We start from the raw sequence: 57671 nt of genomic DNA on the forward strand, positions 1-57671 counted from the left end.
AGTCGGCGGGGCGGGTCACCCCGTCGGCGAGCGTGGTGATGGGCAGGGTCGAGGTGTTGGAGCAGAGCAGCGCGTCCGGCTCGACGATCCCCTGGATCTCCTGGAACACCTTGTGCTTGAGCGACACGTCCTCGAAGACCGCCTCGATCACCGCTTCGCAGCCCGCGAGATCGGCGGGTTCGGCGGTGGGGGTGATCCGGGCGAGTACCTTGTCGCGCTGCGCCTCGGTCGTACGGCCCCGGCCGACCGCCTTGGCGAGGACCTTCGCCGCGTACGCCTTGCCCTGGTCGGCCGCTTCCCGCGAGACGTCCTTCAGGACGACGTCGAGACCTGCCTTGGCGCAGGAGTACGCGATGCCCGCGCCCATCATCCCGGCGCCGAGGACGGCGACCTTGCGGATCTCGCGCCTGGCGACGCCCTGCGGCCTGCTCGCCCCCGAGTTGACGGCCTGGAGGTCGAAGAAGAACGCCTGGATCATGTTCTTGGCGGTCTGTCCCGTGACCAGCTCCGTGAAGTACCGGGACTCGATCGTCTGCGCCGTCTCGAAGTCGACCTGCGAGCCCTCGACCGCAGCGGCGAGGATGTTGCGCGGCGCCGGGTAGGGCGCCCCGCCCGTCTGCTTCTTCAGGTTGGCGGGGAAGGCGGGCAGATTGGCGGCGAAGCGCGGGCTGGCCGGGGTGCCGCCGGGGATCCGGTAGCCCTTCGTGTCCCAGGGCTGGGACGACTCGGGGTGCGCGTCGATGAAGGCGCGGGCCTTGGCGAGCATCTCGTCGGGGGTGGCCGCGACCTCATGGATCAGTCCGTGTTCCAGGGCGCGCGCCGGGGAGTACTGGGTGCCTTGCAGCAGCACCTTGAGCAGGGCGTCCGCGATGCCCATCAGCCGTACCGTACGGGTGACTCCGCCGCCGGCGGGCAGCAGCCCGAGCGTGACCTCGGGCAGCCCGATCTTCGAGCCGGGGGCGTCCAGGGCGACGCGGTGGTGGCAGGCGAGGGCGATCTCGTAACCGCCGCCGAGCGCCGCGCCGTTGATGGCGGCGACCACGGGCTTGCCCAGGGTCTCGATGCGCCGCAGGGCGTGCTTGATCGCCATGCTGCTGTCGAAGACCCGCTGGGCGTCGCCGGGCCCGACCTTGATCATGTCCTTGAGGTCGCCGCCCGCGAAGAACGTCTTCTTGGCCGAGGTGACGATGATGCCGCGGATGGAGTCCCGCTCGGCCTCGGCGCGGTCGGCGACGGCGGTGACGGACCTGCGGAACGCCTCGTTCATGGTGTTGGCCGACTGCCGCGGGTCGTCGATGACGAGCGTGACGACGCCGGTACCGTCCTGCTCCCAGCGGATGGTGGTGGACTCGCTCATGCTGCTGCTCCGTATCGGGGTGGGAGGGGACAGGATCAGACGCGTTCGACGACGGTGGCGACGCCCATGCCGCCGCCGATGCAGAGCGTGGCGAGTCCGTACCGCTTGTCCTGCCGCTCCAGTTCGTCGACGAGGGTGCCGAGGATCATCGCGCCGGTGGCGCCGAGGGGGTGGCCGAGCGCGATGGCGCCGCCGTTGACGTTGATCTTGTCGACGGAAACGCCCATGTCGGCGGCGAACCGCAGCACGACGGCGGCGAACGCCTCGTTCATCTCGATCAGGTCGATGTCCCCGATGGTCAGCCCGGCCTTGGCGAGCGCCTTGCGGGTGGCGGGGGCAGGCCCGGTCAGCATGATGGTCGGCTCGGACCCGGAGACGGCGGCCGAGACGATCCGGGCGCGCGGCGTCATGCCGTACCGCTCGCCGATCTCCTTGGAGCCGACGGCGACGAGCGCGGCGCCGTCCACGATGCCGGAGGAGTTGCCCGCGTGGTGGACGTGGTCGATCTTCTCGACCCAGTGGTACTTCTGCAGCGCGACCGCGTCGAACCCGCCCACGTCACCGATGGTGGCGAAGGACGGCTTGAGAGCGGCCAGCGAGTCGGCGGTGGTGCCGGGCCGCATGTGCTCGTCGTGGTCGAGGACGGTCAGCCCGTTGCGGTCGGTGACCGGTACGACGGACCGCGCGAAGCGGCCGTCCTTCCAGGCGGTGGCCGCCCGCTCCTGGGACAGCGCGGCGAACTCGTCCACGTCGCGCCGGGTGAAGCCGCCGATGGTGGCGATCAGGTCGGCGCCGATGCCCTGCGGGGCGAAGCCGGTGTCGAAGCTGGTCATCGGGTCCATCGCCCAGGCGCCGCCGTCGGAGCCCATCGGCACCCGGGACATCGACTCGACCCCGCCGGCCAGGATGAGGTCCTCCCAGCCGGAACGGACCTTGGCAGCGGCCAGGTTGACGGCTTCGAGGCCGGACGCGCAGAAGCGGTTCTCCTGTACGCCGGCGACGCTGTCCGGCAGTCCGGCGGCGATGGCGGCGATCCGGGCGATGTCGGAGCCCTGGTCGCCGAGCGGGCTCACCACGCCGAGCACGATGTCGTCGACGGCCGCCGGGTCGAGTCCGGGGAACCGGGCGCGCATCTCGTGGATGAGCCCCACGACCAGATCGATCGGCTTGGTGCCGTGCAGGGCGCCGTTGGCCTTGCCCCGGCCGCGGGGGGTGCGGATCGCGTCGTAGACGAACGCTTCGGTACTCACGAGAGTTGCCTTTCGAAGATGCGCTGCGGTCGGAGGTGCGGTGCGGTGCGGTCACGGATGCGGTGCGGACACGGATGCGGTGCGGTCGCAGGTGCGGTGCGCGGCTGACGGCGTGCGGCTGCTCAGAGCCAGCTCTTGACGGTCTCGACCAGCTTGACCGGGTCGGACCCGGTGGGTACGACGTTGAGCATCGTGACGCCCGCCTCGCGGAACGCCTCGATCCGGTCTCGTACGTACCCCTCGGGCCCGCACAGCGTCATCAGCTCGCAGAACTCGGCGGGGACGGCGGCCTCCGCGTCGCGCTTGTTGCCGCCGAGGTAGAGCCGCTGGATTTTCGCCGCCTCCTTCTCGTAGCCGTAGGCGACGGCGAGGTCGTTGTAGAAGTTCTTGCCGGGGGCGCCCATCCCGCCGACGTACAGCGCGATCAGCGGGCGGGCGAGGTCCCGGTGGCGCGCGGCGTCGTCGCCGATGGCGAGCAGCCCGCCTGCGACGGTCCGCAGCGGGCCGCGCGCCGGGTCCCGCTTGGCGGCGCCCCTGGCGAGCGGCCCGCCCCACACCTGCTGGGCCTTCTCCGGTACGAACAGGTGCGGCAGCCAGCCGTCGGCGATCTCCGCGGTCAGCTCCACGTTGGCGGGGCCGAGCGCCGCGACGTACAGCGGGATCTCCCGGCGCACCGGCTTGCCGAGGAACTTGAGCGGCTTGCCCAGCTTGCCGCCCTTCTCCGGGGGCAGCGGCATGTCCGTGATGCCGTGGTGGTCGATCGTCTCGCGGCGCCAGATGCGCCGGCACAGCTCGACGGTCTCGCGGGTGCGGCCGAGCGGCTTGTCGTACGGTTTGCCGTGCCAGCCCTCGACGACCTGCGGGCCCGATGCGCCGAGGCCGATCATCGCCCGGCCGCCGGAGACCGCGTCGAGCCCCGCACCGGTCTGCGCGATCAGCGCGGGGGTGCGTGAGTAGACGTTGAGGATCGCGGCGCCGATCTTCATGCGCTCGGTGCGGGCGGCGAGGTAGCCCATGAGCGTCGGTGAGTCGAAGCCGTACGCCTCGGCGACCCAGACGGCGTCGAGTCCCGCCGACTCCAGGGCCGCGGCCTGGTCGCAGGCGGTGCGGGGGTCGCCCGCGTACTCCAGCGGAAGGGAGATCTCCATCAGTGGACGTCCTTGTCCTGGTCGGCGGCCTTGTCCTCGCTGATGCCCGGCACGTCCCAGTCGCGCGCCACCTCGGCGGTGTCGGCGCCGGGCAGCGCGGGCCCGCCGCGCACGGATCCGGGGGTGGCGGAGAAGCGGGGCGCGGGTGCGGGCTGGGTGATACCGCCGTGGCGGGTGAAGGTGGAGCGGGCGGCGAGATGCGGGTGTGCGGGCGCTTCGCGCAGGGTCAGTACGGGGGCGACGCAGGCGTCGGACCCGTCGAACACTTCGGTCCACTCCTGCCGGGTCCTGGCCTTGAACCGGGCGGCGACGGCGGTGCGCAGCTCGTCCCAGCGGGCGAAGTCGTTGCGGGCCGGGACCTCGTCCTTGATGCCGAGCAGCTCGATGAACTGGTCGTAGAACCGCTTCTCCAGGGCGCCGACCGCCATGTAGCCGCCGTCGGCCGTCTCGTACGAGCCGTAGAACGGGCTGGCGCCGTCGAGGAGGTTGGCGCCGCGCTCGTCGCGCCAGCCGCCGGCCGCCATCATGCCGTGGATCATGGTGGTCAGATGGGCGGCGCCGTCCACGACGGCGGCGTCCACGACCTGTCCCGCGCCGTCGGGGGTACGGGCGTGCTGGAGCGCGGCGAGTACGCCGATGACGAGGTAGAGGGCGCCGCCCGCGTAGTCCCCGAGGAGGTTGGCGGGGATGGCGGGCGGCTCGTCGGCCTTGCCGATCATGGAGAGCGGTCCGGCGAGCGCGAGATAGGTGAGGTCGTGTCCGGCCCGCTCGGCGAGCGGTCCTTCCTGGCCCCAGCCGGTCATCCGGCCGTACACCAGCCGGGGGTTGCGGGCGAGGCAGGCGTCGGGTCCGATGCCGAGCCGCTCGGCGACGCCGGGGCGGTACCCCTCGATGAGCACATCGGCGCGGGCGACCAGGTCCAGCACGCGGGCGGGGCCCGACTCCGACTTGAGGTCGATCAGCACGGAGCGCTTGTTGCGGTTGGTGAGGTCGTACGCCGGGTCGATGCCGAGCCCGGGGCCGCCGGGGCGGTCGACCCGTACGACGTCGGCGCCGAGGTCGCCGAGGTGCATGGCGGCGAACGGGCCGGGCCCGATGCCGGCCAGCTCGACCACGCGCACGCCGGTCAGCGGGCCGTTTCCTGTCGCTGCCATCGTTCTCCCGAGACTGTGACACAACTGATGTAACACTGACGATGCTAAGAACGCGGTCCGCCGCGCACAAGCCCTGGCGGCCCACGGAACAAGCAAGCGCTTAGTTTCTCACCGGTCTTCGATTGTGCCGCAGATCCGGCCCGGCGGCGCGGCTCAGGCCGTGGCTTCCCGCAGCGCGGCCCGGCAGAGCGCGTCCGCCCTGCGGGTGGACTCCGGGAGCCGGTAGTCCCGGGCCAGCCGCAGGGTGTGGGCGCAGGCCGTGTCCAGCGACACGCGATGGCCGACCGAGACGAAGACCGGCTTGACGCCCCGCTGGGTGCGCAGCGCGCGGCCCACCTCCTCGCCGTCGTCGGCGCGCAGTGGCGAGAAGTCGCCACGTTCGGGGCCTGGTTGCTCGTAGCGGAAGGTGAACGGGTTCTTGGCGACGCCGATCACCGGGTGCCCGGTGAGCACACCGAGATGGCTGGCGAGCCCGAAGCGGCGCGGGTGGGCGCGGCCGTAGCCGTCGCAGACGATCAGGCCGGGAGCGCCGGGGAGCGCTTCGAGCGCGGCGAGGACGGTCGGGATCTCCCGGAAGGCCAGCAGTCCAGGGACGTAGGGGAAGGTGACCCGGCCGACGGCGGTGGCCTCGGCGACCACGGCGAGCGTCGCGGCGTCGAGCACGACGGCCGCTGCGGCGACCACGTCGCGCTCGTCGTCGTACGCGACGTCGACCCCGGTGACCAGCCCCGTACCGGCAGGCGGTCCCGGCTCGTCGAGGACGACCCGCCCCCGCAGCTCGTCCTGGACGGCGCGCGCCTCGTCCTCGGAGCCGGGCGTGGAGAAGGAGGGTGTACCGGTGGTCGTCATGGCGCGCCAGCTTAGGGTGAGGGGCACGTGGCACACGAGGAGAGACGGGATGCGCGATGACTGAGGGGCGGCCGGGGGCCAAGGAGTATCCGGGTGAGCGGATCTCGGTCTCCTTCGAGACCCGGCGCTGTCTGCACGCCGCCGAGTGCGTGCGGGGGCTGCCCGAGGTCTTCGACCCGGCCGACCGGCCCTGGGTACGGCCCGACGGCGCCGCGGCCGAACAGGTGGCCGAGATCGTACGGCGCTGTCCGTCCGGCGCGCTCCAGTACCGGACCGCAGACGGCGGCGGCGAGGCGCCCGACCGGCCGACCACCGTCGTCCACTCCCCCGCCGGGCAACTGGTCGTACGGGGCGATCTGCGCGTCGAGTCGGCCGAGGGGACCCGCACGGAGACCCGGGCTGTGCTCTGCGGCTGCGCCGCCAGCGACCTCCAGCCGTACTGCGACCACTCGGGACCCTGCGGCGAGGACTGACCAGACCCGCGCACGGTGATACAGCTCACGGCTCCCGTTGAGCACGGAATGGAGCGTTCCGGCGTCCTCATGGGTAAGCGGAGGGCCGCCGGGCCCGTAAATCCGATCCGTCGGAGGGAACAGGCCATGTCACCTGTCATCGAACAGGCCGTGCAGGCCCGCGTGGTCGCGTCCGCCCCGAGCCCGGAGACCGTCCCCGCGACGCTGCTGTACGACCGGCAGGACCCGTTCGCCGTGCGGATGGCGTTCCCGCCGCCGGCGACGCTCGAAGGCACCGAAGTGACCTGGGAGTTCTCCCGCGAGCTGCTGACCACGGGGGTCTCCGAGCCCACCGGTGAGGGCGATGTGCGGGTGCGGCCGTTCGGCTACGGCCGCACCGTCGTGGAGTTCCGCGCCCCGGAGGGCACGGCGATGGTGCATCTGCGCACCAACGAGCTGCGGCGTTTCCTGGCGCGGGTGCAGGGGCTCGTGCCGGTCGGCGACGAGCACCTCTACCTGGATCTGGACCACGACCTGGCGGAGCTGCTGCGCGACGCGTGACAACGTGCTGTGTGGCTACGTGCCGCATGGCAACGCGACGCGTGAGAAAACGCGTTGACGCCGTCTGCCGCCCTCTCCTACCGTCGGTGGCGTTCCCGCAGTCGTCCGATCGGAGCAGGACGTTGAACTACTGAGGTCTGAGACACCGTCCGCACAGCGTCGCGCTGTGCGTGTTTCGCGTGCGACCTCGGCAGTCGATCCTGTCTTGCCTGTCTTGCCGTACCGGGAACGCCGGTGTCTCCATCCGTTGCCCTGATGCCCCGCACAGCAGCCGGAGACCCGTATGTCTGCTTCCGCCACGCACATCACCTGTACCGACCTCTCCTTCGACTGGCCCGACGGGACCGCCGTCTTCGCCGGATTCCAGCTCGCCGTCGGGCCCGGCAGGACCGGCCTCGTCGGACTCAACGGATCGGGGAAGTCAACCCTGTTGCGGCTGATCGCCGGTGAACTCACCCCGTCGGGCGGCCGGATCCGCACCGTCGGCGAGGTGGGGTATCTGCCGCAGACCGTCGTCTTCGACACCGCCCTGCGGGTGGACGAGGCGCTGGGCATCGCCGGGGTCCGCACCGCGCTGCACGCCATCGAGGCGGGTGACGCGCGGGAGGAGCACTTCACCGCCGTCGGTGACGACTGGGACGTCGAGGAGCGGGCGCGCGCCGCCCTGGACCAGCTCGGGCTCGCCCATATCGGGCTCGACCGCACGATCGGCGAGGTGTCCGGCGGTGAGTGCGTCCTGCTCCGCCTGGCCGCGCTGCTGCTGGCCAGGCCCGATGTGCTGCTGCTCGACGAGCCGACCAACAATCTCGACCTGCGGGCGCGCCGGCGGCTCTACGCGGCCGTCGAGTCCTGGACCGGTGTGCTGGTCGTGGTCAGCCACGACCGCGCGCTGCTCGGACTCGTCGACCAGATCGCCGATCTGCGCGACGGCGACGTCTCCTGGTACGGGGGGAACTTCACCGCGTACGAGGAGGCGCTGGCCGTCGAACAGGAGGCGGCGGCCCGGACGGTGCGGGCCGCCGAGACGGATCTGCGCCGGCAGCAGCGCGAACTGACCGAAGCACAGGTCAAGTTGGCAAAGCGGGTGCGGTACGGCCAGAAGATGTACGACCAGAAGCGTGAGCCGCGTGCCGTGATGAACGCGCGCAAGCGCACCGCCCAGGAGTCCGCGGGCAAGCACCGCGTCCTGCACGAGGAGCGGCTGGCCGACGCGCGGGAGCGGCTGGACGAGGCGGCGGACGCGGTCAGGGAGGACGAGGAGATCCGCATCGAACTGCCGTACACCCTGGTCCATCCGGGCCGAACCGTGCTCACCCTGCGCGAGCTGGAGCTGCGGCACGGAGCGCGGGTGGCCGGGGAGTTGGAACTGCGCGGCCCCGAGCGGATCGCGCTGGTCGGGGCCAACGGAGCCGGCAAGACCACGCTGCTGCGCAGCATCGCGGGCGAGCTGGCGCCGGTGTCGGGCGAGGTGGTCGCGCACGTACCGCTGCGGTTCCTGCCGCAGCGTCTCGACGTCCTGGACGGGGAGTTGACGATCGCGGAGAACGTGGCGCGGCTGGCACCCGCGGCGACCAACAACCGGATCAGGGCGCGGCTCGCGCACTTCCTGTTCAAGGGCGCACGGGCGGACCAGTTGGCCGGCACCCTCTCGGGCGGGGAGCGGTTCCGGGCCTCGCTCGCCGCGCTGCTGCTCGCCGAACCGGCCCCGCAGCTCCTGATGCTGGACGAGCCGACCAACAACCTGGACATGGCGAGCGTCGCCCGGCTGACGGCGGCCCTGGACTCGTACGCGGGCGCGCTCATCGTGGCCAGCCACGACGTGCCGTTCCTGGAGTCCATCGGCGTGACCCGCTGGCTGCTGCTCGACGGCGAGTTGCGGGACACCGCGCCCGAGGCGCTGAGGTAGCGACAGCCGACCGGGAAACCCGACAGAAGATGTCCGGTTTCCCGGTTAGCTTCGCTCGTATGGCTCAGCACATCGTGATCGCGGGTGCCCGCGAGAACAACCTCCAGGACATCTCCCTCACCATCCCGAAGGACCGGATCACCGTCTTCACCGGCGTCTCGGGGTCCGGCAAGTCGTCGCTCGTCTTCGACACGGTCGCCGTGGAGTCGCAGCGCCAACTGGGCGAGACGTTCGGCTCGTTCCTCCGCAACCGGCTGCCCAAGCACGAGCGGCCGCAGGTCGACACGATCGACCGGCTCGCGGTCGCCATCGTGGTGGACCAGAAGCCGCTCGGCGGCAACGTCCGCTCCACCGTGGGCACGATGACCGACATCTACGCCGCGATCCGGGTGCTGTTCTCCCGCTGCGGCACGCCCGGCGCCGGCCCGGCCGCCGCGTACTCGTTCAACGACCCGGCGGGGATGTGCCCCGGCTGCGACGGGATCGGCAAGGTGGTCGAGCTGGACATCGGCCGGGCGGTCGACCCGTCGAAGTCGCTCAACGGGGGCGCGCTGCTGCTGCCCGGACTCGCGGTGGGCAACTGGGAGTGGAAGCTGTACGCGGAGTCCGGCCGCTTCGACCCGGACAAGCCGCTCTGCGACTACACCGAGGTCGAGCGCCGTGCGCTGCTGTACGGGGACGCCGGCGGCGGAGAGGGGGTGGTCGGCCGCTTCGACCGGCTCTTCATCAAGCGGGACACGGCGGGCCTCTCCGAGCGCCGCCGTGAGGCCACGGCCCGGTTCACCGTGGAGCGGGTCTGCGCGGAGTGCGGCGGTGCCCGGCTCAACCGGGCGGCCCTCGCGACCCGGGTGGCCGGTTTCTCCATCGCCGAACTGACCCGGATGGAGGTCGCCGACCTGGTGGAGGTGCTGGGCCGGATCGACGGTCCGATCGCCGCACCGATCGCGGCTGCCGCCCGCGAGCGGCTGGAGCGGCTGGTGGGCATCGGGCTCGGCTATCTCAGTCTGGACCGGGAGACCACCAGCCTGTCGGGCGGCGAGGGCCAGCGGCTCAAGATGGTGCGCCACCTGGGGAGTTCACTGACGGGTCTCACCTATGTCTTCGACGAGCCGAGCGTGGGACTGCATCCCCGCGATGTCGGCAGGCTGGCCGATCTGCTGGTCCGGCTGCGCGACAAGGGCAACACGGTCCTGGTGGTGGAGCACGACCCCGATGTGATCGCCGTCGCCGACCATGTCGTCGACATGGGCCCCGGCGCGGGCGCCGACGGCGGTCATGTCGTGTACGAGGGGCCGCCCGCCGGGCTGGCCGCCGCCGACACCCTCACCGGGCGCTGCCTTCGTGAACGTACCCCGATGAAAAGGTCGTTCCGCTCCCCCACCGGACATCTCACCGTGACCGGGGCGGCGTTGCACAATCTCAAGGGGATCGACGTGCGGTTTCCCACCGGGGTGCTCACCACCGTCACCGGGGTGGCCGGATCGGGCAAGTCGTCCTTGGTCTCAGGGGTGTTCACGGCGGCCCACCCGCAGTCGGTGGTCATCGACCAGAGCGCCGTCGGTGTGTCGTCGCGCTCGACGCCCGCCTCGTATCTGGGTGTGCTGGACAGCGTGCGCGCGCTCTTCGCCAAGGAGAACGGTGTCGACCCCGGCCTGTTCAGCTTCAACTCCGCGGGGGCCTGCGGGACTTGCGCCGGGCGCGGTGTCATCCACACCGATCTGGCCTTCATGGATCCGGTGACCGCGGTCTGCGAAGCCTGCGGCGGGCGGCGGTTCCACGACGACGTGCTGAAGCACCGGGTGCGCGGCGCCTCCATCGTGGACGTATTGGAGATGACGGCGGCGCGCGCCGCGGAGTTCCTGGAGTTCACCGGCGACCGGGCGCTGCTGCGCAAGCTGCGCGCCCTGCACGAGGTCGGGCTCACCTACCTCGCGCTCGGCAGGCCGCTCAGCTCCCTGTCCGGGGGCGAGCGCCAGCGCGTCAAACTCGCCACCCAACTGCACCGCACCGGCAGTGTGTACGTGCTCGACGAGCCGACCACCGGGCTGCACCTGGCCGATGTGCGCACGCTGGTCGCCCTGTTCGACCGGCTGGTGGACGCGGGCAACTCGGTGATTTGTGTGGAGCACAGTATGGATGTCGTGAAACGTTCGGACTGGGTGATCGATCTGGGTCCCGGCGGCGGTAAACATGGTGGTGAGATCGTGTTCGAAGGCACTCCGCGCCAGTTGCTGGACGACCCGAAGTCCAGCACGGCCGAGCACCTGCGACGGGATCCGGCCATTCCGTAACGGGGGCACATCGGGTCATGATGGACGCGACCGGAACCTTCATGGACCTGGAGAGACGCCCGTGCCCAGCAGGAAAGCCCTGATCCGCCGCCCGAGCCCGCGCCTCGCGGAGGGGCTGGTCACCCATCGCGAACGTACCGGCGTCGACACCGCGCTCGCGGAGCGGCAGTGGGCTGAGTACGTCAGGACGCTGCGCGAGCACGGCTGGGAGACCGTCGAGGTGGCGCCCGCAGACGACTGCCCGGACGGGGTGTTCGTCGAGGACACGGTGGTGATGTTCCGCAACGTGGCCCTCGTCGCCCGGCCCGGGGCGCTGTCCCGCCGGGACGAGACGGCCGCGGTCGAGCAGGAGTTGGGCCGGCTCGGCTGCTCGGTCAACTGGGTGTGGGAGCCGGGCACGCTCGACGGCGGTGATGTGCTGAAGACCGGCGACACCGTGTACGTGGGGCAGGGCGGCCGGACGAACGCGGCGGGCGTGCAGCAGCTCAGGGCGGCCTTCGAACCGCTCGGGGCGCGCGTCGTGGCCGTACCCGTGAGCAAGGTGCTCCATCTGAAGTCGGCGGTGACGGCGCTGCCGGACGCCACGGTGATCGGTTACGAGCCGCTGGTGGACGTGCCGTCCGTCTTCCCGCGCTTCCTGCCGGTGCCGGAGGAGTCCGGCGCGCATGTGGTGCTGCTCGGCGGCGGCCGGCTGCTGATGGCGGCGAGCGCGCCCAAGACGGCCGAGCTGTTCGCGAGTCTCGGCTACCAGCCGGTACTGGTCGACATCAGTGAATTCGAGAAACTTGAGGGCTGTGTCACCTGCCTGTCCGTGCGCCTGCGTGACTTGTACGTCTGACCTGCGCTTCTCCCCCCTCAGACGCCCGGTCGCGGACCCCGGCCGGAAGGGGTCCGTTCCCCGGGTCTTGGCCAGAGGCTTACCTCGGCTTTAACCTACGGTCTCGTAACCTACGAGTCCGTAGGTTTTCCTCTCCCGTCCCCAGGAGTACCCGTGACGCTCACCTCTCCGCACCTCGGCAGTTCGGACGCGTGGTCCGACGCCCGACTGCTGTACGCCCTCGAAGAGGTGGTGGAGAAGGAGCTCAATCGCCATCTCAAGACGACCAAGGACTGGATGCCGCACGAGTACGTGCCCTGGTCCGACGCGCGCAACTTCCCCGGCCTCTTCGACGACGGCGAGGCGTGGGCGCCGGACCAGTCCAAGGTCACCGACATCGGCAAGACGGCGCTCGTGGTCAATCTGCTGACCGAGGACAACCTCCCCAGCTACCACCACGAGATCGCCTCCCTCTTCGGCCGCGACGGCGCCTGGGGCACCTGGGTGCACCGCTGGACCGCCGAGGAGGGCAGGCACGGCATCGTGATGCGGGACTACCTGCTCGCCTCACGCGCCGTCGACCCGGACAAGCTGGAGCAGTTCCGGATGGCGCACATGTCGGAGGGGTACGAGTCCGACAACCGCCACTCGATGCTGCACTCCGTGGCGTATGTGGCCTTCCAGGAGCTGGCGACCCGAGTCTCGCACCGCAACACCGGGCACCAGTCGGGCGACCCGGTCTGCGACCGGATGCTGGCCAGGATCTCCACCGACGAGAACCTGCACATGGTCTTCTACCGGAACCTGCTGGGCGCCGCCTTCGAGCTGGCCCCCGACGCGACCATGCTGGCCGTGCGGGACGTCGTCGTCGACTTCCGGATGCCGGGGCACGGCATGCCGGGCTTCGAGCGCGCGGCGGCCCAGATGGCCATAGGGGAGATCTACAACATGCGGATCCACCACGACGACGTGCTCCAGCCGATCCTGCGCTACCTGAAGGTGCTCGACATCGACGGGCTCGGCCCCGAGGGGCTCAGGGCGCAGGAGGAGATCGGCGTGTACATGGGCGGTCTGGACTCCGAGGCGAGCAAGTTCGACGAGAAGCTCGCCGCCCGCAAGGCGCGGATGGCGGCCCGCGCTGCGGGCTGAGCCCACCCGGGACGGGCGTGCGCGCGTCGTACGCCTTCCACCGTGAAGCCGGCCACCCGCCTCCTTCTCGCAGGCGCTCCCGTGATCGTCGTCGTGGCCGTGGCCCTCGGCCGCGGCGGCGACTCGGGTGCGCTCGGGGAGACGTTCCGCATCACGCGCTGACCGGCGCCCGGCGAAGGACCGCGATCAGCCGCGGGCCCTGCGCAGCCGCTGCCGCTCCTTCTCGGAGAGGCCGCCCCACACCCCGAACCGCTCGTCGTGGTCCAGCGCGTAGGCGAGGCACGCCTCCCGGCCCTCGCAGGCGCCGCAGAGCTGCTTCGCCTCGCGCGTCGACGAGCCAGGGGCGGGGAAGAAGAAGTCGGCGCCTGTCTGGGCGCACAGGGCGCTCTCCTGCCAGGCGAGTGCGTCGTCGCGGTGGGCGTACGGCTCTGGCGTGCTGTCCATGACGCGGTCCACGGTGCTGTCGGTGACGTTGATCGGCATGGGCACACCTTGCCCGGCCGCGATAAACATCTTCTTGACGAAGCGTCAACGGGTCACCTGGGGCGGTCGCTCACGCCTCCGGGGCCGCGCCGCGCATGACGGCGAACTCGGCGCCGTACGGGTCGGTCAGCTTGGCGAACCTGCCGACGCCCTCGATGTCGGTCGGGGCCAGCCGCACGCCGCCGCCGAGCCGCTCGGCGGTCCGTACGGCGGCGTCGCAGTCCTCGACAGCGAAGTACAGCAGCCAGTGCGGATGGCTGTCCTTCTCCAGCGGGTCGGAGCCGAGCGGTACGAAGCCGCCGAATATGCTGTCGGGGCTGTGCCCCGCCGGGTGCACCATCCGGTACGAGCCGCCGCCGCCCGGCATCGGCATGCTGATGCTCTCCCAGCCGAAGACGGACCGGTAGAAGCCGTAGGCCGCCGCCTCGTCCGGGGTGTACAGCTCGGTCCAGCACAGGCTGCCGGGCGCGTCGACCAGGCCCATGCCCTTGGTGTGGCCGGGCTGCCAGACCGAGAACCCGGCCCCCGACGGATCGCTGAAGACCGACATCCTGCCGATGTCCATGACGTCCGTCGGCTTGAGCACCACGGAGCCGCCGCCCTTGGCGACGGCCTTCGCCGTGGCCTGCGCGTCCGGCGCCTGGAAGTAGAGCGACCAGGACGGCGGCGCCTGGTCCGGCGGTACGGCCATGGCCCCGGCGACGGTCCTGCCGTCGAGCTGGAACATGCCGTACCCGCCGGCCTCGGGCCCCGCCGACCGGAACGTCCAGCCGAACAGCCCGCCGTAGAAGCCGGTCGCGTCCTCGATGTCAGGGGTGGCGAGATCGGTCCAGTTCGGGGAGCCGGCGGCGAACGGCCTGGTGAGCATGGTGCGCTCCTTCGGTGGAGACCCGTCGTGACACACGTCGCGCGTACTTCCGAGTCTCCTCCTGATACGCCGGCGCCGCATGTGTGTCACGCCCGTACCAGGTGCGCTCCGCCTCGGTGGGCGCAGCGGTCCGTGCTCAGTGGGCGGAGTGGTCCATGCCGGGCATGTCGGCCACGCCCTTCGTCCCCTTCGCCGTCGCTCCCTTCGCGCCCATCGGGTGGTGGTCCGGGTCGTAGTTGGGGATGGTGCCGTCCGGCTTGGCGATCAGGAACATCCCGGCCATGCCCATGTCGGAGTGGCTCTGCACATGGCAGTGGTACATCCAGGCGCCCGCGCCCACATGCTCCCCGGCGATGATCTGGAAGCCGAAGGAGTTGGCAGGACCGGTGATCTTCGTGTCGATGACCGGGCTGGTGTCGTCGGGTCCGGTCAGCAGGCCGGTCCTGTTGTCGGCCCAGCGGTGACCGTGGATATGGAACGTGTGGTAGTACTCACCGTGCGTGATCATGATGACTTCGAGCCGGTCGCCCACCGTGGCCTCGAAGTTGGGCGACTCGGCCGCCGGTTTGTTGTTGATCTGCAGGTCGTTGAAGACGATGGTGAACTGCTTGTCGGGCAGGATGTCGCCCTTCCTGCGGACCACCACGGGGCCGTACATGCCGGCCCGGATGCCACCGGTGCCGTGGTCGGTGCCCACGACGTGGTCGTGGTAGTGCCAGTAGCCGGCGCTGCCCGGCTGCCAGGTGCCGTCGGCCCGCTTGCCCGGGGCGTGGGTGCGCCAGGTGTAGGTGCGCTTGCCGCCCGGTTCCACATGGCTCTTGTTCATCCTGGTGCCGTCGCTGGCGACGTCGTAGTCGACGCCGTGGACATGGAGGCTGGCGGCCACGTCCATGGTGTTCTCGAAGTCGATGTGCAGCGTGTCGCCCTCGACCAGCTCGATGAGCGGTCCCGGGACCGTCGCCTTGCCCTTCTCCAGGCCGTAGCCCATCGAGCCGTCCGCCAACTTCTCGGCGAACAGGGTGATATGACGCACCTGTCCGCCGGCGGGCGCGGTCTTCGGAGGGGTCGCCGCCGAGGTGGCGGAGGTGGCTGACGTGGCCGCTGGGGCCGATGCGACCGCGAGCGACGTCACGCCCGTCGCGGCGGCGCCGCCTGCCAACAGCCGCCGGTTGAAGCTCCGTCTGTCCATGGCCATGCCGAACTCCCGCGTGCCGTACGGAATTTGCAGGGGCTTATTACCCCGGGGACGGCCACACGGTAGACCAGGGATCTTCGTTTATCCACACTCAGGACAAAGTTTGTGGGATTCCGGTCATAGCTATTGGCGGACCGCCGAAAGGGGTCTAGCTTTCCTGGCTGTTGCTGTGACCAAAGAGGGGTGGGTGAAACATGCAGCGCGCACCACATCACCGGTCAAGATCGAGGCGCGGAATAACCGTGGCTCTGCTGGCCGGCGCGATGGCGGCATCTCTGCTCGGCGGAACCGCCGCGACCGCCAACCAGGCGCCGGTCTCCACGGCGAAGGCACTTGACCTTCCTTCGCCGCCCGGCGGCTCGAACGTCAAGGTGCTCGTCTACTACGCGTCGGCCACCGAGGAGTCGCCTGTCGTCAACGCCGGTATCGAGGCGATCGAGGCCATCGGGCAGACCAGCCCGGCGGGCAAGCGCTTCAAGACCGAGGCCACCGCGGACGGTTCGGTCTTCACCAACGCCAACAAGCTCGGCAAGTACAACGCTGTCGTCTTCCTGACGGGCGGCGGCGATGTGCTCGACCCCGACCAGGAAGCCGGGCTTGAGTCGTACGTGGAGGCCGGCGGCGGCTTCCTCGGGATCCACGACGCGGCCAACACCGAGCCGTACTCGGACTGGTTCACCGGACTCATCGGTGCCCGGCCCGCGGCCTCGGCCCCGCCGGCCGTCCAGCGCGCGACCGTCGAGGTCGGCGACCGCGTCCACCCGGCGACCAAGGATCTGCCGCTGGAGTGGAAGCGCTCCGACCAGTGGTTCAACTGGGCCACCAACCCGACCGGTTCGGTGCACACCGTGGCCAAGGTCAGGGAGAGCAGCTACCAGCCGGGCACCGGCGCCAACGGCGCCGACCACCCGGTCTCCTGGTGCCGCGACTACGACGGCGGCCGCTCCTTCTACACCGCCATGGGCGGCACGGCCGACTCGTACGCCGAGGCCGACTTCCGCGACCACCTGCGCGGCGCCCTCCAGTGGACGACGCGCCTCTCGCGCGCCGACTGCAAGGCGACCATCGACGCCAACTACACGGCGGAGCGCGTCACCCAGCCGAACCAGCCCGACCAGCAGGACCAGATCGGCGAGCCGCACGGCATGACGATCATGCCGGACGGCCGGGTGATCTACATCGGCCGCGGCGGCGGCGCCGCGAACGCGCCAGTGGTGACGGACTGGAACGACCCGAACGTCGGCAAGGGCATCGGCCAGATCCACATCTACGACCCGAAGACGAAGCAGGTGACCCTCGCCGGATCGCTGACGGTCTTCGGCAACAAGGGCGGCGGCGACGAGCTGGTCAAGGTCGAGGAGGGGCTGCTGGGGATCACCCTGGACCCGAACTTCGCGACCAACGGCTGGGTGTACGTCTACTACTCGCCGTTCTCCGAGATCGACCGGGACACCCGGATCGGGCAGCGCAGGGTCGCGCGGTTCACCCTGAACCTGACGACCAACAAGCTGGACATGACCTCCGAGAAGGTGCTGCTCCAGTGGCCGGCCCAGATCCACAGTTGCTGCCACGCGGGCGGCGGGATGGCCTTCGACTCGAAGGGCAACCTGTACATCGCCGTCGGTGACAACAACTCGTCGCAGTTCAGCGACGGTTACTCGGGCAACAACCCGGAGCCCAACTACAAGGGCGTCTCCTTCGCCGACGCGCGCCGCACGGCGGGCAACACCAACAACCTCAACGGCAAGATCCTGCGGATCCACCCCGAGCAGGACGGCACGTACACCCTGCCGGAGGGGAACCTCTTCACCGGCAAGGAGACCGCCGAGGGCGGCGGCAAGACCCGCGGTGAGATCTACGTGATGGGCGTGCGCAACCCGGCACGTATCTCCATCGACAAGAAGACCGACACGCTCTACGCGGGCTGGGTCGGACCCGACGCGGGTGAGCCGAGCACCACCTGGGGCCCGGCGAAGTACGACACCTTCTCGGTCATCACCCACGCGGGCAACCACGGCTGGCCGTACTGCATGGGCAACAAGCAGCCCTACCGCGACCGCAACCTGCCCGACCCGACCAAGCCGCTCGGCTGGTACGACTGCGACCACCTGAAGAACGAGTCGCCCAACAACGACGGCCTGGTGAACATCCCGCCGGCCGAGGCCAACAACATCTGGTACTCGCCGCAGGGCGGTGCGCCCGACTACCCGCGCAACGCGGACGGCGTGCCCAGCTACGACGCGAGCCAGGCGAAGTACCTGCTGCCGTGGCTCAAGGGCGGCGGCCAGGCCACCATGGACGGCCCGGTCTACCGGTTCGACCCGACGGTCAACAGCAGCGTCAAGTGGCCCGAGTACTGGGACGGCAAGTGGTTCGTGGGTGACTTCTACGACGCCACCAACCCGCGCCACGCGGTGCAGATGGACCCGAAGAACGCCGGCGAGGGCGGGCTGCCCGTCAGCGCCGACTCGCTGCGGAAGATCATTCCGGTCGGCGCGGGCGGTATCCGCAACCTGATGGACTGGAAGTTCGCCCCGGACGGTTCGCTCTACGTCCTCGACTACGGGCGCGGCTTCTTCAACTCCGACAAGGACTCCGCACTGTGGCACATCACCTACAAGGGCGGTGCGCCCACTCCGGCCGCCAAGGACCTCGCCAGGAAGGCAGCCCAGTGAGACAGCGACCGCTACGCCTCTGGACCGCCCTGGTGGGTGCGTTGCTGCTGGTGCTGGGGCTGACCTCGACCGCGGCGTACGGACGCTCCGGCGCCGATGCCAAGGCGGGTGCGGCGGCTGCCCAGACGCTCAACTGGACGGCCGGCGACCCCATCGACCACTTCCTCAGCGCACCGGCCACGGCGGTGGCCGGCCCCGCGACGCTCGTCTTCGAGAACAGCGCGGCGACCGGCAACACCACCGGCATGCCGCACACGTTGACCTTCGACGTCTCCAACTCCGACTACAACAACGACGTCTCGGTCAACATCCTGGCCAACCCGGCCGACGACACCGGCGGCAAGCACTCGGTCGAGGTCAACCTGACCCCGGGCACCTACCGCTACTTCTGCAGCATGCCCGGCCACAACATGATGACCGGCATCCTGGTCGTGACCGACGGCGGCGGTGGCGAGGACACCACCGCGCCCGAGACCGCGGCCAAGGTGGACGGACAGCAGAACGCCGACGGCGCGTACGTCGGTTCGGCGACGGTCACGGTGACGGCGACGGACGACTCGTCCGGTGTCGGCACGATCGAGTACGCGGTCGGCGCCGACGGCGCGTGGCAGCCCTACACCGCCCCCGTGGTGGTGGACCAGGTCGGTGACCAGTCGATCAGATACCGGGCGACCGACAAGGCCGGCAACGCGGCGGCGGAAAAGTCCGTCGACTTCACCGTCGTGGCGCCGCCGACCGACGACACCACGGCGCCCGAGACCTCGGCGACCGTGAGCGGCGAGCAGGACGCGGACGGCAACTACCTGGGCATGGCCACGGTCACGGTGACCGCGTCCGACACCGGGTCGGGCGTCAACACCATCGAGTACGCGATCGGCGCCGACGGTGCCTGGCAGCCGTACACCGCGCCGGTGATGGTCCATGAGACCGGCGCCCGGACGGTCCGCTACCGCGCGACCGACAAGGCGGGCAACGCGGCGGCGGAGAAGTCGGTCGACTTCACCGTCGTGGCGCCGCCGGCCGAGGACACGACGGCTCCGGTGACCTCGGCGGCCGTCACGGGCAGCAAGAACTCGAACGGCGCCTACATCACGAGCGCGAAGGTGACCCTCACGGCCACCGACGACGACTCGGGCGTCGACAAGGTCGAGTACTCGATCGACGCGGGCCCGTACCTCGCGTACACCACGCCGGTCATCGTCGACCGGGCGGGCGCGCACACGCTGGCGCACCGCGCGACCGACAAGGCCGGCAACACCTCGCAGGCCAAGGAGGTGTCGTTCACCGTCGTCGAGGGCGGTGGCGTGCCGCCGCCCCCGTGCGCCGAGCACGACGAGCGGCTCACGGTCATCGTCGGCACGGTCGACACGGGTGTGCCGAACCGGATCACCAGCAACCGCTGCACGATCAACGAGCGGATCGAGGACGAGCGCGAGTGGACCTCGCAGGCGCTCTTCCTGAAGCATGTCGACGGTGTGCTCGGCCAGTTGCTGAGCGAGAACGTCATCGACAAGCGCGAGCAGAAGGCGATCACCAAGGCCGCCAAGCAGTCGAAGATCGGCCTCCCGGGCCAGACCGAGGGGTACAAGGACATCTTCGACGGCACCCAGGCGTCCTTCGACAAGTGGGAGCATGTCGGCGGTGGTCAGATCGATCTGACCACGGACGGCACCATGACCGTCAACCCGACGGTCGGGGGCAGTCTGGGCATGGAGTGGTACCCGGTGCGGAAGTACGACAACTTCTCGCTGAAGCTCCAGTTCCGCGACGACGCCACCGGCACAGGTAACGCCAACGGCGGGGTCTTCATCCGCTTCCCGCAGCCGCACGACTTCCCCGGGGAGTCCCGTCCTGAGTGGGTGGCCATCAACTACGGCCACGAGATCCAGGTCTACGACGGTCCTGGCGGCGACATGTACAAGACCGGGTCGGTCTACGGCTTCGACCGCGTGGGTCTGGCCGGGGCGCATCCCACCACCAAGGGCACCTGGAACGACTACGAGATCCAGGCGGTCGATCAGCACTTCAAGATCTTCCGCAACGGTGTCCTGATCAACGAGTTCGACAACAACGCGGGCCAGTCCTTCGAGCCGCCGCGCGACGGCGACGTGGGCACGGACGGACGGCGTTACGCGTCCGGCTACATCGGCCTGCAGAACCACAGCACCACGGACCTGGTCTCGTACCGCAACGTCCGCATCAAGGAGCTGTGACCGGCAGCGACCCGGCCGGTTGACCAGGGTGCCCCCTCCCCGCGCACACCGCGCGGGGAGGGGGCACCCCGCTGCTCGGGCTACTCCGGCTTCTCGGGCCTGGCCTTGCTCGGCTGGACCCGCTTCGGCTCCCCCGGCATCTTCGGATAGTCCGGCGGGTAGGGCAGATCGCCGTGGCCGTGGTCGCGCTCGTCGCGGTCGGCCAGCTCCAGCAGCCCTTCCAGGCTGTGCGGATGCTCGTCCATCCCCGCGTGGACGTCACCGACGTCGGCGTAGCGGACCGGCATCGTGGCGATGTCGAAGTCCTGCGGCGCCACGTCGTCCAGCTCGTCCCAGCGCAGCGGCGCCGAGACCGGGGCGTGCGGCCGGGGCCGTACGGAGTAGGCGGAGGCGATGGTGCGGTCGCGCGCCGTCTGGTTGTAGTCGACGAAGATCCGCTCGCCGCGCTCCTCCTTCCACCAGGCCGTGGTGACCCGGCCCGGCATCCGGCGCTCCAGCTCGCGCCCGGTGGCGATGGCGGCGCGGCGCACCTGGGTGAAGGTCCAGCGCGGCTCGATCGGTACGAAGACGTGCAGGCCGCGCCCGCCGGACGTCTTGGGCCAGCCGGTGAGCCCCAGCTCGCCGAGGAAGGCGTTCAGCTCGTGCGCCGCCCTGACCGCGTCGGCGAAGTCGGTGCCCGGCTGCGGGTCGAGGTCGATCCGCAGCTCGTCGGGGTGGTCGAGCCGGTCACCCCGTACCGGCCAGGGGTGGAAGGTGAGGCAGCCGAGGTTGGCGGCCCAGAGCACGGCGGCGACCTCGGTCGGCCGGATCTCGTCGGCGCTGCGGCCGCTGGGGAAGGTGATGTGCGCGGTGGGGATCCAGTCGGGCAGGTTCTTCGGCGCCCGCTTCTGGAAGAACGACTCGCCCCCGACGCCTTCGGGGAAGCGCTCCAGGGTGGTGGGCCGGTCGCGCAGGGCGCGGGTGATCCCGTCCCCCACGGCCAGGTAGTAGCGGGCCACGTCCAGCTTGGTGAAGCCGCGCTCGGGAAAGTAGACCTTCTCGGGGCTGGACAGCCGTACGGTCCTGCCGCCCGCCTCCAGCTCCACCGCTGCAACCATGCTCGTCACCGTAGGCGGCCCCGGCGCCGCCCGCACATCGAACGCACGTCGAGCGCCCGCACCTTTTACCGCGCACAATCGACGCATGGATCTGCCGGTGATGCCGCCCGTGAAGCCGATGCTCGCCAAGTCCGTCGCCGCCATCCCGCCCGGTATGCAGTACGAGGCGAAGTGGGACGGCTTCCGGGCGATCGTGCACCGCGACGGGGACGAGGTGGTGATCGGCAGCCGGAACGGCAAGCCGCTCACCCGCTACTTCCCCGAGCTGGTCACAGCCCTGCGCGCCGAGCTGCCCGACCGGTGCGTGCTGGACGGCGAGATCGTGATCGTGCACGAGGGCCGGCTGGACTTCGACCGGCTGACCGAGCGGATCCACCCGGCGGACTCCCGGGTGAAGCTGCTGGCCGAGCAGACCCCGGCGAGCTTCGTCGCCTTCGACCTGCTGGCCAAGGGGGACGCCTCGCTGCTGGCAAGACCGCAGTCGCTGCGCAGGGAGGCGCTGGAGGCGGCGCTGGTGGGCGCGGGGCCGCCGGTGTACGTGGCGCCCGCGACCACCGACATCGAGCTGGCCGGGGAGTGGTTCGAGCAGTACGAGGGCGCGGGGCTCGACGGGGTCGTCGCCAAGCCGCTCGACCTGCCGTACCGCCCGGACGTCCGGGCGATGTACAAGATCAAGCACGAGCGGACCGCCGATGTGGTGGTGGCGGGCTACCGGCTGCACAAGAGCGGCCCCGTGGTCGGGTCGCTGCTGCTGGGGCTGCACGACGCCGAGGGGGTGCTCCAGCATGTCGGGGTCTGCGCCGCGTTCTCCATGAAGCGCCGCGCCGAGCTGGTCGAGGAGCTGGCGCCGCTGCTGATGGACTCCGTCGAGGGCCATCCGTGGGCCGCCTGGGCGCGCGAGTCGGCGCACGAGGGCGCCAGGCTGCCGGGCGCGCCGAGCCGCTGGTCGGGCAAGAAGGACCTGTCCTGGCTGCCGGTGCGGCCCGAGCGGGTCTGCGAGGTGGCGTACGACCACATGGAGGGCGACCGCTTCCGGCACACCGCCCAGTTCCGCAGGTGGCGCGCGGAGCGTACGCCGGAGAGCTGCACCTACGCCCAGTTGGCGGAGCCGGTGAGCTACGACCTGGCTCAGGTGCTGGCCGGGCCCTGAGCCGCCGGACCCTGAGCAGCCGGGGCGGTGACGGACCGCAGGCCGCCCAGCAGATGGGCGCGGAAGCCGGGGTCGCGTAGGACTCCTCGGTGTGGCCGAGGGCGGTGTAGAAGACCCGGGCGCCGCCGTGTTCGTGGCACCACACCAGCGGCCGGTCAGCGCCGGGCGCACCGCCCTCGTACGACGTGCCGTCGGCCGAGGCGAGGACCCGCGACCGGCCGCGCACGCCGACGTCGAACTCGTACCACTCGTCGGTGCACCGCCATGCGGCGGGCAGATGCCGGGTCGCCGGGTGGTCCCGGTCCTCGACCCTGACCAGGCCCGGTTGCAGCGCCGGATGGCGGACGAACCGGGCGCCGACCAGCTCGCCGTAGAACGGCCAGCCGCCCTCGGTGCCCGCGGCCAGATGGACCCCCATGAAGCCGCCGCCCGCGGCGCAGTGCGCCCGCAGCCCGGCGCGTCCAGCGGGGGTGAGGACGTCGCCGCTGGTGGAGAGGAAGACCACGGCGCCGTACCGGCCGGGGCCGCCCTCCAGCGCCGCCGGGTCCTCGGTCGCCTCCACGGCGAAGCCGTGCTCGGCGCCCAGCTCCTGGAAGGCGCGGATCCCCGCCGGGATCGAGTCGTGCCGGAAGGCGGTGGTACGGCTGAAGACCAGGACGCGCGTCACGCGGTGATCCTACGAGCCTCACCGGTCTGGCCACCCCCCGCATGCGGCGGCGGCTGCGCGGTGTGACGGTGCAAGGGTGACCACAGCCAGCGAGACCAAGCCCCCGGCGCCGGCTCCCGAACCCCCCGTGCTCGAAGGACGGCAGCGGAACATCGTCTTCGGCACGATCATGCTCGGTGTGCTGCTGGCCGCGCTCGACCAGACGATCGTCGGCACGGCGCTGCCGACGATCGTCGCCGACCTCGGCGGCGCCTCCCACATGTCCTGGGTGGTCACCGCGTATCTGCTGGCCGAGACGGTCTCCACGGTCCTCGTCGGCAAGTTCGGCGACATGTTCGGGCGCAAGCTGGTCTTCCAGGTCTCGGCGGTCGTCTTCATCACCGGCTCGTTCCTCTGCGGCCTCGCGACCGACATGATCCTGCTGATCTCCTTCCGCGCGCTCCAGGGCATCGGCGCGGGCGGTCTCATGGTCACCGCCATCGCGCTGATCGCCGATGTCATCCCGCTGCGCGAGCGCGGCAAGTACCAGGGCGCCATCGGCGCCGTGTTCGGGGTGGCGACGGTCGTCGGACCGCTGCTCGGCGGGGTGTTCACCGACCATCTGACCTGGCGCTGGTGCTTCTACGTCAATGTCCCGATCGCGGCGCTGGTGGTCGTGGCCGCCGCCCGTACCATCCCCGCCGTCCGCTCGTCGCTGCGCCCGGTCGTCGACTACCTGGGCATCGCGCTGGTCGCGGTCGGGGCCAGCGCCCTGATCCTGGCGACGAGTTGGGGCGGCAACCAGTACGCCTGGGGCTCGCCGACGATCATCGGGCTGTTCGTCGGCGGTGTCGTGGCGCTCGCGCTGTTCTGCGTGGCCGAGACCCGGGCGGCCCAACCGATGCTGCCGATGCGGCTGTTCGGCAATCCGGTGTTCGCTGTCTGCTCCGTCCTCAGCTTCATCGTGGGTTTCGCGATGCTCGGCGCGCTGACCTTCCTGCCCACCTATCTCCAATACGTCAAGGGCGACTCGGCGACGATCTCCGGGGTGCGCACCCTGCCGATGGTGATCGGTCTGCTGCTCGCCTCGGTCTTCAGCGGCAACGTCGTCAGCAAGACCGGCTCGTACCGCTACTTCCCCGTCGTCGGGACGCTGGTGATGGCGGTCGGGCTGTATCTGATGTCGCACATGGGCCCCGGCTCCGGGGTGTGGCTGGAATCCCTGTACATGTTCGTGCTCGGTGTCGGCATCGGACTGTCCATGCAGGTGCTGACCATCGCGGTGCAGAACACCGTCGACTACTCGGACCTCGGCACGGCGACGTCCGGGGTGACCTTCTTCCGTACGCTGGGCAGTTCGTTCGGTACGGCCGTCTTCGGCACGATCTACGCCAACTCGCTGAGCGGCCATCTGCGTACGGGCATCGCGGGGGCGGTCAGGAACGGCGGGAACGCGGCGGCGGTCTCGAAGGCGGCGGGGAGCCCGCGGAGCCTGCACCGGCTGCCGGCCGCCCAGTCGGGTCCGCTCGTGCAGTCGTACACGGACGCGCTGCAGACGGTGTTCCTGTGGGCGGTGCCGGTCGCGCTCGTCGGGTTCGTGGTCGCACTCTTCCTCAAGCAGGTGAAGCTGCGGGACTCGGCGCGGGCCGGCTCCACCGACATGGGCGAGGGGTTCGCCTCGCCGAGCGGCAGCAACTCGGCGCGGGTGCTGGAGCTGTCCGTCGCCAAGATCCTGCACAGCGCGCACCCGGACACCGGGCGCGGCATCGTCGTCGCCTCGGACACCCGGCTCGATGTCGCGGGCGCCTGGGCCGTGATGCAGGTGGAGCTGTTCAGCAGGCTGGTGGGGCACGCGAGCATCGGACTGATCGCCGCCAGCCGCAGCATGCCTCCCGAGGTGCTGGTGCCGGTCTTCCAGCGGATGGTGGACGAGGGCTATCTCACCCGGCACGGCAATCTCTTCGCGCACACCGAGGCGGGGCGCCGGGAGGCGGCGCTGATCACCTCGGCCTGGGGGCGCTGGCTCAACGAGCGGCTGGCCACCGACCGGGGCGCGCCGAGCGACGCCGAGCTGCGCCGGGCCGTGGACTCCATCGCCAAGCGGCTGCTCGCCGAGGACCTGGCCAGGCCGCTGCGCCCGGCCCCGCGCCGGGTGCCGGCCGGCGCGACGGCGGTGGAGGACTGATCAGCCGGGGCGGGACGGGGCAGCCTGGGCGGGATCGGAGCAGCCGGTCAGTCGAGGTAGCTGCCGTCCACGTAGACCCAGGCGCCGTCGTGCCGGGCGAAGCGGCTGCGTTCGTGCAGCGCGCCCCGGCTGCCCAGGTTGGTGTAGCCCGCCCGGAAGGTGACCGTGCCATGGGTGTGGAAGGCGGTGCCCTCGGTGCTGTCCAGGATCTCCAGGCCGGTCCAGCGCATCGCCGGGTCGAGGTCGACGCCCGAGGGACGGGTGGCCGGGTCCCAGGTCTTCAGCAGATACGACTCGTCCAGCACCACGAAGGCGCTGTAGCGCGAGCGCATCAGCAGCACGGCGGTGGGCGCGGTCGTGGGCCCGATGTGGAACCGCCCGCAGCACTCGCCGTACGGGGCGGGCAGCCCGCACGGGCACTGCGCGGCGGCGGGGTGCTCCGCGGGGGCCGAGGGGCGGGTGCCGGGGCCGGTGGCGCCGGTGCGCCGGGGGCGGGCGGGACGTCGGGACATGCCCCTATTGTGCCTCGGCGGCGGCCGGGAGAGCCCCGGGGTGCTGTCCCGGACCGAAGCGTCTGCGGTACGCGCTGGGCGGCAGTCCGGTGCGCCGGCGCAGTTGGGCGCGCAGGTTCGCCGCGGTGCCGAGGCCGCTGAGCCTGGCCACCCGATCGAGCCGGGTCTCGCCGTGCTCCATCAGCCGGCAGGCGAGGGCGACCCGCTGGGCGGTGAGCCAGGCCAGCGGGGTGGTGCCGAGCTGGGTGCGGAAGCGGCGGTGCAGCGTCGCCTGGCTGACCGCGGCGCGCGCCGCCAGGTCGGGGACGGTCAGCGGGGTGTCGAGATGGGCGGTGGCCCAGTCGAGCAGCGGGCCGAGCGAGGAGTCGGGGACGGCGGGCAGCGGCTGCTCGATGAACTGCCGCTGGCCGCCGTCGCGGTGCAGCGCGAAGACGAGCCTGCGGCTGACGGCGACCGCCGCCCGCGCGCCGTGGTCGCGGCGGATCAGCTCAAGGCACGCGTCGAGCGCGGCCGAACTCCCCGCGGCGGTGACGATGTCGCCGTCGTCCACGAACAGCACGTCGGGATCGAGCCGTACGGCGGGGAAGCGCTCGGCGAACTGGCGCGCCCAGCGCCAGTGGGTGGTGGCCCGCCGACCGTCCAGCACCCCGGCGGCGGCCAGCGTGAACGAGCCGCTGCAGAAGCTCACCAGCCGGGCGCCGCGCGCGGCCGCCCGCCGGACGGCGTCCAGGACCGCGGGCGACGGCGGGGTCTCGGGGTCGGGGCGGTTGGGCGCGATGACGGTGTCGGCCCGGTCCACCGCTTCGAGCCCCGCGACGCCGGAGAGCTGGAAGAAACCGGAGTGCATCCGGACCGAGGGGGTCTCGGCGCACAGCTCGAAGTCGTACCAGGGCCGGCCGATCTCCGGCCGGTCGAGTCCGAACATCTCGGTGGCGACGCCCATCTCGAAGGGGTTGGAGCCGTCGGCGACGATCATCACGACCCGGTGCGAGGAATCTTGCGGCATACGCGATTCCTAGCACTCACACGAGGCGGGCGGCAACACCGACGATGGAGCCATGACCACTGAGCCCAGCACGCAGCCGAGCACGCAGGCCGGCCCCGAGCCCATCGCCCTGGCCGCCGCCCTCGACTCCTTCGACGCCCTGTGGAGTCCGCGCATCGTGACCCGGGTCAACGACTACGACATCCGGATCGCCAAGGTGGCGGGTGAGCACATCTGGCACGTCCACGAGGAGACGGACGAGTTCTTCCAGGTGCTGGAAGGGGAGCTGCTGATCGGGCTGCGCGAGGACGGCGGCGAGCGGACCGTCACCCTTGCGCGCGGCTCGGTCTTCACCGTCCCGCGCGGGATCTGGCACAAGCCGTCGTCGGCGGGCGGCGCCTCGCTCCTGGTGGTCGAGCCGAGCGGCACGCTCTCGGTGGGCGACCGGCACGACGAGGTGCCCGGCCATGTCGACGCCACGACGGGGCACGCCCTGTGACCGCCGCGCAGCGGGCCGCGCTCGCGGAGGTCGTCGCGATCCCCGTCACCCCCTTCGACGCGGCGGGGCAGGTGGACCGGGGCGCCTACCGCGCGCTGGTGCCCGGACGGCGCCGTGATCAAGCACATCGCCGCCGATCCGGAGCTGCTGCGGCACACCGGGCCCGCCGTGGTCTTCGACGACTACCGGACCATGCAGCGCACCATCGACGACCCGGACCTCGGGATCACAGCGGACCACGTACTGGTGCTGCGCAACGCGGGGCCGCGGGGCGGTCCCGGGATGCCCGAGTACGGCATGCTGCCGATCCCGGCGCATCTGCTCGAACAGGGGGTGCGGGACATGGTGCGGATCTCCGACGCCCGGATGAGCGGCACGAGTTACGGCGCGTGCGTGCTGCACATCGCGCCCGAGTCGTACGTCGGCGGGCCGCTCGCCCTGGTCCGCACCGGGGATCCGATCACGCTGGACGTCGAGGCGCGGACGCTGCGCGTCGAGGTGACCGACGAGGAACTGGCGCGCCGGAGGGCCGGCTGGACGCCGCCGCCCCAGCGGTTCGGCCGGGGCTACGGGGCGCTCTACGAGGAGCAGATCAGCCAGGCCGACACCGGCTGCGATTTCGCGTTCCTGTCCCGCCCTGGTGAGGTGCCCGACCCGTACGCGGGATGATCGGTACCGGCCGGCCGACCTCCGCGCCGACCGACACGAAGGGCGGTTCACTGGATGAGGCTGACGATTCTGGGCGGTGGCGGTTTCCGGGTGCCCCTGGTGTACGGCGCGCTGCTCGGGGACCACGGCGAGGGCCGGATCACCCGGGTCACGCTGTACGACGTCGACCGGGGGCGGCTCGGCGCCATCGCCCGGGTGCTGGCCGAGCAGGCGGCGGGGGTGCCGGACGCGCCGGAGGTCGTGGCCACCACGGATCTGGACGAGGCGCTGCTCGGCGCCGACTTCGTGTTCTCCGCGATCCGGGTGGGCGGGCTCGAAGGGCGCGCGGCGGACGAGCGGGTCGCCCTGGCCGAGGGGGTACTCGGGCAGGAGACGGTCGGCGCCGGCGGTATCGCGTACGGGCTGCGGACCGTTCCCGTCGCCGTCCGGATCGCCGAGCGGGTGGCGGCGCTGGCGCCCGACGCCTGGGTCATCAACTTCACCAACCCGGCGGGGCTCGTCACCGAGGCCATGTCGCGGGTGCTCGGTGACCGGGTCATCGGGATCTGCGACTCACCGGTGGGGCTCGGCCGCCGGGTCGCCCGGGTGCTGGGCGCCGATCCCGACCGGGTGTGGATCGACTATGTGGGGCTGAACCATCTGGGCTGGCTGCGCGGGCTGCGGGTGGACGGCAGGGACGAACTGCCCCGGCTGCTGGCCGACCCGGCTGCGCTGGGCTCCTTCGAGGAGGGCAGGCTGTTCGGCCCCGAGTGGCTGGCGTCGCTCGGCGCGATCCCCAACGAGTATCTGCACTACTACTACTTCAACCGCGAGACCGTAGCGGCCTACCGGTCCGCCGAACGCACCCGCGGCGCCTTTCTCCGCGACCAACAGGCCGGTTTCTACGACGGGTTGGCCGGACCGGAGAGCCCGGAGTCCGCGCTCGGCGCGTGGCACCGTACGCTCTCCGAGCGCGAGGCCACGTACATGGCGGCGAACCGCACGGCGGCCGGGGTGGGCGAACGGGACTCCGCGGACCTGGAGTCGGGCGGCTACGAGAAGGTCGCGCTCGATCTGATGCGGGCCGTCGCGCGCGACGAGCGGGCGACCCTGATCCTGAACGTGCGCAACGGCACGACGCTGCGGGTGCTGGACGCGGACGCGGTCATCGAGGTGCCGTGCCTGGTCGACGCGAACGGCGCGCATCCGGTGACGGTCGGTCAACTGCCGCTGCACGCGGTGGGGTTGGTCACGGCGGTGAAGGCGGTCGAGCGCGAGGTGCTGGCAGCGGCGAGCGGCGCGTCGCGGGCGGGCGCGGTCAAGGCGTTCGCGCTGCATCCCCTGGTCGACTCGGTGACGGTGGCCCGGCGGCTGCTGGACGGCTACACGGCGGCGCACCCGGGCCTCGAATATCTGCGGAAATGACGCGTGCGATGCCGCAGCGCACCTGAAAAGTGCTGCGGCACCGCACGCGTACCCCACCCGTTCTCTCTATGGTTTGCGTGCCACGCCCGCGTATCCCGGTATCGGTTCGCCGCCGGGAGCGGGGGTGGCCTCTCCCTGATCCGGACGCCACCGCTCGGCCAACGCGACGCCCGGCTCCACGAGTTCGAGTCCGGTGAAGAACTCGGCGAACTCGTCACGGGAGCGCAGGGCCAGTGTGAGGCCCCGGTTCTCGTACAGGGAGCGGGCCTGTTCCGCGCTGTCCGGGGTGAAGTCCCCCGTTGCGTGGGAAAGGACGAGATAGCTGCCCGGAGACAGCGGTTCGAGCAGTCGCCGCACCAGGTCGTGCGCGCCGTCCTCGTCGGAGACGAAGTGCAGCAGCGCGACGAGCGACAGGGCGACGGGCCGACCGAGGTCCAGGGTCTTGGCCGCGGCCTCGATGATGGCATCGGGTTCGCGGGCGTCGGCCTGGACGTACTCCGTGGCGCCCTCCGGGGTGCTGCGCAGCAGCGCCTCTGCGTGCCGGAGGACTATCGGGTCGTTGTCGGTGTAGACGACGCGGGAATCGGGGGCGACCTCCTGGGCGATCTGATGGAGATTCGGTTGGGTCGGGATACCCGTCCCGATGTCCAGATACTGCCGTACTCCGCCGGTGGTACCGAGCCACCGGGTGGCGCGGTGCATGAAGCCCCGGTTGACCTTGGCCATCTCGTGCGCCCTGGAGTCCAGGGTGAGCAACTGCCGCCCCATCTCCTCGTCGACGGGGTAGTTGTCCCGCCCGCCGAGGAGCCAGTCGTACACCCGGGCCGGATGCGGCCTGCTGGTGTCGATGGGGAGGTGCCCGGTCATGCGCGCTCCATGAGTCTCAGGGTCGGTGGGCAGGATCTGCGGAACAGGAGTAGCTGCGATCAGGTCAGCAGGAAGTCCGCCTGCCCTGACTTGGCCCCCTGGATGAAGGCCTCGATCTCGCCGGTGGTGTAGATCAGTGCGGGGCCTTCAGGGTCGGCCGACTGACGCACGGCGACTCTGCCGTCGGCCAGTTTCATGGCCTCGATGCAGTTGCCGCCGTTGCCGCCGCTCCACGGCTTGTGCCAGCCATCGGCGCCGAGGTCGGTGGCGGGCATACCGTTGTATATGGGATCCATTCACAGCTCCTTGCGGACATCCTTGAGGATCTCCTTCGTGCGTTGTGCAGTCGCGGCCTGCGCCGCCATCCGGTCCATGACCTCCAGGTGAGTGGCCACCTCCGGGCGTGCGTCGAGATAGACCGCGCCCGTCAGGTACTCGCTGAAGACCATGTCCGGAAGTTCGGGTACTGCGAAGCGGAAGATCACGAACGGCCCGTAGGTGCCGGGATGGTGCCCGCTCGCGAACTCCGCGATCTGCAGCGTCACGTTGGGCAGGTCGGCGGCTTCGAGCAACCGGTCGATCTGCTCCACCATGATGTCCGGGTCGTCGCCGACGGGGCGGCGAAGCACCGTCTCGTCCATGACCACCCAGAATTTCGGTGCGTCCTCCCGGGTGAGCAGCGACTGGCGCTCCATACGGAGTGCCACGTGCCGTTCCATCTCCGCCGGCTGGGCCTGCCCCACGGCCCCCGCGTGCATGACGGACCTGGCGTACCCCTCCGTCTGGAGCAGCCCGGGAACGAAGTGCGGTTCGTAGGCCCGCAGGAGGGAGGCAGCGCCCTCCAGGCTGACATACATACTGAACCAGTCCGGCAGGATGTCGTGGAACCGCTGCCACCAGCCGGGCTTGTTCGCCTCCTCGGTGAGGTCGACGAACGCGTCCGACTCCTCCTGAGCGACCCCGTAGGCCCTGAGCAGCACCTGTACATACGGGATCTTCAGCGTGACCTCGGCCGTCTCCATCCTGCGGATCGTGGCCGGCGCCACGCGGAGCAGCTTGGCGGCCTCTTCGCGTTTCAGGCCGGACCGCTCGCGCAGGTCCTGCAGACGTCTGCCGAGCACGACCTGACCCACGGTCGGGGCTGACCGCGGTTCACTCACTTTGGAGACCTCCCCACGCACGATTGGCAGCAGTCTGCCACGACTCCACGACGAAGAACACGGCACTCTGGAATTTTCAGAGTGCCACTTGCCAAGTGTCCCCGACGGGTGGAGAGTGGATGAGTGAACCAGTTCACGCGATTGTCGCGCTGTGCCGTGGGAGAGGCGTCACGCGCAGCAATCGCTTCCCCACCGTTAGGAATCGGTCGTGGCACCTGGTAACGCGCTCACCCCCCAGCTCATCACCGTGTGCCCTGGCAACGTTGTCCGCCGCTACGGATTCGAGTTGCCCGCCCGCGCGGAGTCGGTAAGCCGCGCCAGAAAACTGACCCAGGACCGGCTACGCCGCTGGGAGGTGGCCGAGGAGACCTGCGAGACGGCCGTCCTCGTGGTGTCCGAGCTGGTCACCAATGCCGTGGTGCACGCCGCGGGCGACCACGTCATCTGCGAGATACGCGAGGAGCAGGGCCGGCTGCGGATAGCGGTCGAGGACCAGGGCTACGGTCCGACCGGACCCCAGTTGCACCGCGCGGCCGAGGACGAGGGCGGCCGGGGACTCTTCCTCGTCGACTCGATGTGCAGTTGCTGGGGAGCGCACGACACATCCGGATACGGCCCCGGGCGTGTCGTCTGGGCCGAGCTGTCACCGGAGCAGCAGACGGAGGCCCCGTGCTGAGGACCGCGCTGCACCGCTTCACCCAGGGCCTGCGCGGCGAGCACACCGGCCGGGTGCAGCTTCCGCTGCCGGCCACTCTCCCTGCCTCGCTGGGCTGTGACGCGGTGGGCGTCCCGGCCCGGCACGGTTTCCGGCTGATGGCCAGGCTGCCGCGCAGCGGCTGCGTCTTCGCCGACGCCGACTGGTGGTGGTGGATCGTGCCGGCGGGCTCCGACCTGGAGCTGGCCTGGCCCTCGCCCGCCCGCTACGTGGAGGGGACCAGCGTGCCGGCCGCGCGCCCCCGGCTGATCCACTGGCCGGACGACCCGACGCCGTACACGCCGCCGATCCCCTTCTACCTCATGGTGTGCCAACTGGCCGGCACGGCGCCCGCCTGGGACTCCCAGGTCCCGCGCACCGTACCGACCCCTCGCTAGAACCCCTGTCCCGGCCGGCTCTCCCGGCTAGGGCGGAGCCGCCAGGACCGTCAGGGCTGACCGAGTACGAACAGCGCCGCGCGTGCCACCGCGGCGTCCGGGCTCTCCCAGCCCCGTACCCGTACCGTCGCGCTCTCGCCCGGCAGCAGCGTCAGCAGGCCCTGGTCGGCCACGGCCGCAGGGCCGAGCCTGTCCGCCTGGAGCAGCAGGTCCCGCAGCAGCGTGCGCGCGGTGATCACGACGCCCACGCCCGCTCCCGTGCCGTCGTCCGGCGCCAGCGCCACCTCGTACTCCGGTACGGGGTAGCGGAACGCGAGATCGCGGACCGGTACGTGCAGGGCGCGCAGTCCGTCCGCGTCCGCGACGAGGTACTCGTCCCCGCCTGCCGCGTCGGGCCGCAGCGCGTCCGGCACGGGTGCGCCCGCGACCGTGCGGGCTTCGGCGACCAGCGTCAGCTTCTCCCTGCCGAGCACGTCCCCCGCCGCCGACATCCGGCGCAGCTCCACCTCGGCCCGCCACGGCTCGGCCGACTGGTTGGCGGCGAGGACGACCGGGCGTCCTTCCCTGAGCTGGACGGTCAGCAGCCGGTCGGCGTAGAGCCTGCGCAGCTCGTACCAGAGCGGCTTCAGCCTGGCGTCGCCGTCGACGGCCGCCCACGAGGTCACCGGCCAGCAGTCGTTGAGCTGCCAGACGACGGCGCCCGCGCTCAACGGCCAGTGCGAGCGCCAGTGTTCGACGCCGGTGGCCACCGCGCGGACCTGGTTCACCTGCATGAGGTAGTGCCAGCGGTCGAAGTCCTCGGGGACCTCGAAGTGCCGGGCGAGACCGCGCTCCAGCTTGCCGTTGCCGTCGGACGCCTTCTGGTGGTGCAGCATCCCCGGTGAGTCGGGGCGCAGTTCCTCACCGGCCAGCGCCCGCCGCAGCGTCGCGTGGGCGGGCGGCGCCTGCCAGCCGAACTCCGCGACGAAGCGCGGGACTTCGTCGAGGTAGTCGGTGTAGTCGGCGGTGTTCCAGACGTCCCAGGAGTGGGTGACGCCGTGCGCGGGGTCGTTGGGGTGGTGGTCCCACGAGCCCGACCAGGGGCTGCCGCCCCAGTACGGCCGGGTCGGGTCGGTGTCGGCGACGACCCGGGGCAGCAGACCCAGGTAGTAGCCCTCGCCCCAGGAGTCGCCGGCCAGCCGCTCCTCCCAGCCCCAGTCCCGGAACGCCCACAGGTTCTCGTTGTTGCCGTTCCACAGCACCAGACTGGCGTGCGGCATCAGCCGCGCGACGTTCTCCCGCGCCTCCGCCTCGATCTCCGAGCGCAGCGGCTGCTCCTCCGGGTAGGCGGCGCAGGCGAAGAGGAAGTCCTGCCAGACCATCAGGCCGAGTTCGTCGCAGACGTCGTAGAAGTCGTCACGCTCGTAGATACCGCCGCCCCAGACGCGTACCAGGTCCACATGGGCCTCGGCGGCCTGGCTCAGGCGCTCGCGGTAGCGCTCCGTCGTCACCCGGGACGGGAAGATGTCCTCCGGGATCCAGTTCACGCCGCGGACGAACAGCCGCTCGCCGTTGACGACGAACGTGAAGCCGCTGCCGTGCTCGTCGGCGGAGGTGTCGATCTCGACGGTACGGAAGCCGACGCGGCGCGACCACCGGTCGAGGGCGGCGCCGTCCTCGTCGTACAGGGTGACCTCGCAGTCGTACAGCGGCTGCGCGCCATGGCCGTTGGGCCACCACAGGTCGACGTCGGGCACGACGGCGGTGACCGCCGCCGCGTCCCCGTCGAAGCTCCCGGAGACCTCCTGCCCGCCGACCCGCACGGTGGCGGTGAGCGTACGGCCCGCCGCCCGCTCCGTGCGCTCCACGTCGAGCCGGACCTCCACCCGGCCCGCGGCTCCTTCGACGGTGACCAGCGGGCGTACCCGGGCGAGGCGCGCCGTCGACCAGTGGTCGAGCCGTACGTCCTTCCAGATCCCCGCCGTGACCAGGGTCGGCCCCCAGTCCCAGCCGAAGGCGCAGGCCATCTTGCGGAGGAAGGGCGCCGCCTCGGGATACGCCTCCCGGCGCGCCCCGATCTGCTCCCTGACGGCCTCGGCCGCCGTGTAGGCGGAGGTGAACCGCACGGAGAGCGGGGTCGCTGCGCCGTCGGCGGCGTACCGGCCGGTGATGTCGAACCGGTAGCCGCGGTGCATGTTGGCCGTACGGCCGATCACCGCGCCGCCGACGCTGATCTCGGCGGCCGTGTCCAGCCCGTCGAAGACCAGGTCGGTCCGCTCGTGCGCCGTGTCGCGCGCGCCGAGCGCCGTCCCGTACTCCCAGTCGGCGCGGCCCACCCAGTCGACGTCGAGTTCGTTCGACCCGAGGAACGGGTCGGGGATCCGTCCTGCGGCGAGCAGGTCGGTGTGGACGCAGCCCGGCACCTGGGCGGGCAGTGCCTGCCCTTCGTGCCGCAGCGTCCAGCCCTCGGTGAGGGGGACGGCCTCCCGCGTGCGGGGGCGGTGGTTGTCGGTATTCATGGTGATCACCTCACGACTCGCGATTTCGTGCGTTGCGGGCTGTCGTTGAGAGCCGGCCTCAGGGCTGTACGCGCCGGACCTCGAACAGCAGGGCCTGTGCGGGGGCCAGCGTGGGCAGCGGCACTCCGGCGCCGGCGAGCACGGCGCCGGGCAGGGCGACCCAGCCGTCGAGTGCGGCGGTGTACCAGGCGGGGCCCGACACCTGGTGGACCAGCGGCAGGCCCGCTTCGTCGCGGACCCGTATCTCGTAGCGCGCCGCCGGGTCGAGGCCCGGCAGCCGGGTCCTGCCCGACTGCCCGTCGCCCGACGTCTCCGTCCTCGCCCAGCAGTAGAGCGCCGACGCGCCGTCGGCGGCGACCACTCCGTGCAGCAGCACGGCGTCGTCCGCCAGGTCGGCGCGGACCACGCGGCCGGTGTGCAGCAGCCCCCGTACCTCCTTGTACAGCGCCACCCAGCGGCGCAGCGCGGTCAGTTCCTCCGGGGTGCGGGCGGTCAGGTCGTCCTCGATCCCGGCGTGCCCGAAGAGCGCGGTGAGCTGGCGGAACGACGCGTCGGTCGCCCGGCCCGTGGTGTGGCTGCGGGGGCCGCCGACATGGGTGCCGATCAGCTCGGGCGGCAGCAGTTGGCCGGTCCAGCGCTGGACCGACTGGCGTTCGACCGGGTCGTTGCAGTCGGACGCCCACACCCGGTCGGTGCGGGCGAGGATGCCGAGGTCGACCCTGGCCCCGCCGGACGAGCAGCTCTCGATCTCCAGTCGGGGGTGGCGCTCCTTGAGCGCGTCGAGCAGCCGGTAGGCGGCCTCGGTCTGGGCGTGCACACCGGGCCGGTCCAGGCCGCCGGGACCGCGGCCGACCGCTTCGTGCAGATCGCGGTTGTGGTCCCATTTGAGGTAGTCGATCCGGTAGCGGGTGACCAACTCGTCGAGCGACGTGAGGAGATGGCCGAAGGCGTCGGCGTGCGCCAGGTTGAGCACGTACTGGTGGCGGGCGCTCGGGCCGAGGCCCGCGGACGGGCCGAGGATCCAGTCGGGGTGCTCGGCGGCCAGCCGGGAGGCGAGGTTGACCATCTCGGGCTCGACCCAGAGGCCGAACTGCATGCCGTGGCCGTGCACCCGGTCCGCGAGCGGTCCGAGCCCTTCGGGCCACACGTCGGGGTCCACGGCCCAGTCGCCGAGTCCGGCCGTGTCGTCGCGGCGCCCGGTGAACCAGCCGTCGTCCAGGACGAGCCGCTCCACCCCGATGTCGGCGGCCCGCTCGGTGAGTTCGAGCAGCCGGTCGACGCGGTGGTCGAAGTAGACGGCTTCCCAGGTGTTGAGGGTGAGCGGGCGCGGGGTCACCGGGTGCTGGGGACGGGCCCGCAGCAGCGCGTGGAACCGGTCGGCGAGCGCGTCGAGGCCCTGGTCCGACCAGACGAAGTGGCAGACGGGCGCCGTGTAGCTCTCCCCCGGCGCGAGGCGGATCTCACCGGGGGCGAGGGACTCGCCGCCGCCGATGACCGCACCGTGCACCCCGGCGCCCTCCGGTGAACGCTCCGCCAGCCAGCGCTGGTTGCCGCTCCAGGCGACATGCAGGCCCCACACCTCACCGGTGCGGAAGCCGAAGCCGGGCACGCCGACGGTGAGCAGGTGGGGCGCGTCCTGTCCCGGCTTGCCCCGGCGTACTTCCCTGACATGGCTGCCGTGCGCGAGGGCGCCGCGCTGGGGTGCCCGCTCGCGGCACCATTTTCCGGTGAAGTCGAGGATCTCACCGGCCCGTGCGGGCAGCGGCAGCAGCGTCGTCACCCCGGCCAGGTCGTACGGGGTGGTGTCCTGACCGCCCGTCAGGGTCTGCCGGCTCAGTTCGGTCCGTACGCTCAGCACCCCGGAGGGCTCCAGCCGGTAGCCGAGCGTGATGTCGAGTTCGCTGACGTCGTCGGCGAGTTGGAGCACCAGCTCGCCCGCGCTCTCGTGCGCGTCGACCAGCCGCGGCCGGGGTGTGGTCGCGACTCCGCCCCGGTGGCCCTGGTGGGCGGGGGTGCCGGACCAGTTCTCGGCCTCGGTCGGCCAGACGGTGAACTGCCGTACGGAGTCGGGCGCGTTGTTGAGGACGACGCCTTCGGCGGTGCTGCTGAGCGCCGCGAGGTCGTCGTCGTCAAGGGCGCCGAGATCCGCTCCCCAGTGCAGTACGCGGGGCAGCGGCCCGGTCAGCTCGACGGCGAAGCTCACTCCGGCCGCGCGCAGATGCGCGATCCGCGCGGTGGTGCGGGTCATGCGGTGGTTCCTTTCGAATCGGCGGACAGCGACGGCTTCGGCGATCGGCTAATCCCGCACGGCCAGCAGCTTCTTGGTCTGCCGGGTCATGTCCGTGAAGATCTCGTCGTTCGCGTCGTGCGCGAAGAAGTTCTGGAACATCGGCTCCAGCACCGAGCCGACGGCCGTGCCGTTCGCGTAGGGCGGGTAGGCCAGGAGTTCGCCGTCCTTCTCCGCCTTGATGAAGACCGACAGGTCGACCCCCTTCTTGGCCATGGACCTCGCGGAGGCGTCCATGGACGCCGGGATGGAGGGGAAGAAGCTGCCGGAAGCCGACGCCTTGGACTGGCACTCCTCCGAGCCCAGGTAGGAGACCCACTTCCAGGTCAGCGCGGGGTGCTTGGTGCCCGTCCAGATCACATCGCCGTTGGAGTTGCTGCTCGTACCGCGCTTGCCGCCGGGGCCCGCCACGTTCGGCGAGATACCGACCTTGACCTTCGGGAGCTGGGCGAACTGGGTGGCCTCCCAGGAACCGCCCGGGTAGATCGCGACCTTGCCCGAGCCGATCATGTCCGTACCGCTGGGGGTGTTGCCGGCCGAGGCGAACTCGCCGTCCTTCGGGGCGAATCCGCGGTCCGTGAGCTGCCTGAAGTAGTTCATCGTCTTCACGAAGCGCGGGTCCGCGTAGTCGAACGTCGTGGGCCAGGACGGCTTGTCGCCGAGCCGCCAGCCGAGCGACGAGACGAACGGGCTCCAGGTGGTCTGGCCCGTGAAGTCCTTCGTGGCCATCGTCCCGATGCCGTAGGTCGCGACATGCTTCTTGTCGAAGCCGGGCTGGTCGCCGCGTACGCCCTTCTTGTCGACGGTCAGATGGGCGATCATCTTCTGGAACGTACCCCCGTCGTCCGGGTTCCAGTTGAGCGCCCTGACATCGGCGGGGGTGTAACCGGCCTTCTTCAGCATGTCCTCGTTGAAGTAGAGCGCGGCGGACGCCCAGTCCATGGGCAGTCCGTACTGCTTGCCGTCGGTGTACTTCCACGCGTCCACGCCGACGGAGAACTTGCCGATGTCGAAGTCGGTCTTCTTCATCAGCTCGTCCAGCGGCATGAGTTGCTTCAGCGAGGCGTACTGCTGGAGGTACTGGACGCTGTTCATGAAGGCGTCGGGCGCGGTGCCCGCGACAAAGCCCGCCAGCAGTTTGGTGAAGTAGTCCGCGCTGTCGTACTGCGAGATCTTCACCGTGACCCCGGGGTTGGCCGCCTCGAAGGCCGTCGCGCACTGCTGGTAGCCGGCCGCCTGCTTGTCGTCCCAGGTCCACCAGTTGACCGTGGTCCGGCCCGCCGGACCGGGGTCGGCGCCGCAGCCGCTGAGCAGCGCGGCCGTCGCCGAGAGGACCAGGCCGGCGGTGAGCTTGGCCCGTACGCGTCGGGTGAACCGGATCGTCATCGTTCCTCGATTTCCTGGGCCGGTGCGGAGCGGAAGGCGGCGAGCGCGTCGGCCACGTCCAGCGCGCCGCCCGCCTCGTGTCCGTTGAACTCCCACGTACGGATCGACTTGGGCCCCCGGTAGGCGTGGTAGGCGCCGAAGGCGGTGGACGGCGGGCAGATGTCGTCCATCAGCCCGGTGGAGAACTGGCCGCGTGCCCCGGCTCGGCGGGCGAAGCCGACACCGTCGAAGTAGCCGAGCGTGGTCAGGGCGGCGTCGGCGGCATGGCGCCGCGCGCCGAGGTAGCCGGTGAGTTCGGCGTAGGGGAAGGTGCCGGTGACGGCGAGCGCGCGGCGGATGTCGGTGAGGAACGGCGCCTGGAAGTGCCCGGCAGCCAGGTCCGGCACCAGACCGGCGGCGGCGAGCGCGATCCCGGCGCCCTGGCTGTTGCCGGTGACCGCGACCCGCGCCGGGTCGACGGTTTCCAGGGTGCGCACCGCGTCGATCGCGCGGACCGCGTCGGTGAAGACCCGCCGGTAGTAGTACGTCTCCTTGTCCTCGACGCCCCGGGTGAGAAAGCCCGGGTACGCCGGGCCGCTGCCGACCGGGTCGGCGGTGTCGCCGCCCGCGTGCGCGCCGCCCTGGCCGCGCGTGTCCATCAGCAGATGCGCGTAGCCCGCGCTGGCCCACACCAGGTCGTCGTACGGGCCGCCCCTGCCGCTGCCGTACCCGTGGAACTGCACCACGGCGGGCAGCGGACCCTCGCGCTCGGCCGGCAACCGCAGCCAGCCGTGCACGGGGTGGCCGCCGTAACCGGCGAAGACCAGGTCGTACACCTCGACCGTGCGCAGTTCGGTGCGGACGGGTGTCAGCACCGGATCGCCGCCCGCGGCGCGCGCCTCGGTGAGGGTGGCGGCCCAGAACGCGTCGAAGTCGGCGGGCTCCTGGTATCCGCTGCGGTACGCGTGCAGTCCCGGCAGGTCCAGGTCGCTCAGCATGCGGGCGCCAGCTTCCCGTCGAGGACGATCTGCCGGCCGGTTGCGATCTCGATCGAGATCAGCGCGTCGCCGTGGCGCAGCCGTACGGGAGTCGCCGCGTCGCCGGAGATCCGCCGGACGGTCACCGAAGTGAGCCTGCCGTCCTGCCAGTCGAGGTCGGTCTCCAGACCGCCCCGGCAGCGCAGCCCGCGCGCCTGTCCCGCAGGCCAGCGCGCGGGGAGGGCGGGCAGCAGGGTGACGGTGTCGCCGTGGCTCTGGACGACGAGTTCGGCGAGGGCGGCGGTGAAGCCGAAGTTCCCGTCGATCTGGAACGGCGGATGGCTGCTGAAGAGGTTCGGCAGCAGCCCGCCCCACCGCGAGCCGTCGACCGGGGCGTGCTCCGCCGGGTCGTACGACAGCGGGCGTACGGCTTCGACGAAGAGGTCCCCGGCGGTGTCGCCGTCGCCGAGCCGGGCGCGCAGGGCGATCTTCCACGCCCAGGACCAGCCCATCGCGCCGGGCCCCCGCCGGTCGAGCACCATGCGGGCAGCGGCGGCGAGTTCGGGGGCGGTGTCCGGGGCGATCTGGCCGAGCGGGTAGACGGTGACGAGCTGCGACATGTGCCGGTGCGCCGGGTCGACCTCGGGCAGGTCGGTCGCCCACTCCTGGAGCCAGCCGCCCTCGGTGACGGCGGGGGTGCGCAGCCGGGGCAGCGCCGCCCTGATCTCCGTGCAGAGCGGGTCGTCGATTCCGAGCACGTCGGCGGCGGCGAGGCAGCGCTCGAACAGGGCTCTGATCAGCGCCATGTCCATGGTGGTGGAGCGGGTCAGGGACGCGGGGGCGCCCGCCGCCGAGTAGAAGAGGTTCTCCGGCGAGGTGGCGGGGAGGGTGTCGAGCCGCCCGTCGTCGGCTTCGACCAGCCAGTCGAGGCAGAAGGCCGCCTGGCCGCTCAGCAGCGGCCAGCCGCGCTCGCGCAGGAAGCTCACGTCGCGGGTGAAGTCGTAGCGGTCCCAGACGTGTTGGACCAGCCAGGCGCCGCCCATCAGCCAGAAGGCCCAGGACGGGTTGCCGTGCTGCCGGCCGACCGGCAGGGCCCAGCCCCACATGTCGGTGTTGTGGTGGGTGACCCAGCCGCGGGCGGCGTACAGCTCACGGGCGACCGGGGCGCCGTTCTCGGCCGCCCGGTCGAGCAGGTCGAACAGCGGCAGGTGGCAGTCGCCGAGTCCGGTCACCTCGGCGGCCCAGTAGTTCATCTCCGTGTTGATGTTGACGGTGTAGTTGGACGACCAGGGCGGCCGCAGTTCGGCGTTCCAGATGCCCTGGAGGTTGGCCGGCGGTCCCGCGCCCGCGCGTGACGAGGAGGCCAGCAGATAGCGGCCGAGCTGGAACATCACGGTCGCGGCGAGCGCGTCGTCGGCGCCGGAGAGGAGGTCGCGCTCGACGTCGAAGGTGCCGCTCCTGCGCTGTCCGACACACAGGGTGGTGGCGCCGAGCAGGGCGCGCAGATCCTTCTGATGCTCCGTCATGAGTGCTGCGGCGCCCTGGGCGAGGGCGTGTTCGGCCTGGGCGGCGGCCTGCGCGCGGTGTTCGGCTCGGGTCCTGCCGCCTCCGCCGGGGGTGTGGGTACGGGACCAGAAGTCGGCGCCCGCCGTGGAGGAGGCGACGGTGATCAGCGCGCGGGTCATCCCGCGCACGGCCCAACTCCCGTCCGCCGCCGTGACATCGCCGTCGGTATCGATACGGACGGCGAGCGCCGCGTACGGGTCGTAGCCTGCGCGCTCGGGTCCGTCGGGCGTCGACTCGTCGGCGTACCGCAGCGGTTGGGCCACGGCCTCCTCGTGCAGCGGCGCGCCGTCGACCGGGACGGCCACCCCGATGACGATGCCCGACTCGGCTGTCTCGCGGTGGAGTTCGCGCAGCGGGCTGCCGAGGTCCAGGGTCAGGGCGACCCGGCCGTCCGACACGGCGATCTCGACGCACAGGGCGCCGGCGGGCCGGTCGGCCCAGGTGTGCCGGCGTACGGTCCGGGCGCCGTACCGGATCTCCTCCTCGACGACACCGTTGTCGAGGTTGAGGGTGCGGCCGGCGAAGGTGGCGGGCTCTGCCGCTTCGAGCCCCAGGGTGAGGTCGGCGAAGGGCAGGAACTCCTGGGTGTAGTCCCCTTCGAAGGACATCACCAGCGCTTCGGCGCGCGGATGGTCGCCCGCCGTGACGGCGGCGCGTATCTCGGCGAGCCGTTCGGGTCCCGCGCCTGCGGCCCGTACGGCGTCCAGGGCCCGCGCGGGGCCTTCGGGGGTGCCGGACCAGAGGGTGGAGTCGTTGAGCTGGATCCTGGCGGTTTCGGTGCCGCCGAAGACCATGGCACCGAGCCTGCCGTTGCCGACGGGCGCCGCCTCGTTCCAGTCGGCGGCGGGCCGTGGCCAGTGGAGCCGCAGGTCGTCGGGGGTGCTGCGGGGTTTCATAGCTCCGTACATGGGTCCGTACTTCCTACTTCAGGCCGGTGAAGCCGATGGAGTTGACGATGCGGCGGCCGAAGACCATGAACAGCGCGAGCATCGGCAGGGCGGCGATCAGGGTGGCCGCCATCAGCCCCGCCCAGTCGGGCGCGGCCTGCGGGGACGACTGCTTGAAGACGCCGAGGGCGAGGGTGAGCGGCCTGGCGTGCTCGCCGTTGGTGACCAGCAGGGGCCAGAAGTAGTCGTTCCAGGTGTTGATGAACGTCAGCAGGGAGAGCGTCGCGATCGGCGCGGCCGTCATCGGCAGGGTGATCTTGAAGAAGATCCGCATCCGGGAGGCGCCGTCCACGATCGCGGCCTCCTCGATCTCGGTGGAGAGGCCGAGCATGAACTGCCGCAGGAAGAAGACGTTGAACGCCGAGAACAGCGCGCCCGGCAGGATCAGTCCGGCGAACGAGTCCATCAGGCCGAGGTTGCGGATGAGCACGAAGTTCGGCAGCAGGGTGAGGATCCCGGGCACCATCAGCGCGCAGAGCAGGACGGTGAAGACCGCGTCCCGGCCCTTCCAGCGCAGCCGGGAGAAGGCGTAGGCGGCCATCGCCGAGAAGAAGACGACCAGCGCGGTCTGGACGGTGGCGTAGACGATCGAGTTGCGCAGGTAGAGCGCGGTGTCGAGGGAGGCGCCTGAGCCGCCCTGCGACTGGGCCTCGGCGGTCGAGGCGAGGCCGAGGGCCCGTTTGAAGGCGCCGACGGTGAAGTCGACGGGCAGCAGGGACGACGGATCCGTGGGCAGGGCCACGTTGTTGGAGAAGGCCGTCCGCAGGATCCAGTAGAACGGGAAGATGGTGACGACGAGCACGACGGCGACGTAGATCCAGGCGATGGCCTTGCCGGGCGAGAACCGCGCTCCCGCTGCCGGGCGCGGCCCGGCAGTCTCGTGCGGTCCCGCTGCCGGGTGCGGCCCGGCTGTCGTGGCGGATGACGACAGGGTGGACATGGTCCGGCTCCTCAGCTCAGGTCGGATTCGTTGGCGCGGGCCAGCCGCATCTGGGTGAAGGTGATCGCGATGAGCATCACGAACAGCGCCAGCGACATCGTCGAGGCGTAGCCGAAGTCCAGCTCCCCGAAGGCTTTTTCGTAGATGTACATCTGGAGCACGTTGGAGGCGTTGGCCGGGCCGCCCTTGGTCGTGACCTGCACGATGTCGAAGACCTGGAAGGATCCGATGACGGTCAGGATCACCACCATGACCAGGATCGGCCGCAGCAGCGGCACCGTCAGCCTGCGGAACATCTGCAGCTCGCTCGCCCCGTCGAGTCGGCCGGCCTCGTAGACCGTCGGCGGGATGGTCTGCAGCCCGGCGAAGATCAGTACGGCGTTGTAGCCCATGGACTTCCAGATGCTGATCGCGGCGAGCGAGGGCACCGCCCAGTGGCTGTCGCCGAAGAACAGCAGATGCTGCCCGGTGACCTTCTCGATCAGCGCGCTGATGATGCCGAGCTGCGGGTCGAGCATCCACTGCCAGACCAGGGCGGCGACCACGCCCGAGATCAGGAACGGCAGGATGATCAGGCCCCTGATCACGGTGGAGTTGGTCAGCCGGTGCAGGACGACGGCGGTGATCAGCGAGAAGAGCACCCCGAGGACGACGGAGACCGCGACGAAATAGGCGGTGACGCCCAGCGAGTGCCAGAAGACGCTGTCGTGGATCAGCTCGCGGAAGTTGGCGAGGCCCACCCACTTCGCCGGGGTGAGGATGTGGAACGTGGTGAAGCTGAAGTAGAGGCCGCGCACGGTCGGGTAGGCGAAGAAGACCAGGAACCCGACGACGGCCGGGGTGATGAGCAGCCACGCCAGCTTCGCGTCGCCGCGCCGGTGGGTGGCCACGGCGCCGGGCCGCTGCGAGCGGCGGCCGGCGGGCCCGCGTACGGCCTCGCGGCCGGGCGGCGCGGTGCGAGCTGACAGTGCCATGGCTGCTCCATTTCGCCGCTTCGTCGCGGCTGGTCCGTGGCTCCCTGAGTGAGGGGGAGCGCCGCGACCCTAGTCAGGGTTTCCTTCCAGGGTCAATATATTGACGGCCACCGTTTCCGGCGGACTTCTCGCTGGCCTGAGCGTGAATGACCGTAACCGAGCGCCATTACCTGCCCTGAGAAGGTAATATTCCGGCCGTGAGTCTCTCCCAGCAGCCACCCGCCGCCGCCCTGGTGTTCCAGACCCTGTTGACGCAGGGCCCGCTGACCCGGGCCGAACTCGGCCGCAGAACCGGGCTGTCGTCCGGAGCCGTCACCAAGGTCTCCACCCCGCTGCTCGCCGACGGCTGGATCACCGAGATCGGCCAGCCCGCCGGCGAACGGATGCCGGGCAGGCCGGCCACGCTCGTCGCCGTCCGGCCCGACCGGGCGCGGTTCGTCGGCGTCAAGGTGACAGCCGACGAGCTGATCGGCGTCCTGGCCGATCTGACGGCGACCCCGCTCGCCACCCGCCGGGTCGCCCTCGGCTCGCGGGACGTCGGCACGGTCGTACGGGCCATCGCGCGGCTGGTGGGAAAGCTCGCGGCGGAGCCCGAAGGCGAGCACGCGCCGGAGGTGCACAGTGTCGGTGTGACCATCGCGGGCGACGTCGACGGACACACCGGCGCCGTACGGTACTCACCGTTCCTGGACTGGCGCGGTGTGCAGCTCGCCGCCCTCGTGGAGAGCGCGACGGGCATCGCGACGGTCATCGACAACGACGTACGGGCGCTGACGGTGGCCGAGCAGTGGTTCGGCTCGGGAGCGGGGCTCTCCTCGTTCGCGCTGGTCACCGTCGGCGCGGGGATCGGCTGCGGAATCTCCATCAACGGCCATGTGGTCTCCGGCGCCCACGGGGTGTCCGGCGAGATCGGCCATCTGCCGGTGGGCGGCTCCGACCGGGTCTGCACCTGCGGCAACACCGGCTGTGTCGAGGCCATCGCCTCGGCCCAGGCGATCGTCGACCAGGTCAGGGCGGAGACCGGGGACAGCGCGCTCACTCTGGCCGACGCCACCCGGCTCGCCCACAGCGGCGACGAGGCGGCCCGGCGGGTCTTCACCCGGGCGGGCCGGGCGCTGGGTCTTGCCATAGCGTCGGTGGCCAACCTCTTCGGGCCCGAGCGCATCATCATCTCCGGTGAGGGCGTCGCCTCGTACGACCTGTTCAGCGCCGAGATCCGGCGGGCCTTCAGCGCCCAGGCGTTCGGAACGGCGGCCGACTGCGATCTGGTGGTCCGCCCGCTGCCCTTCGAGGCGTGGGCGCGGGGCGGGGCGGCGGTGGCGGCGCAGCGGCTGTTCGCGCCGGGCCGGACGGCAGGCGCGACGCTCTCCGCCGGCTGACCGGCGGCCGTCGTGGCGCAACGGACGCGTGTCCTGCGGCCTCCGCCATGGGGCGGACCTGCCAGGACACCCCCTGCGCGCAACGCCGATCACATAGGCTCGTCAGCGACATGAACAACAACCACACATCCCTCGGCCCCAAAGCGGACAAAGAGACAGTGCGCCGGCACAATCTGAGCCTTGTGCTGCGCGCGGTACGGGACGAGGGCGAGGCGACCAGGGCCGGGGTCGCCGCGCGCGTGGGACTGACCAGGGCCGCGGTGTCGTCCCTGGTCGAGCAGTTGCTGGAGAGCGGCTTCCTCTCCGAGTCGGGCAAGACGTTCAGCGGGCAGGCGGGCCGGCCCGGCACGGTGCTGAAGGTGACCCGCTCGGGTCCTGCGGGCATCGGTGTCGAGATCAACATCGACTACGTGTCGGTGTGTGTCGTCGACCTGTCCGGCACCGACCGGGTCCGGCTCACCGAGCACATCGACAACAGGGGCGCGCAGCCCGCCGAGGTGCTGGCCCGCGGCGCCCGGATCGCCGCGCGCACCCTGGAGTCGGCGGCCGAACAGGACTTGCTGCCCGTGGGGGTCCAACTGGCCCTGCCGGGGCTGGTGTCGGGCGGTACGGTCCGGCAGGCCCCCAACCTCGGCTGGAACCGGGTGCCGGCGGAGGAGCTGTTCGCGCGCGCCCTGGCCGAACTCCAGCCGGAGCGGCCCGTACTGCCGGTCAGTTCGGAGAACGAGGCCAATCTCGCGGCGCTGGCCGAGCTGTGGTTCGGCGGGCTCGGCCCGCTGCGCTCGTTCCTCTATCTGACCGGCGAGATCGGGGTCGGCGGCGCGCTGGTCCTCGACGGTGAACTGCTGCGCGGCGCGCACGGTTTCGCCGGGGAGATCGGCCATGTGGTCGTCGACTCCGAGGGCCCGCTGTGCCGTTGCGGTTCGCGCGGCTGCCTGGAGCAGTACGCGGGCCAGTCGGCGCTGCTGCGGGCGGCCGGCATGGACGAGAACTCCGGGGTGCCGGGCGTCGCCGAGCTGGAGCGCAAGGCGCGCGACGGTGACGCGCGGGCGGTGGCCGCCGTCGAGCAGGCGGGCACGATGCTGGGCCGCGTCCTGTCGGGCGCGGTGAATCTCTTCGACCCGGACGCGGTCGTACTCGGCGGGATCTACCGCGAGTTGATGCCGTGGCTGTCGCCGTCGGCCGACCGGGAGCTGACGGCCCGGGTGGTCTCGGGCCTGTGGCCGCGCGACAGCGGCCGGCTGCGCGCGTCCTCGTCGGCGGGCGACGCGGCGCGCGGCGCGGCGGCGCTGGTCGTACGGGCCGTACTGGCGGACCCGGTGGCGTACGTACGCCGCGAGGCGAACCGCTGACGACGGGAGAGCCCGCGGGGTGCGCCCCTCGGGGCGGGCCCGGCGACGCGTGCGAGCCGGCGGAGCTGGTCGGGTAGTTCGGCGACGCCGCGAGTGCGCGCGCCAGCCGGACGAGACTGCCCGGTCACGACCCGGGCCGCAGGCGGGTCCGCCCCCCTGAGGCGGGGCCGGCGACGCGTGCGAGCCGGCGGAGCTGGTCGGGCGGTTCGGTCGCGCCGCGAGTGTGCGCGTCGGGCGGGCGAGACCGCACGGCAACGACCTGGGCCGCAGGCGTGGGTGAGGCGGGTGATTCGTGTGATCGCGCGTGCCGGGCACGTGCTGCCTCGACCGGCCGCGCGCCTGCGTGGCCGGGAACGCCCGCTGTCCGGCCGGCGCACGGGCACAGCGGTGCCGTACGACCGCGCGTCGGCCGGGAGGGGCAATGCTCAGCGCGCGCCGAGCAGGTGGTCCATCGCGAGCTGGTCGAGCGCTTCGAACGCCATGCCGCGCTCGGCGGCCGCGTCGACGTCGAAGTCCTCGAAGGCCGTGCGGTCGGCGAGCAGCGCCGCCACTCCGTCGGCCGCCGTGGGCTGGGCCAGCTCGTCCAGGCGCGCTGCCCGCAGCGCCTCCTGGACCTGCGGGTCGGCGCGGAACGCGGCGGCGCGCTCCTTGAGGATCAGGTAGTTGCGCATGCAGCCCGCGGCCGACGCCCACACCCCGTCGAAGTCCTCGGTGCGCGGCGGCTTGAAGTCGAAGTGCCGCGCGCCTTCCCAGCCCGCGCTCTCCAGCAGGTCCACGAGCCAGAAGGCGGCGCGCAGATCACCGGCGCCGAAGCGCAGGTCCTGGTCGTAGCGGGTGCCGTGCTGGCCGTTGAGGTCGATGTGGAAGAGCTTGCCCGACCACAGCGCCTGCGCGATGCCGTGCTGGAAGTTCAGCCCGGCCATCTGCTCGTGGCCGACCTCCGGGTTGACGCCGAACAGCTCGGGGCGCGCGAGGCGGTCGATGAAGGCGATGGCGTGGCCGACGGTGGGCAGCAGGATGTCGCCGCGCGGCTCGTTCGGCTTGGGCTCGATGGCGAACTTGATGTCGTAGCCCTGCTCCGTGACGTACTCGGCGAGCAGGTCGAAGGCTTCCTTCATCCGGTCGAGCGCGAGGCGCACGTCCTTGGCGCCGCCCGACTCGGCGCCTTCCCTGCCGCCCCAGGCGACGAAGGTCTTGGCGCCCAGCTCGGCGGCGAGGTCGACGTTGCGCAGGACCTTGCGCAGCGCGTAGCGGCGGACGTCGCGGTCGTTGGCGGTGAAACCGCCGTCCTTGAACACGGGGTGGGTGAAGAGGTTGGTGGTGACCATCTCCACGGTGATGCCGGTCTCTTCGGTCGCCTGCCGGAAGCGCTTGACGTGCGCCTCGCGCTCCGCGTCGGTCGAGCCGAAGGGGATGAGGTCGTCGTCGTGGAAGGTGACCCCCCACGACCCCAGCTCGGCGAGGCGCTTCACGGACTCGACCGGGTCCAGGGCCGGCCGCGTGGCGTCACCGAAGGGGTCCTTGCCCTGCCAGCCCACGGTCCACAGGCCGAAGCTGAACTTGTCCTCGGGGGTGGGGGTGAAGCTATCCGTCATCTCTGGCCGCCTTCGACACGTCAAGGTCCGGCACCCGCCGACCTTTTGTTTCCTGACATGACTAATATGGCACGACGTCCCCGGTACGCAAAAGCCCCCGTTCGCGCTCATCTGTGTCCGACCGGTCGAACGTGCACGGGCGGGACCACGGAGAGTCAATGATCGCCGCCCCGGTTCCGGTGCGGCGCACCATCGCGTAATTTGTTTTTCCCACGTCCAAAACTGTGTTCCACAGCCGGTCAGGAAGAGGTGCGTCCATGTCGCGGAGCCCGGTCGTCATCGGCGTCGACAGCTCCACCCAGTCGACCAAGGCGGCGTTCACCGACGCCGGGACCGGCCAACTGCTCGCCGTGGGGCGCGCCTCGCACCGCGTCACGGGCGAGGGCGGCGCCCGCGAGACCGACCCCGAGGTGTGGTGGAGCGCGCTGCGCGAGGCGGTCACCGCGGGCCTCAAGGAGTCCGGTGTCGACGCCTCGGCGGTGACCGGTATCGCCGTCGCCGGACAGCAGCACGGACTGGTGGTGCTGGACCGCACCGGACGGCCGCTGCGGCCGGCGATGCTGTGGAACGACACCCGCTCCGCCCCGCAGGCCGCGGCGCTCACCGAGGCGCTGGGCGGCGGCGCCGCCTGGGCGGCGCGCACCGGTTCGGTGCCCGTCGCCTCGATCACCGCGACGAAGTGGCAGTGGCTGCGCGAGAACGACCCCGCCATCGCCGAGGCGACGGCGGCGGTCCGGCTCCCCCACGACTTCCTGACCGAGCGGCTGTCCGGCACCGCCGCCACCGACCCCGGGGACGCGTCGGGCACCAACTGGTACTCCACGGCCACCGGCGCCTACGACCCGGAGCTGCTGGCGCTGCTCGGCCTCGACGCCGCACTGCTGCCGGCCGTCGCGGCCACCGGCGGCGCCAGGATCGGCTCGCTCACCGCGGGCGCGGCGGCCGAGCTGGGGCTGCCCGCCGGTATCGCCGTCGCGGCCGGCACCGGCGACAACATGAGCGCGGCCGTCGGCCTCGGCCTCGGCGGCGAGGGGCTGCTGGACCACCCGGTGCTCAGCCTCGGCACCTCGGGCACGGTGTTCGCGGCGACCCGCACCCGCCCCACCACCCCGACGCTGTCCGGCTTCGCGGCGGCCGACGGTACGTACCTGCCGCTCGGCTGCACCCTGAACTGCACCCTCGCCGTCGACAGGGTGGCGGCGCTGCTGCGGCTCGACCGGGAGGACGCGACCCCGGGCGGCGAGGCCGTACTGCTCCCCTACCTCGACGGCGAGCGCACCCCCGATCTGCCCACAGCGGCGGGCCTGTTGACCGGGCTGCGGCACGACACCACACCGCAGCAACTGCTCGGCGCGGCCTACGAGGGCGCGGCGGTGACCGTCCTGCGCGCGCTGGACGAAGTCCTGGCCGCGTGCGGCCTCGACCCGTCGTCCCCCGAGGTGGCGGGCCGCCCGCTGCGGCTGATCGGCGGCGGCGCGCAGGGCCGGATGTGGGTGGAGACCGTACGACGCCTCTCCGGCCGCCGCCTGGTCGTCCCGCAGAGCGGCGAACTGGTCGCACTCGGCGCGGCGGCCCTGGCGGCGAGCGCGGCGACCGGCGAGGACCCGGTGGCCATCGCGACGTCCTGGCAGTCCGGCAGCGGCCCGGACCTGGAGCCGGTGACCCGGGACCTGGAGACCTGGGAACGGGTCAACTCGGTACTGGACCGCGCGGCGCCGACCCTGCTGTCGTAACCGGCCCGGCCCGGCCTGGGCGGCAGGTCCTGGGGAGGGTCCGACCTAGTCCGCCGTCGGTCCCGGCGCCGCCCGGCGCAGCGCGTCCAGGACCGGCCGGATCAGGGGGTGGGCCTCGGCGCCCGTGCGTACGGCGGCGAAGACGCGGCGGGTGGCGGGCGGGCCCGTTACCGGGCGGACCACCGTGCCCTTCAGGTCCATGCCGCGCAGCGCCGAGCGGGGCACGAGCGCGACGCCAGCGCCCACCCCAGCCAGAGCGACGACCGCGCGGAAGTCGTCGGACGAGTGCACCAGACGCGGCTGGAAGCCGGCGAGTTCGCAGGCGAGCTGGATCACGTCGCGGCACGGGTTGCCCGGGGAGTGGCCGATCCAGTCGCTGTCGGCGAGTTCGGCCAGGACCACCTCGGCCGACAGGGCCAGCGGATGCCCTGCGGGCAGCACCGCGTCGAAGGGCTCCGCGTACAGCGGCACCCGGGCGAGCCGCAGGTCGTCGTCGCTCGGCGCGCCCCGGTACTCGACGGCGACGGCCAGGTCCGCCTCGCCGTCGAGCACCATCGGCAGGCTCTCGTCGCCCTCGGCGTCCCGTACCCGTACCCGGATGCCGGGGTGCGTCCCGGACAGTGCCTGGACGGCGGGGGCCAGCACCTCGGCGATACCGGTGGCGAAGGCGGCGACCGTGACCTCGCCCGCCGCGCCGCCCGCGTACGCCGCCAGCTCCGCCTCGGCCCGTTCGAGCTGGGCGAGGACCGCATGGGCGTGGCCGAGCAGGATCTCCCCGGCGGCCGTCAGCCGTACGCCGCGGCCGCTGCGGGTCAGCAGGGTGTGCCCGGTCTCCTGCTCCAGCGCGGCGAGCTGCTGGGAGACGGCGGACGGGGTGAGGTACAGCGCGGCAGCCGCCGCGGTCACCGTACGGTGGTCCGCGGCGGCCCGCAGGATGCGCAGTCGCCGTGGGTCGATCATTCGGCTATTTTGCCAGGTCCGGGCGGTAAGCGGCCGGGCCGGTCAGCCGTGCAGGGCGGCGCGGGCCTCGACGAAGGCGGCGACCGCGCGCTCGACGTCGGCGGTGGAGTGCGCCGCCGAGAGCTGGACCCTGATCCGGGCCTTGCCCATCGGCACGACCGGGTACGAGAAGCCGATCACGTACACACCGCGCTCCAGCAGCAGTTCGGCCATCCTGCCCGCCTCGGCGGCGTCGCCGATCATCACCGGGGCGATGGGGTGGTCCCCCGCCAGGATGTCGAAGCCCGCCTCGGCCATCTTCGTACGGAACAGCGCGGTGTTGGCGCGCAGCCGCTCGCGCAGCTCGCCCGCGCTCTCCAGCAGGTCGAGCACCTTGATCGAGGCGGCGGCGATGACCGGGGCGAGCGAGTTCGAGAACAGGTACGGGCGGGAGCGCTGGCGCAGCAGGGCGACGATCTCGGCGCGCGCCGCCACGTAGCCGCCGGAAGCGCCGCCGAGCGCCTTGCCGAGGGTGCCGGTGATGATGTCGACGCGGTCCATGACGCCGTGCAGCTCGGGGGTGCCGCGACCGCCGGGGCCGACGAAGCCGACGGCGTGCGAGTCGTCGACCATGACGAGCGCGTCGTAGCGGTCGGCGAGGTCGCAGATCTCCGCGAGCGGCGCGACGTAACCGTCCATGGAGAACACGCCGTCGGTGACGATCAGCCGGCGGCGGGCGTCCTGCGACTCCTTGAGCCGCGCCTCCAGCTCGGCGAGGTCGCGGTTGGCGTAGCGCAGCCTGCGGGCCTTGGAGAGCCGGATGCCGTCGATGATGCTGGCGTGGTTGAGCGCGTCGGAGATGACGGCGTCCTCGGCGCCGAGCAGGGTCTCGAAGACGCCTCCGTTGGCGTCGAAGCAGGAGGAGTAGAGGATCGTGTCCTCCTGCCCGAGGAAGGTGGAGAGGCGCTGCTCCAGCTCCTTGTGGATCTCCTGGGTGCCGCAGATGAACCGTACGGACGCCATGCCGTACCCCCAGCGGTCCAGGGCGTCCTTGGCGGCGGCGACCACCTCGGGGTGGTCGGCGAGGCCGAGGTAGTTGTTGGCGCAGAAGTTGAGCACGGCACCGGAGGCGTCGCCGCCGGTGACGGCGACCGAAGCGCTCTGCGGGGTGGAGATGACCCGCTCGGGCTTGAAGAGTCCGGCCTCGCGGATCTCGTCGAGGGTGGCGCGCAGGTCGTCACGGGTGGAGGTGTACATGTCGGGCTCCTGGGATACGGCGGGGTCGCGGCGGCGGGCGGCAGGCGGCAGGCGGCAGGGAAAAGGGGGCGTTCGGCGCGCGGTCAGGCGTCCCAGTTGAGGATGATCTTGCCGCTGCGCGCGGTGGCCGCCTCGTCGAACGCCGCGTCGAAGTCCCGGTAGTCGTAGCTGCCGGTGATGACGGGGGCGAGGTCGAGACCGCCTTCGAGCAGGACGGTCATCGCGTACCACGTCTCGAACATCTCGCGGCCGTAGATGCCCTTGATCGTGATCATGGAGGTGACGATCTTCGACCAGTCGACGGCGAACTCCTGCGCCGGCAGGCCCAGCATGGCGATCCGGCCGCCGTGCGTCATGTTGTCGACCATGTCCCGCATGGCTTCCGGCCTGCCCGACATCTCCAGGCCGATGTCGAAGCCCTCCTTGAGGCCGAGTTGGCGCTGCGCCTCGGCGATGCCGGTGTGCGAGACGTCGAGGGCGAGGGTGGCACCGACCTTGCGGGCCAGCTCCAGCCGGTCAGGGCTGACGTCGGTGATCACGACATGGCGCGCCCCCGCGTGCTTGGCGACCGCCGCCGCCATGATCCCGATCGGTCCCGCGCCGGTGATCAGTACGTCCTCGCCGACCAGCGGGAAGGAGAGCGCGGTGTGCACCGCGTTGCCGAACGGGTCGAAGATCGCTGCGATATCGAGGTCGACCTCGGCGCGGTGCACCCAGACGTTGGAGCCGGGGATCACGACGTACTCGGCGAAGGCGCCGTCCCTGCCGACGCCGAGGCCGACCGTGCTGCGGCACAGATGCCGGCGGCCGGCCAGGCAGTTGCGGCACTTTCCGCAGACCAGATGGCCTTCGGCGCTGACCAGATCGCCGACGGCGACCTCCTGCACGTCGGCGCCGACCGCGGCGACCTCCCCGACGAACTCGTGGCCGAGGACGAGCGGCGTCCGCACCGACTGCTGGGCCCAGCCGTCCCACGACCTGATGTGCAGATCCGTGCCGCAGATGCCGGTGCGCAGCACCTTGATCAGTACATCGCCGGGGCCGTGCTCGGGCTCGGGGACGTCCATGAGCCGCAGTCCGGGCTCGGCCTTCTGCTTGACAAGTGCCTTCATCGGCTCGGCTCCCGGCAGGTGACAGTACGGATCGGTGGTCACCCACCAATCTGCCGAGCCGGGACCGCGCAGTCCATCGAGAGTTTCTTAAGCCGCCCCACAGCGCAGCTTCACGCCCGGCAGTGGCGGTGCGGCGACGGCGGCCGTTCGTCGTGGCCGCCGGCCGTGTCCTGCGGGTCCTGGGGCGCATCGTGCGAGGTGTCCCGCGGCGCGTCCTGCGGCTCGGGCAGGTCGACGGAGGCGTACGGGCCGGGCAGCAACAGTACCGGGATGGGTGCGCCCCAAACGATGGCACCGGCCATGGCGGAGCGGGCGGCGGCGACCCGCTCCCGGCCCTTGGACGGCTGCGGGGGCACTCCTGGCACCAGCGGGACCACCGGCTCGGCGGCCATGGCGGGGCGGCCGGAGGCGGGCATCCGGACCACCCGCATCGCGGGTCCGGTCCGCCGCGCCGGCTGGGCCCGCATCGCGGGTTCGGGATGCCGCGCGGGCTCCTCGGGCGCCACTCCCGCGTCCGCCTCTCCCGCGTCCGCCGCTTCGGCCCCCGCCCCGGTCACCGCCGCCCCGGTCACCGCCGAGCTGCGGGTCAGCAGGAACACACCGCGCGCCGCGACCACCGCGCCGACGGCCGCCGCCGCGATGCCGAGCGCACCGCCCTGGAGGCGTTCGCCGAGCAGGCTCAGCCCTATGGCGGCGGCCGCCACCGGGTTGGCCAGGGTCAGTACGGCCAGTGGTGCGCCGAGGCCGCCCCGGTAGGCGGTCTGGGACAGCAGCAGGCCGCCGGAGGCGAACGCCGCGACCAGCAGCGCCACCAGGCCGACCTGCCACAGCGGCAGCGCCGTCGTACCGCCGACGGCCGCGGCGACCGTCACGGTCTGGGTGAGCGCCGAGGCGACTCCCGAGGTGATGCCGGAAGCGGCGGCATGGCGCAGTCCTGGCCGGGCGCCCGGCCTGGTCAGTACGCCGACGAGCGCGAGGGCGACGGCGGCGACGCCGAGCGCCTGCCAGAGGGTGAGCGTCTCCTTCGGCGCCGTGCCTGCCGCTGCGAGCAGGATGGCGGCGAGGCCGACGAGCGTGAAGGCGGTGCCCTGCCACTCGCCCTTGCTGACCTGCCGCCCTGCCCTGCGCGCGCCGAGCGGTACGGCGGCGACGAGGGTCAGGGCGCCCAGCGGCTGGACGACGGTGAGCGACCCGTAGGTGAGCGCGACGACATGCAGCAGCGCGCCGGCGGCGTTCAGCCCGACCGACCACCACCAGGCGCCGCGCCTGAGCAGCGTGAGCAGCCCGGTCTTCGGTTCGCTGCGGGCGGCCAGCCGCTCCTGGGCGACGGCCGCCGTGGCGTAGGCGACGGCGGAGACCAGCGAGAGTCCCACCGCCGCGAGCATCGCACCGTTCATCGGTGGCCCCCTGACGAGGTGACGAGTGGGATCTTGCGGGCCGGTACGGACGACCGGACCACGAGCGAGGGGGACTCGGCCCTGGGCGGCCGGATGAACGCCAGCGCGCCGGCCAGCAGGGCGGCGGCGACGATCGCGTCGAGCCAGTAGTGGTTGGCCGTGCCGACGACGACGAAGAGGGTGATCAGCGGGTGCAGCAGCCACAGCGCGCGCCACCGGGAGCGGGTGGCGGCGATCAGTCCGAGCGCGACCATCAGGGCCCAGCCGAAGTGCAGCGACGGCATGGCGGCGAACTGGTTCTCCAGTGAGCCGGAGGTGGGTGTCGCGCCGTACACCGTCGGTCCGTAGACCTTGGCCGTGTCGACGAGCCCGGCGGCGGTGAGCAGCCGGGGCGGTGCGAGGGGCAGCAGCAGATGGAGGGCGAGCGCGGCGCCGGTCACGGTGGCGAGGACCCGGCGGGCCCACACGTAGTGGCCGGGGCGGCGCCAGTACAGCCAGCACAGGAAGAGGACGGTGGCGGGGAAGTGCACCGCCGCGTAGTACGTGTTGGCTATGTGGACCAGGGTGTCGCCGTGCAGGAGGAGCCCCTGGACGGCGCCTTCGCCGGGCAGCCGCAGGTCACGTTCGAGGTCCCAGACCCGGTGCGCGTTGCGGTACGCCTCGGCCGTACGTCCGTTGGCGGCCTGCCTGCCGAGCTTGTAGACGAGGAAGAGTCCGGCGACGAGCAGCAGCTCGCGTGCGAGGGGCGGTCGGGCGGAAGCGTTCCGGTTCCGTTCGGCGGGCCCTGTCCGGGCATTCATTCACCCGACCCCCTTGCCTGGACGACACGGCGCTGGGCGGCGTCGTGGTGGTGCGGCGACGCGGTCCGCACCACGCCCTATCGATACGCCAGTGTACCGATACGCGCTCGTATCGGTACACTGGCGTATCGATACCGGGTATGCGGGATAGGTCACAGGACCCAGGACAGGCCGCGGGACCCGAGAGCCACAGGACCGAGAGGGAGAGACGATGACGTCGACGGGCCGCTCCAAGATCACGCCGGAACGTGAGCTGGAGTTCTACGAAGCGGCTCTCGACCTGCTCAGGGAGAGCGGCTACGAGGCGCTGACGATGGAGGGTGTGGCTGCCCGTACCCGCTGCGGCAAGTCGACCCTGTACCGCCAGTGGCGCACCAAGCCGCAGCTCGTCTCGGCCGCGCTGCGCGGCACCCGCTGCGTCAAGCTCAACGAGGTCGACACCGGCTCGCTCGTGACGGATCTGCTGGCGACGGCGCGCGGCATCGCCGCGGGCTCCGGCCGGGACACCGCGCTGATGCTGGGTCTCAGCCACGCGGCGCTGCAGAATCCGGAGCTGCTGTGCGCGCTGCGCGAGGGCTTCGTCGAGCCGCAGGTCGCCGCCATCGAGGCGATGACGCGGCGCGCGGTCGAGCGCGGCGAGGTCGCCGCCGACAATCCGGCGCTGGAGTTCGTGGCCGCGCAGCTCATCGGGGTGGTGCGGGCCCGTCCGGTGCTGGAGGGACAGCACGCCGACGAGGGCTATCTGATCCGCTTCCTGGAGTCCGCCGTGTTCCCCGCGCTCGGTCTGCGAGTCCCCTCGCCCTGATGACCGGCGGGCCGTCGTCCCAGCGGATGACCTGGCCCGCCCGCGCCGCACCGTGGGGACGGGGGCGGCGCACCTTCCGGCCGGTGGGCCCTTCTCCTACGGGGAGGGCCCACCGGCCGGTTCGTAGCCGGACCGCACCCGGCCGTCCCACCGGCCGACCGGTCAACGGCGTACAAGACGCGGTCAAGTCCCGCCTAAAACACCACTGAATACGCCAGAAGTGGCGCCGATCGAACAGCACTCTTCCGCCACCCCGGAGAGCGGTCCGGGTGCGCGGACAGCCGTCCATACCCGGCACGTCCGGGGGCCGGCCGCCAGACAACCTGTCGTTTTCGGCCAAGTAGTGTCCAAAAGTACGGTAGTTGACGACCGAACCCAGCCAGATACGCTCCATCGGAAGGGCACATCCCTGTCCCGCGCCTGGAGGCCGACCATGACGCTTGTCTCGGAACAGAGTTCGGTCCTGCGGCTGCCCGCTGTGCCGTTCTACTGCCCCGTCCCCGCGGCCAGGCACCAGTCGATCGACCTGCTGAACGAGCTGACCGTCCACTGGATGCTCCGGCAGGGGCTCGACAGCGACGAGCGCCAGCTCAAGCGGCTCGCGGTGTGCGACCTCGGCGGTCTGACGGGTGCGACGATGCCGTACGGGCGGCTCGAACCGCTGACGCTGATGGCCAAGTTCCACGCCGTGCTCTTCTCGCTCGACGACGGTGTGTGCGACGAGGCGGACGCCACGGCCGATCTGCTGGCCAGGGAGACCTCGCGGATCATGCGCGCGGTCGAGGCCCCCGGGGGCCCCTCCCCCACCGACTCGCCGCACACCGCCGCGCTGCGCGAACTCCGCGCGGAACTGGCGCGGTTCGCCTCCCCCGCGCAGATGCGCCGGTGGACGGACGCGATGCGCCTGTACACCTCGGGTCTGGTGTGGGAGGCGTCCTGGCGGCGCGATCCGCTGCTGCCCTCGCTCGACGACTACGTGACGATGTGGATGCGGGCGATAGGGATGGCGCCCTCCACGGCGATGATCGAGATCGTGGGCGGCTTCCAGGTCCCCGACGGCGATCTGGCGGACCCGCGGGTCCAGGCCCTCACCGAGATCACCTGGACCCTGGTG

The 57671-nt window shown here is 71.5% G+C and carries 45 protein-coding genes and 3 pseudogenes (2 of these 48 cut by a window edge); 20 read left to right on the plus strand and 28 right to left on the minus strand.

Features of this window, described 5'->3' with window-relative positions; genetic code table 11:
• From ACZ63I_RS10085 to ACZ63I_RS10105, 5 genes are all read right to left on the minus strand, one after another.
• Positions 1-1357: the 5' portion of a 3-hydroxyacyl-CoA dehydrogenase NAD-binding domain-containing protein gene (locus ACZ63I_RS10085; RefSeq protein ID WP_469337224.1), read on the minus strand. 818 nt of this gene lie to the left of the window's left edge; only the first 1357 of its 2175 coding nucleotides appear in the window; it begins with the start codon at positions 1355-1357; its stop codon lies off the left edge, out of view.
• Between the two features lie 35 nt (positions 1358-1392).
• A complete protein-coding gene (locus ACZ63I_RS10090) occupies positions 1393-2607 on the minus strand; it encodes an acetyl-CoA C-acetyltransferase (protein ID WP_469337226.1) in 1215 nt (404 codons plus the stop codon).
• A 122-nt stretch (positions 2608-2729) separates the two neighbouring features.
• Positions 2730-3755 (minus strand): LLM class F420-dependent oxidoreductase, encoded by a 1026-nt coding sequence (locus ACZ63I_RS10095; RefSeq protein WP_469337228.1) that lies wholly within the window; start codon positions 3753-3755, stop codon positions 2730-2732.
• Positions 3755-4909, minus strand: coding sequence for a CaiB/BaiF CoA transferase family protein (locus ACZ63I_RS10100; RefSeq protein ID WP_469337229.1), 1155 nt, complete (start codon positions 4907-4909; stop codon positions 3755-3757). The genes ACZ63I_RS10095 and ACZ63I_RS10100 overlap by 1 nt, the downstream gene beginning before the upstream one ends.
• A 153-nt stretch (positions 4910-5062) precedes the next feature.
• Entirely contained in the window at positions 5063-5758 is a 696-nt protein-coding gene (locus ACZ63I_RS10105; RefSeq protein WP_469337230.1) for an endonuclease V, read from the minus strand.
• A 56-nt stretch (positions 5759-5814) separates the two neighbouring features.
• Here ACZ63I_RS10105 and ACZ63I_RS10110 point away from each other — a divergent pair, with 56 nt between their 5' ends.
• The 6 genes from ACZ63I_RS10110 (at position 5815) to ACZ63I_RS10135 (ending at position 12934) form a co-directional block, all read left to right on the plus strand.
• Positions 5815-6231 (plus strand): (4Fe-4S)-binding protein, encoded by a 417-nt coding sequence (locus ACZ63I_RS10110; protein WP_469337232.1) that lies wholly within the window; start codon positions 5815-5817, stop codon positions 6229-6231.
• Between the two features lie 126 nt (positions 6232-6357).
• Positions 6358-6771: a spore wall synthesis regulator SsgD gene (gene ssgD, locus ACZ63I_RS10115; RefSeq protein ID WP_469337234.1), complete on the plus strand. Its 414-nt coding sequence runs from the start codon at positions 6358-6360 to the stop codon at positions 6769-6771.
• A gap of 283 nt (positions 6772-7054) precedes the next feature.
• Complete coding sequence (locus ACZ63I_RS10120; RefSeq protein ID WP_469337236.1) at positions 7055-8677, plus strand: ABC-F family ATP-binding cassette domain-containing protein; 1623 nt, start codon at positions 7055-7057, stop codon at positions 8675-8677.
• Between the two features lie 59 nt (positions 8678-8736).
• Positions 8737-10968: an ATP-binding cassette domain-containing protein gene (locus ACZ63I_RS10125; protein WP_469337238.1), complete on the plus strand. Its 2232-nt coding sequence runs from the start codon at positions 8737-8739 to the stop codon at positions 10966-10968.
• A gap of 61 nt (positions 10969-11029) precedes the next feature.
• Positions 11030-11806, plus strand: coding sequence for a dimethylargininase (gene ddaH / locus ACZ63I_RS10130; protein ID WP_469337239.1), 777 nt, complete (start codon positions 11030-11032; stop codon positions 11804-11806).
• 153 nt (positions 11807-11959) lie between these two features.
• The gene (locus tag ACZ63I_RS10135; RefSeq protein WP_469337241.1) at positions 11960-12934 is read left to right on the plus strand and encodes an acyl-ACP desaturase; all 975 of its coding nucleotides are present in this window, start codon (positions 11960-11962) and stop codon (positions 12932-12934) included.
• 186 nt (positions 12935-13120) lie between these two features.
• On the opposite strand, the gene ACZ63I_RS10140 is transcribed toward ACZ63I_RS10135, so the two are convergent.
• The 3 genes from ACZ63I_RS10140 to ACZ63I_RS10150 form a co-directional block, all read right to left on the minus strand.
• On the minus strand, positions 13121-13378 hold the full coding sequence (locus ACZ63I_RS10140; protein WP_469338318.1) for a WhiB family transcriptional regulator: 258 nt from the start codon (positions 13376-13378) through the stop codon (positions 13121-13123).
• Between the two features lie 109 nt (positions 13379-13487).
• Positions 13488-14285, minus strand: coding sequence for a VOC family protein (locus tag ACZ63I_RS10145; RefSeq protein ID WP_469337243.1), 798 nt, complete (start codon positions 14283-14285; stop codon positions 13488-13490).
• 136 nt (positions 14286-14421) lie between these two features.
• Positions 14422-15474: a multicopper oxidase domain-containing protein gene (locus tag ACZ63I_RS10150; RefSeq protein ID WP_469338320.1), complete on the minus strand. Its 1053-nt coding sequence runs from the start codon at positions 15472-15474 to the stop codon at positions 14422-14424.
• Positions 15475-15674: 200 nt separating this feature from the next.
• Here ACZ63I_RS10150 and ACZ63I_RS10155 point away from each other — a divergent pair, with 200 nt between their 5' ends.
• Complete coding sequence (locus tag ACZ63I_RS10155) at positions 15675-18155, plus strand: ThuA domain-containing protein (RefSeq protein ID WP_469337245.1); 2481 nt, start codon at positions 15675-15677, stop codon at positions 18153-18155.
• Positions 18152-20368 (plus strand): OmpL47-type beta-barrel domain-containing protein, encoded by a 2217-nt coding sequence (locus tag ACZ63I_RS10160; protein ID WP_469337247.1) that lies wholly within the window; start codon positions 18152-18154, stop codon positions 20366-20368. Before ACZ63I_RS10155 ends, ACZ63I_RS10160 begins: the two co-directional genes overlap by 4 nt.
• A gap of 80 nt (positions 20369-20448) precedes the next feature.
• On the opposite strand, the gene ligD is transcribed toward ACZ63I_RS10160, so the two are convergent.
• Complete coding sequence (gene ligD, locus ACZ63I_RS10165; protein WP_469337249.1) at positions 20449-21465, minus strand: non-homologous end-joining DNA ligase; 1017 nt, start codon at positions 21463-21465, stop codon at positions 20449-20451.
• Positions 21466-21550: 85 nt separating this feature from the next.
• Here ligD and ACZ63I_RS10170 point away from each other — a divergent pair, with 85 nt between their 5' ends.
• Positions 21551-22615 (plus strand): ATP-dependent DNA ligase, encoded by a 1065-nt coding sequence (locus tag ACZ63I_RS10170; RefSeq protein WP_469337250.1) that lies wholly within the window; start codon positions 21551-21553, stop codon positions 22613-22615.
• Here ACZ63I_RS10170 and ACZ63I_RS10175 read toward each other — a convergent pair.
• Positions 22594-23282: pseudogene (locus tag ACZ63I_RS10175) on the minus strand (ThuA domain-containing protein). The gene ACZ63I_RS10170 and the pseudogene ACZ63I_RS10175 sit on opposite strands and share 22 nt — an antisense overlap.
• 76 nt (positions 23283-23358) lie before the next feature.
• Between ACZ63I_RS10175 and ACZ63I_RS10180 the strand changes: the two are divergent.
• Positions 23359-25446, plus strand: coding sequence for an MDR family MFS transporter (locus tag ACZ63I_RS10180; protein ID WP_469337252.1), 2088 nt, complete (start codon positions 23359-23361; stop codon positions 25444-25446).
• A 47-nt stretch (positions 25447-25493) separates the two neighbouring features.
• Here ACZ63I_RS10180 and ACZ63I_RS10185 read toward each other — a convergent pair whose 3' ends face one another.
• Complete coding sequence (locus ACZ63I_RS10185; RefSeq protein WP_469337253.1) at positions 25494-25958, minus strand: YchJ family protein; 465 nt, start codon at positions 25956-25958, stop codon at positions 25494-25496.
• 4 nt (positions 25959-25962) lie between these two features.
• The gene (locus ACZ63I_RS10190) at positions 25963-26964 is read right to left on the minus strand and encodes a helix-turn-helix domain-containing protein (RefSeq protein ID WP_469337255.1); all 1002 of its coding nucleotides are present in this window, start codon (positions 26962-26964) and stop codon (positions 25963-25965) included.
• Positions 26965-27016: 52 nt separating this feature from the next.
• Here ACZ63I_RS10190 and ACZ63I_RS10195 point away from each other — a divergent pair, with 52 nt between their 5' ends.
• The 3 genes and pseudogenes from ACZ63I_RS10195 to ACZ63I_RS10205 all read left to right on the plus strand — a co-directional run bounded on the left by ACZ63I_RS10195 (position 27017) and on the right by ACZ63I_RS10205 (position 29515).
• Positions 27017-27442 (plus strand): cupin domain-containing protein, encoded by a 426-nt coding sequence (locus tag ACZ63I_RS10195; RefSeq protein ID WP_469337256.1) that lies wholly within the window; start codon positions 27017-27019, stop codon positions 27440-27442.
• Between the two features lie 99 nt (positions 27443-27541).
• Positions 27542-28111: pseudogene (locus ACZ63I_RS10200) on the plus strand (dihydroxy-acid dehydratase); the annotation flags it as partial.
• Positions 28112-28165: 54 nt separating this feature from the next.
• Entirely contained in the window at positions 28166-29515 is a 1350-nt protein-coding gene (locus tag ACZ63I_RS10205; protein WP_469337258.1) for a 6-phospho-beta-glucosidase, read from the plus strand.
• Positions 29516-29581: 66 nt separating this feature from the next.
• Here ACZ63I_RS10205 and ACZ63I_RS10210 read toward each other — a convergent pair whose 3' ends face one another.
• Genes ACZ63I_RS10210 through ACZ63I_RS10220 form a run of 3 tightly spaced genes read right to left on the minus strand, consistent with a single transcriptional unit; the run spans position 29582 to position 31542 of the window.
• Positions 29582-30382, minus strand: a complete 801-nt coding sequence (locus ACZ63I_RS10210) for an SAM-dependent methyltransferase (protein WP_469337259.1) — start codon at positions 30380-30382, stop codon at positions 29582-29584.
• A 59-nt stretch (positions 30383-30441) separates the two neighbouring features.
• A complete protein-coding gene (locus tag ACZ63I_RS10215; RefSeq protein WP_041993002.1) occupies positions 30442-30678 on the minus strand; it encodes a DUF397 domain-containing protein in 237 nt (78 codons plus the stop codon).
• Positions 30679-31542 carry a helix-turn-helix domain-containing protein gene (locus ACZ63I_RS10220; RefSeq protein WP_469337261.1) on the minus strand — a complete coding sequence of 288 codons (864 nt, stop codon included), beginning with the start codon at positions 31540-31542 and terminating at the stop codon, positions 30679-30681.
• Positions 31543-31750: 208 nt separating this feature from the next.
• Between ACZ63I_RS10220 and ACZ63I_RS10225 the strand changes: the two genes are divergently transcribed.
• Positions 31751-32218 carry an ATP-binding protein gene (locus ACZ63I_RS10225; protein WP_469337263.1) on the plus strand — a complete coding sequence of 156 codons (468 nt, stop codon included), beginning with the start codon at positions 31751-31753 and terminating at the stop codon, positions 32216-32218.
• Positions 32212-32634, plus strand: a complete 423-nt coding sequence (locus ACZ63I_RS10230; protein ID WP_469337265.1) for a hypothetical protein — start codon at positions 32212-32214, stop codon at positions 32632-32634. The genes ACZ63I_RS10225 and ACZ63I_RS10230 overlap by 7 nt, the downstream gene beginning before the upstream one ends.
• A 50-nt stretch (positions 32635-32684) precedes the next feature.
• Here the strand turns inward: ACZ63I_RS10230 and ACZ63I_RS10235 are convergent, their stop codons facing one another.
• From ACZ63I_RS10235 to ACZ63I_RS10265, 7 genes are read right to left on the minus strand one after another with little or no spacing between them, the layout of a single operon-like run.
• Positions 32685-35132: a glycoside hydrolase family 2 protein gene (locus ACZ63I_RS10235; RefSeq protein WP_469337266.1), complete on the minus strand. Its 2448-nt coding sequence runs from the start codon at positions 35130-35132 to the stop codon at positions 32685-32687.
• Positions 35133-35190: 58 nt separating this feature from the next.
• Complete coding sequence (locus tag ACZ63I_RS10240) at positions 35191-37380, minus strand: alpha-galactosidase (protein WP_469337268.1); 2190 nt, start codon at positions 37378-37380, stop codon at positions 35191-35193.
• A 48-nt stretch (positions 37381-37428) separates the two neighbouring features.
• On the minus strand, positions 37429-38805 hold the full coding sequence (locus tag ACZ63I_RS10245) for an ABC transporter substrate-binding protein (RefSeq protein WP_469337270.1): 1377 nt from the start codon (positions 38803-38805) through the stop codon (positions 37429-37431).
• Complete coding sequence (locus tag ACZ63I_RS10250) at positions 38802-39782, minus strand: acetylxylan esterase (RefSeq protein WP_469337271.1); 981 nt, start codon at positions 39780-39782, stop codon at positions 38802-38804. Before ACZ63I_RS10250 ends, ACZ63I_RS10245 begins: the two co-directional genes overlap by 4 nt.
• On the minus strand, positions 39776-42223 hold the full coding sequence (locus ACZ63I_RS10255) for a glycosyl hydrolase family 95 catalytic domain-containing protein (RefSeq protein ID WP_469337273.1): 2448 nt from the start codon (positions 42221-42223) through the stop codon (positions 39776-39778). The genes ACZ63I_RS10250 and ACZ63I_RS10255 overlap by 7 nt, the downstream gene beginning before the upstream one ends.
• A gap of 25 nt (positions 42224-42248) precedes the next feature.
• Positions 42249-43214 (minus strand): carbohydrate ABC transporter permease, encoded by a 966-nt coding sequence (locus tag ACZ63I_RS10260; RefSeq protein WP_469337275.1) that lies wholly within the window; start codon positions 43212-43214, stop codon positions 42249-42251.
• A gap of 11 nt (positions 43215-43225) precedes the next feature.
• Positions 43226-44188 carry a carbohydrate ABC transporter permease gene (locus ACZ63I_RS10265; RefSeq protein ID WP_469337276.1) on the minus strand — a complete coding sequence of 321 codons (963 nt, stop codon included), beginning with the start codon at positions 44186-44188 and terminating at the stop codon, positions 43226-43228.
• A 197-nt stretch (positions 44189-44385) separates the two neighbouring features.
• On the opposite strand from ACZ63I_RS10265, the gene ACZ63I_RS10270 reads away from it, so the two are divergent.
• Both ACZ63I_RS10270 and ACZ63I_RS10275 read left to right on the plus strand, forming a co-directional pair.
• Positions 44386-45567, plus strand: coding sequence for an ROK family protein (locus ACZ63I_RS10270; RefSeq protein WP_469337278.1), 1182 nt, complete (start codon positions 44386-44388; stop codon positions 45565-45567).
• Positions 45568-45677: 110 nt separating this feature from the next.
• A complete protein-coding gene (locus ACZ63I_RS10275) occupies positions 45678-46919 on the plus strand; it encodes an ROK family transcriptional regulator (RefSeq protein ID WP_469337280.1) in 1242 nt (413 codons plus the stop codon).
• A gap of 425 nt (positions 46920-47344) precedes the next feature.
• On the opposite strand, the gene xylA is transcribed toward ACZ63I_RS10275, so the two are convergent.
• Positions 47345-48514, minus strand: a complete 1170-nt coding sequence (xylA, locus tag ACZ63I_RS10280; protein ID WP_469337282.1) for a xylose isomerase — start codon at positions 48512-48514, stop codon at positions 47345-47347.
• 257 nt (positions 48515-48771) lie between these two features.
• Here xylA and xylB point away from each other — a divergent pair, with 257 nt between their 5' ends.
• Complete coding sequence (xylB, locus tag ACZ63I_RS10285; RefSeq protein ID WP_469337284.1) at positions 48772-50247, plus strand: xylulokinase; 1476 nt, start codon at positions 48772-48774, stop codon at positions 50245-50247.
• Positions 50248-50292: 45 nt separating this feature from the next.
• Here the strand turns inward: xylB and ACZ63I_RS10290 are convergent, their stop codons facing one another.
• The 5 genes and pseudogenes from ACZ63I_RS10290 to ACZ63I_RS10310 form a co-directional block, all read right to left on the minus strand.
• Positions 50293-51207 (minus strand): LysR family transcriptional regulator, encoded by a 915-nt coding sequence (locus tag ACZ63I_RS10290; protein ID WP_469337285.1) that lies wholly within the window; start codon positions 51205-51207, stop codon positions 50293-50295.
• A 42-nt stretch (positions 51208-51249) separates the two neighbouring features.
• The gene (locus tag ACZ63I_RS10295) at positions 51250-52443 is read right to left on the minus strand and encodes a glycine C-acetyltransferase (RefSeq protein WP_469337287.1); all 1194 of its coding nucleotides are present in this window, start codon (positions 52441-52443) and stop codon (positions 51250-51252) included.
• 83 nt (positions 52444-52526) lie between these two features.
• Positions 52527-53555: an L-threonine 3-dehydrogenase gene (tdh, locus tag ACZ63I_RS10300; RefSeq protein WP_469337289.1), complete on the minus strand. Its 1029-nt coding sequence runs from the start codon at positions 53553-53555 to the stop codon at positions 52527-52529.
• A gap of 437 nt (positions 53556-53992) precedes the next feature.
• A pseudogene (locus ACZ63I_RS10305) lies at positions 53993-54952 on the minus strand (DMT family transporter); the annotation flags it as partial.
• Positions 54949-55752 (minus strand): phosphatase PAP2 family protein, encoded by an 804-nt coding sequence (locus ACZ63I_RS10310; RefSeq protein WP_469337291.1) that lies wholly within the window; start codon positions 55750-55752, stop codon positions 54949-54951. The gene ACZ63I_RS10310 and the pseudogene ACZ63I_RS10305, both read right to left, overlap by 4 nt.
• A 211-nt stretch (positions 55753-55963) precedes the next feature.
• Between ACZ63I_RS10310 and ACZ63I_RS10315 the strand changes: the two genes are divergently transcribed.
• Together ACZ63I_RS10315 and ACZ63I_RS10320 are read left to right on the plus strand one after the other, a co-directional pair.
• Entirely contained in the window at positions 55964-56557 is a 594-nt protein-coding gene (locus ACZ63I_RS10315; protein WP_469337293.1) for a TetR/AcrR family transcriptional regulator, read from the plus strand.
• Between the two features lie 433 nt (positions 56558-56990).
• On the plus strand, positions 56991-57671 hold the 5' portion of the coding sequence (locus ACZ63I_RS10320) for a terpene synthase family protein (protein ID WP_469337295.1). It continues 402 nt past the right edge of the window; 681 of the gene's 1083 nt are visible here — the first part of the coding sequence; it begins with the start codon at positions 56991-56993; the stop codon falls past the right edge of the window.

It is taken from the genome of Streptomyces sp. NPDC087906 (genome assembly GCF_055584925.1).

Bases quoted from the DNA above. Each gene is read 5' to 3' on its own strand.
- ACZ63I_RS10095 (WP_469337228.1), bottom strand. From the start codon at position 3,755: ATGGAGATCTCCCTTCCGCTGGAGTACGCGGGCGACCCCCGCACCGCC.
- ACZ63I_RS10100 (WP_469337229.1), bottom strand. From the start codon at position 4,909: ATGGCAGCGACAGGAAACGGCCCGCTGACCGGCGTGCGCGTGGTCGAG.
- ACZ63I_RS10105 (WP_469337230.1), bottom strand. From the start codon at position 5,758: ATGACGACCACCGGTACACCCTCCTTCTCCACGCCCGGCTCCGAGGAC.
- ACZ63I_RS10110 (WP_469337232.1), top strand. From the start codon at position 5,815: ATGACTGAGGGGCGGCCGGGGGCCAAGGAGTATCCGGGTGAGCGGATC.
- ssgD (WP_469337234.1), top strand. From the start codon at position 6,358: ATGTCACCTGTCATCGAACAGGCCGTGCAGGCCCGCGTGGTCGCGTCC.
- ACZ63I_RS10120 (WP_469337236.1), top strand. From the start codon at position 7,055: ATGTCTGCTTCCGCCACGCACATCACCTGTACCGACCTCTCCTTCGAC.
- ACZ63I_RS10125 (WP_469337238.1), top strand. From the start codon at position 8,737: ATGGCTCAGCACATCGTGATCGCGGGTGCCCGCGAGAACAACCTCCAG.
- ACZ63I_RS10140 (WP_469338318.1), bottom strand. From the start codon at position 13,378: ATGGACAGCACGCCAGAGCCGTACGCCCACCGCGACGACGCACTCGCC.
- ACZ63I_RS10145 (WP_469337243.1), bottom strand. From the start codon at position 14,285: ATGCTCACCAGGCCGTTCGCCGCCGGCTCCCCGAACTGGACCGATCTC.
- ACZ63I_RS10150 (WP_469338320.1), bottom strand. From the start codon at position 15,474: ATGGACAGACGGAGCTTCAACCGGCGGCTGTTGGCAGGCGGCGCCGCC.
- ACZ63I_RS10155 (WP_469337245.1), top strand. From the start codon at position 15,675: ATGCAGCGCGCACCACATCACCGGTCAAGATCGAGGCGCGGAATAACC.
- ligD (WP_469337249.1), bottom strand. From the start codon at position 21,465: ATGGTTGCAGCGGTGGAGCTGGAGGCGGGCGGCAGGACCGTACGGCTG.
- ACZ63I_RS10170 (WP_469337250.1), top strand. From the start codon at position 21,551: ATGGATCTGCCGGTGATGCCGCCCGTGAAGCCGATGCTCGCCAAGTCC.
- ACZ63I_RS10185 (WP_469337253.1), bottom strand. From the start codon at position 25,958: ATGTCCCGACGTCCCGCCCGCCCCCGGCGCACCGGCGCCACCGGCCCC.
- ACZ63I_RS10190 (WP_469337255.1), bottom strand. From the start codon at position 26,964: ATGCCGCAAGATTCCTCGCACCGGGTCGTGATGATCGTCGCCGACGGC.
- ACZ63I_RS10195 (WP_469337256.1), top strand. From the start codon at position 27,017: ATGACCACTGAGCCCAGCACGCAGCCGAGCACGCAGGCCGGCCCCGAG.
- ACZ63I_RS10205 (WP_469337258.1), top strand. From the start codon at position 28,166: ATGAGGCTGACGATTCTGGGCGGTGGCGGTTTCCGGGTGCCCCTGGTG.
- ACZ63I_RS10210 (WP_469337259.1), bottom strand. From the start codon at position 30,382: ATGACCGGGCACCTCCCCATCGACACCAGCAGGCCGCATCCGGCCCGG.
- ACZ63I_RS10215 (WP_041993002.1), bottom strand. From the start codon at position 30,678: ATGGATCCCATATACAACGGTATGCCCGCCACCGACCTCGGCGCCGAT.
- ACZ63I_RS10235 (WP_469337266.1), bottom strand. From the start codon at position 35,132: ATGAATACCGACAACCACCGCCCCCGCACGCGGGAGGCCGTCCCCCTC.
- ACZ63I_RS10240 (WP_469337268.1), bottom strand. From the start codon at position 37,380: ATGACCCGCACCACCGCGCGGATCGCGCATCTGCGCGCGGCCGGAGTG.
- ACZ63I_RS10245 (WP_469337270.1), bottom strand. From the start codon at position 38,805: ATGACGATCCGGTTCACCCGACGCGTACGGGCCAAGCTCACCGCCGGC.
- ACZ63I_RS10250 (WP_469337271.1), bottom strand. From the start codon at position 39,782: ATGCTGAGCGACCTGGACCTGCCGGGACTGCACGCGTACCGCAGCGGA.
- ACZ63I_RS10255 (WP_469337273.1), bottom strand. From the start codon at position 42,223: ATGAAACCCCGCAGCACCCCCGACGACCTGCGGCTCCACTGGCCACGG.
- ACZ63I_RS10260 (WP_469337275.1), bottom strand. From the start codon at position 43,214: ATGTCCACCCTGTCGTCATCCGCCACGACAGCCGGGCCGCACCCGGCA.
- ACZ63I_RS10265 (WP_469337276.1), bottom strand. From the start codon at position 44,188: ATGGCACTGTCAGCTCGCACCGCGCCGCCCGGCCGCGAGGCCGTACGC.
- ACZ63I_RS10275 (WP_469337280.1), top strand. From the start codon at position 45,678: ATGAACAACAACCACACATCCCTCGGCCCCAAAGCGGACAAAGAGACA.
- xylA (WP_469337282.1), bottom strand. From the start codon at position 48,514: ATGACGGATAGCTTCACCCCCACCCCCGAGGACAAGTTCAGCTTCGGC.
- xylB (WP_469337284.1), top strand. From the start codon at position 48,772: ATGTCGCGGAGCCCGGTCGTCATCGGCGTCGACAGCTCCACCCAGTCG.
- ACZ63I_RS10290 (WP_469337285.1), bottom strand. From the start codon at position 51,207: ATGATCGACCCACGGCGACTGCGCATCCTGCGGGCCGCCGCGGACCAC.
- ACZ63I_RS10295 (WP_469337287.1), bottom strand. From the start codon at position 52,443: ATGTACACCTCCACCCGTGACGACCTGCGCGCCACCCTCGACGAGATC.
- tdh (WP_469337289.1), bottom strand. From the start codon at position 53,555: ATGAAGGCACTTGTCAAGCAGAAGGCCGAGCCCGGACTGCGGCTCATG.
- ACZ63I_RS10310 (WP_469337291.1), bottom strand. From the start codon at position 55,752: ATGAATGCCCGGACAGGGCCCGCCGAACGGAACCGGAACGCTTCCGCC.
- ACZ63I_RS10315 (WP_469337293.1), top strand. From the start codon at position 55,964: ATGACGTCGACGGGCCGCTCCAAGATCACGCCGGAACGTGAGCTGGAG.